We start from the raw sequence: 57671 nt of genomic DNA on the forward strand, positions 1-57671 counted from the left end.
TCAATATCAAAGCCGGCTTCTTTTTGAGCCAACTGCCAAGCCTGTGCTTTTTCCCTGTTATTGTACGCTGCCACCACCTTATAACCATCTTTTACAAACCGTTGACATACTGCTTCACCAATACCTCCTGTACCGCCTGTAACCAATGCAACTCGTTGACTCATTTGATTTCCTCTTTGAGATTGTATGTTGAATTTTAAATAAAATAACGTAACCCTACTCCATGAAGCCCTTTATTGAGCCTTGATGCCCTAGCCATTTAAATATAGCTTACTTGATACTGCCAAAATAATCGTTTATTTACAAGAGAAATAGCCCCTGAGGAAGCGCTAGTTCCCATGCATTTTCAAAGCCATGTAAAATGAACCTTGTTTTCATCAATTCACTAATAATTCTTTAATTTTTAAGCTAGAATTGATCAAATAGCTTTTGCTCATTCGACAGACATTTTATATATGCCCGAATCAACTGATCATCGAAAATTCAGCCGCTCAACCACCGAGTGCAATATGGTATTTACTCACCCCAGCACCGGAGCTAAGGGCACTGCCATCAGTCTCAACTTAAGTGCTGCCGGCATTCTGTTTAAAACCCATGAAAAGTTAACCCAAGGTTGCTCCCTTGAGATTTCGGTCCAATCTGTTAACCCAAACACCCCCCCATTAAATGCTATCGTTGAAATCAATCGTGTTACGCCGATTGAGGATAACCTCTATGAGATAGCGGCCACCATCGAAGGCATTAAAGGCGTTTAATAGTCAACTCCACAGGATTAAATGTGTACCGTATTACCAAAAATTTAAGTTTCTGTTATGGCCATCGATTGATGAACCACCCAGGCAAGTGTCGCCACTTACATGGTCACTCTGCGCGTGTAGAGATTACACTCGAGTCAGAACAGCTCAATGAGCAAGGCATGGTTTGTGATTTCGCCGACATCAAACAATTCGCCGGCCAATGGATTAATGAAACGCTGGATCACAATATGCTTTTGCATAAAAATGACCCTGTTCTGCCTCTTCTTCAAGAAGCAGGAGAAAGATTAATGGTAGTAGATGAGCATCCTACAGCAGAGTTTCTTGCAAAACTTATCTATGACTACGTTTCTAAAGGCGGATTTCCAGTCACCAAGGTATCTGTTTGGGAAACCGATAGTTCCAGTGCCAGCTACTCACCAGCTTAATGCTAAACCTTGTTCGGCCGATTAATAAGTCTTTTTGTTTACAAGTCCTTTGTGAAGAAAATTACACCCGATTATCACGCTTAATACCCAAAATAACCGAAGGTGATTTCAACAGTATCGCCGTTGATTCACAGGTGATTGCAACCGGCCCCTTTACTTATACTGTGTATTTTCAGCATGCCCACACAAGTAAGGAAGCAACTAAATCGCGGTTTAAATGCCGTGTTTATTTAGACACAAAATCAGTCGAAGTCATTCATATCGATGAACACGTAAGCTCTGGTCAACAACAAAATCTGTCACCAAAAGAGATATTAAATAACAAATGGGCTATAAATTATTTCTTTGAAAAATGGCTAACGTTTTTATTATCCTTTGCTGACGAACACTCCCGCCAACAAACCATTAACGCGTAAACAAACCGCTAGGGTTTCCTGCTAAGCTTAAATACAACCGGGCTCAACAGCAATAAAGCTATTAAGTTTGGAATAGCCATCAAGCCGTTTAACACATCGGCCAGCAACCAAAGAAAATCTAACTCCATTACTGCACCAAGTGGTACCGCCAACACCCATGCAATTCTATACCAAGGAATAACAGCCACACCTAAAATATATTCCGCACATCGTTCACCGTAATAGCTCCACCCTAACAGGGTTGTCAGAGCAAAAACGGCTAAACCAAAACTCACAACATACTCTCCATAGCCGGGAAGCCCCATTTTAAATGCATAGGCAGACAACGATGCGCCGGTTTCACCACTACTCCAACTACCCGTTAAAATAATCACTAGGGCGGTCATTGTGCAAATAATAATGGTATCAATAAAGGTACCCAGCATAGCAATTTTGCCTTGCCGTACCGGGTTATTAGTTTGTGCTGCCGCATGAGCAATAGGTGCTGTTCCAAGGCCAGCTTCATTGGAAAAAACACCCCTTGCAACACCAAACCTAATAGCTGCCATTAGCCCCGCACCTGCAAAGCCACCCACGGCTGCCGTGCCTGTAAAAGCATCATTAACGATCAACTGAAGTGCTTTTGGCACTGCGTCAAGGTGTTGAATAATAATAATACCCGCAGCCGTTAGATAAGCGATGCCCATCATCGGCACCAGTTTAGAGGCCACATGACCAATACGTTTAATGCCGCCAACCAAAACAATATAAACAACAACCCCCATCACCAAACCAGTTTGCCAAGCCGGCACCCCTAATGTACTACTTAATGCATCGGCTACTGAGTTTGCTTGAATAGTATTACCAATGCCAAACGCAGCCACGGCACCCAATAAAGAGAACAGAAAGCCTAACCAGTGCCATTGTTCAGCCAAACCATTCTTGATGTAATACATCGGACCACCAACATAGGCACCGCGCTCATCCACTTCCCGGTATTTAACCGCAAGTACAGCTTCAGCGTATTTAGTCGCCATTCCTACCAAAGCTGTTAACCACATCCAAAAAACTGCGCCTGGACCACCTAAAAAAATCGCTGTTGCCACCCCAGCAATATTTCCAGTTCCAATAGTGGCCGCTAATGAGGTCATCAAGGCATTAAACGGGCTGATCTCTCCTGCTTCAGACTGATTACTAACACGGCCTCGCCACAGTAATGAAAAAGCAGCCGGCAATTGGCGAATCGGCAAAAAGAGCAAGCCCAGCATTAAATAAAGCCCCGTTCCTAGCAATAAAGCTAAAATCACCGGTCCCCAGACAAAACTACTCATTGAGCTCAGTAACTGCGTTAATGTTTCCATACGTTTTATTTTAGAATTAGTTGTGTTATTTGAACTAACAGCCAATTAAGTATAAACACTCGACTAGCTTAAGTTTAACTGCATTTAAAGTAGCCAGTGCGTATTAAAGCTCGGTCAGCCTCATTTACTCAGCTCAACTTATCTTAATGGCCTTGTACCCTTTCAAACGCCCTTCACTTAGTCAACGCTCTACAGAATGAAGATACTCATATCTGCCCATGCGCTAGCACTCAATATGTAGCATAATGTGATCGTTAACACAGAAAACCGCTAGTATACGTCTTAAATTTGCAAAACAGAAAAACTAGCCTCTCGTTATTTGCGGCTGTTGACAGCTCTACGAGATACACCTCTGTGCTGGCACATTATAAAAAATAGAATTTTCTCAAATTATCATTATTAGTCGCTATGGACCTTTTAAACACATTCTTTAACTCTGAAAAACTGAGTGACGAAGCCATGTACTTCTTTGAAATGCATGGTTTTTTAACCAGCCTAGTTGTACAACCTGGCAGCTTGTCACAGCAACAAATTCTATCCGAAATATTGGCAGATAATGACGCCAACGCCTCTATTGAAAAAGCCATTTTTGATTTACAAAAAAATATTGAACAAGCCTTATTAAATGGTGAGTTTCCAACGATGATTGGCGAGTCTGAAGAACCTGATGAAGACTTTCTCACCCTATGGTCGTCTGGTTTTATGCAGGGTGTCTTTATGCATGAGGATCTGTGGTTTAACTCTCAGCCAGAAGACATTGCCGAACTCACGCTACCGATTCTAGCGTGCTCTGAGTTACTCGATGATGAAATAGATGAGATCACCCAAAATGACGATCTACTCGACGATATGGCTGAAAAAATCCCTGATTGTGTGATTGATTTATACCTTTTATTTAATAGCCCAGAAGGTACATAACGCGACTTTGCACACTGATACTTTTTTACAACATGCACTGGTAAGAGACCTCGCTTGGGTCATTGTCAATCCGCCTATTATTCAAGGACTCAAGCAGCACCAGTATTGGACCGAGTCAAGCGATTGGCAGCAAGCCTATCAGGCCTTTAAAGCCCCGCTTAAAAAATTGGATGCAAACCCCGCCGAACTGGTTGAGTTATTAGCCAAGCAAAAGGACTATCGATTAGGCCACCGTTTTGAAACATTGTTGACATACTGGTTTAATCATAGCCATCGCTACGAAATATTAGCCCAGAACCTTCAAATACAAGATACCAACAAAACCATTGGCGAGTTTGATTTCATTATCAAGGATCATGCAAGAGATAAAGTCCAACACTGGGAAGTCGCGTGTAAATTTTACCTGGGTATAAACGATACCGCTTTTACTCAATCATGGGTGGGGCCTATGTTAAAAGACCGTTTAGACCTCAAGTACGACTCCATGCAATCACGACAAAGCAAATTATCTGAACATCCCGCAGCAAAGCAACAACTTCAGCAACTAGGCCTTACCATAGACGAACATATTGGCCTAATGAAGGGCCGCTTGTTTCACCCCATACAATCTACTGAGCCCGCACACCCTTCACTTGTTGCAAGCGACCATCAACACGCACAATGGGCACGTTTAGAGCACTTTGTAAAGCACTTCCAATCATCTAGATATCAATGGCAAGTCTTAAAGAAAGACCGATGGATGGCCTCTCAATTGTACTGCCCTGATAATAGCTACCTCGACACGGACAGCATCGCTCAGTATTTTTTAGATCGCTCACAAGCATCACCATTATGCTTGGCTGGTTTTTTACCCGAGACATCAAAAGGGCATGAAATTAAACGTATTTTTTTAGTCGCAAAAGACTGGGCGAAAGAATCCAATTTCAACGATAATACAAATTCTTATTAACTTTAAATCAACAGAGACTTTCTTTGAATAACCTCTCAGACCAACCGATAGAAACAATTAATATTAACGGCTGTGAAGTCACGTTGCTCGGCACCGCTCATGTATCTAAAGCCAGTGCTGACGCAGTACACAGCCTACTTTCATCAGACCATTATGAGGCTGTTGCGATAGAGCTCTGCCCTAGTCGCTACAATGCGTTGATTGACCCTGACAACCTGGCTCAGATGGATTTATTTAATGTGATCAAAAGTGGTAAAGCTGCAATGGTCGCTGCCAGCTTGGCATTAGGTGCTTTTCAGCAAAAAATGGCTGATGAAATGGGTATTGAACCTGGTGCTGAAATGAAAATGGCCGCTGAACTGGCACAACAATCACACAAACCTGTTTTACTAATTGATCGTGACGTTGGCATCACCTTAAAACGCGTCTATCGAAATGTCCCTTGGTGGAAACGCATGGAGCTATTTTCTGGTCTCTTTGCAAGCCTTATGTTTTCAGAAAAAGTCAGCGAGGAAGACATAGAAAAATTGAAAGAAGGGGATGTTTTAGAGGCAACCTTTTCACAATTTGCCGAATCATCAAACGAAATTTATATGCCACTGGTTAATGAACGTGACCAGTACATGGCCCATCGTTTATTCAATGATGCCCATTCTGGTCAATATAAAACTATTCTCGCCGTTATTGGTGCTGGGCATTTAAAGGGCATCAAAGGCTACCTTGAGTCTCAGCTCCAAAACACCAAAAGCATTGAAGAGCTTGAAAGTATTCCTGCTGCTAGCCGCTGGCCTAAGTTGATTCCTTGGCTGATTGTTGCTTTAATTTTTATTGGTTTTAGTATCGGCTTTAATCGAGCACCCGAGCTTGGTTGGCAACTAGTTATCGAATGGGTTGTTATTAATGGTGGCTTGTCCGCCCTTGGAGTCATATTAGCGGGTGCACACCCTATCACTATTATCACCGCTTTTTTGGCGGCGCCACTCACATCACTTAATCCGACCGTTGGGGCTGGCATGGTAACGGCTGCCACCGAAGCCTGGCTAAGAAAACCTCGTGTTGGAGATTTCTCTACGCTAAAGTCAGATACAGTGACTATTCGTGGTTGGTGGAAAAACCGTGTTTCTCGTACCCTGCTAGTGTTTTTATTCAGCACCATTGGCTCTGCAGCGGGCACCTATATTGCGGGGTTCAGAATTTTCGAGCAACTCAGTTAAGTTAAATTATGCTTCGACTAAACCGTGAACATTTTTACGCACTTGCTGACTCATTACCAAACCGGCATCGTCAACAATTGAATCAAGCACCTCACCGTACATTAACTTTCCGTTATCGTTCAGCCAAATAATACCTTGGTTATAAAGCATTTCAATAAAGCCTTTAAATAACACTTTATCGAAAAACTCTGGGGAATTTAGGCCATTAAGTTCAGAAAGCCTTTGTGCTGTTTCGCCACAGTTTTTTTCAAGCTCAAAACGCGTAAAGTGGCCTACCCCATTCTTCTTCAACAATAACACCGTTAAATAGAAACGCTCCAAACTCAATAGCACCCCACGTGATAAAAAGCCGATTGTTTGGTGATGACTTTTATTCACCGAAAATGTGTCCGCCGATTGGTTGATTAAGCCTTGGTCAACCAAACAAGCAATCACCTTATTTGCTGTGTACGTAATTTGTCTATTAGTCCAATGCATAGAAAGCTCATCTTTCAAGAAGGGATACACCAACCTAAACCAATGAACAACTTGTTTCTTTTTTAACGACTGATGGCTTAAGAAGCAACAAGCAACAAAGGAAGGTAGGACAAATAAGTGCACGATATTGTTTCTAAAATATGTCATCAAAACAGCATCGCTACCTTCTACATACAAGCGTTCACCTGACTCGCCAACACCTCTTTTAACAATGCCAAACTCTTCACCATAGGCAATAATTTCTTTGGCGTTTAATTCAATACGTGTGACGTCTTTTGAATAGGGCGCTGCGTCAAGTAAAGCCAAGTATAAGTCCAATTGTGTCATTAAGTCTGCTTCACTCATCGACTGCTCTGGCGTGTTTAACAAGGCCATCGCCAATAAGCCTACGCAATTAACATGCGTTGCTTCATTAATACCAGACATAATCTGTGTACCTAATTTACTGACAACTGCATTAACCAGTTCTTTATTATCAGCACAATCCTCTCGACGCCACTGCGGCCGTTCCGCTTCAATTAATTTATCTAAATAAATAGGCGAACCAAAATTCACATGTACTTGGCCAAAGTGATCTTTTAAGGCTTTAAATGAACGTAATACCCCCATAACTGATTCAGACTTTTTCGGCTTGCCGCTTAATTCATTAACATATGTTTCACCTTCAACCAGTTTTTCATACGCAAAATTAACCGGAATAAAGACAACCGACCGTTTATGATCTCTAAGGTAACTTCGAACACTCATCGCTAACAAGCCTGGTTTTGCTTTGAGTTTACGCCCCGTTCGGCTGCGTCCCCCTTCGACAAAATACTCAACCGCCGTACCACGATTAGCTAAATACCCCATATACGCCTCAAATACCGAGCCATATAAAACATTTCCTTTGAACGTTCTACGCAAGAAAAAAGCACCACAACGCCTAATCCATGGCCCAGCAATTGGTATATTCAAGTTAATACCTGCCGCGACATGTGGTACGGCCAAACCACGGGTATACAAGGTATAAGATAAGACCAAATAATCCATATGACTTTGATGGCTTGGTACGTAAATGATCTGATGTTTACGTGACAATCGCTCAACACGGGCAAAATGGTGCAAAACAATACCATCGTACAGTTTATTCCACAGCCAACCTAGTACCTTTTCAAGCACCATAGCCGCCCGAATATTAATCACCGCAGCAATTTCAATGGCATACGCTTTCGCTTGTTTTTCTGCCTCATTTTTCGATAACTTCTTGCGCTTTATTTCCCGCTGTATAGCTTGCTGAACAATTTGGGTTTTCAGTAAATCTTCCGCTATTTTCTTGGGTGATAGTTGGTCAGGGCCAATCGTGATTAGACGCGTTCTAGCAAAGTGCACCCGCAACACACGTGTTAGTTTTCTAGTGGTATAGGGTACACTTGGTTTCCCCGCATTAAGCTGCTTTAACGAAACCGGGTCGCCAAACCGTAATAGCGTAGTACGCCCATTGAATAATATTGAAAGCGCTCGTGAAAGAAGATTAGATTTAACCCCCTCATCGGTAAATAAACTGCTCCAAAAACCATCTGATTTTCGAGGACCACGGCCCCAAAAAATGGAAACCGGAACGATTAAAATATCGTCATTGGAGGATTGTGCTGCATCGATTAATCTAGCCAAGCGTGCTGGTGCAGGATCTGCTTTACGTTCTTTTAGGCTTTCTAATGAAAATAGCGCCTCAGACTCGACCGCTGACTCTACTTCTATGCCATTGGAAGGCAGCGGCAGGCCCAGATTCTTACAAGTTTGTTCCAGCACAATTTGTTTTGAACAAGCATCACTGAAGGTGACATAACAAACCTTTTGATTTTTAAGTGATGCCAGCCATTTTTCACCTTTCGGCAATACTGTTGCTTTAACCCAAAAAGATAACAACCAACGCAGCAAAAAAGGACCCATCACGATTGTTTACTTGCTGACATGGCTGGAAAAATAACCGGTTGAAACTCATTTGTTACTTTAGCTTCTGTGGTTTGCGACAAGGTTTCAAAGTCAAACAACTGCCTATCCAACAGTTGTGAAGGCTTTATATTTTTCATACTATTGAAAATAGTTTCCACTCTACCAGGAAAATCTTTATCCCATTGAGTCAACATATTCTTCATTTGTACGCGCTGTAAATTTTCTTGTGAACCACATAAGTTACACGGAATAATCGGGTAGCCCTTAAGCTCGGCAAACTCAGCGATATCCTTCTCTCTTGAGTAAGCTAAGGGGCGAATAACAATATGCTTAGCATTATCACTTTTAAGTTTTGCGGGCATTGCCTTTAATTGACCACCATAAAACATATTCAGAAAAAACGTTTCAATAATGTCATCACGGTGATGTCCCAAGGCAATTTTATTAAAACCATTATCTTCCGCGTACGCATACAAGGCCCCTCTACGCATTCTTGAACATAAGCCACAAGTCGTTTTACCTTCGGGAATAACACGGGTTACAACGCTATACGTATCTTGTTCAATCACATGGTATGGCACGCCTATCGATTGTAAATACTCAGGCAAAACATGCTCGGGGAAACCGGGTTGTTTTTGATCAAGATTAACTGCCAATATTTCAAAATTAATGGGTGCACTATTACGCAAATTAAGCAGAATATCCAGCATCGTATAAGAGTCTTTACCGCCGGACAAACAGACCATAATCCGGTCACCGTCTTCCACCATATTATAATCGGCAATCGCTTGCCCCATTTCGCGTCTCAAACGTTTTTGAAGTTTGTTATAGCGTGTTTTAGTTTTATCTAGTGTGCTCATTTGCGCATTTTAACAGAGAATATCCACACGCTTTAAGTAGATGCATGTCTGCTTGCAAAGTGCTATAACAATAAAAAACAACAACAGGTCTTATATATGTCTACTATTAATCTTCAAGATCGTGCGATGGGTGCCATTATGGGCGCATATATCGGCGATGCCTTAGGTCTAGGTCCGCATTGGTTTTATGATCTTAATGAGCAATATCGACTCTATGGCGACTGGATAAACGACTACACAGATCCTCAACCAGACCGTTATCACGCCGGCATGAAAGCTGGCCAGCAATCACAGTCGGGGCTGATCTTAAATATGCAGATTGACTCTATACTCACTGATGGAGAGTACAACGAAGAAGATTTTTGTCGACGCCTAGATACTGAATTGTTTCCGGAACTTGATGGAACCGCCAATGTCGGCCCCGGTGGTTTTACTAGCCAATCCATCCGTGAAGCTTGGGTATTGCGCACGCAACATAATAAGCCTTGGGGTGAAGTAGCTGGCTTCACCGATAACACTGAAGCCGCTGAAAGGGTCTTGGCCTTAGCGGTACGTTATGCAACAAAACCACAAGAATTAGCTCGTAACGTATCAAGCAATACACTGCTCACCCAGTGTGACGAAACCATTAATGCCATGACCGTTGCTTATTCTGCTGTCCTTGGTATGTTAGTCCAAGGGCACCCACTAGATGAAGATTTATCTAGTAAATTAATGCAATTAGTTGCCGATCACCAGCTTCCCTTTCACGCAATGAGCATACCGGGGAGCAAACCGTCGGGGGCTGGCACGTTTGCATCGCCAGATGCTTTACTAACCCCATCGAGTATTGCTCGCGCTGCGCACGAAAACCTAATTCAACCTGCATGGAAAGTCTCTATTGTCTATGGTATGCCATGTGCTGTTTACCATCAATTCCCAGCCTGTTATTACTTAGCTGCGCGTTATTCAGATGATTTTGAAAGTGCCGTCTTACACGCCATAAACGGTGGTGGGCAAAATATGGCGCGAGCCATGTTAACCGGTGCCCTTGTTGGGGCACAGGTAGGCATTCAAAACATTCCAAAACGCTTTATTGATGGGCTGGAAGACTCAGACAAATTGCTTAATAGAGCAGAAAAATTAGCGGCCCTAATACACTAAACCGATGGCACTTACTAATGCACCCAGCTGGAAACCTTTTTTAGATGACGAGCTAAACCAACCGTATATGCTAGTCCTTAAGGAGTTTCTGCGCATAGAAAAAAACGATGGCAAAACTATCTACCCTCATTCTGCCAACTGGTTTCACGCATTGGAGGCCTGCCCTTTAAACGACGTAAAAGTTGTTATCTTGGGCCAAGACCCCTATCATCAGCCGCACCAAGCACACGGTCTGTGCTTTTCGGTTCAGCCAGATGTCAAAATACCACCATCACTGTTAAATATTTATAAGGAATTACACGCCGACTTAGGTATTCCTTATGCCTTACATGGCTGTTTAGAGAGCTGGGCAAAACAAGGTGTTTTATTACTAAATAGTGTCCTCACCGTTGAGTACGACAAGCCTAACGCTCACCAAGGAAAAGGCTGGGAAACATTTACAGACAAAATCATTCATACGGTTGCTGAACAAAACGAACACGTTGTGTTTCTACTTTGGGGCAATTACGCACAAAAAAAAGGGGCTTTCATCGATGAGCAGCAGCACCTTGTTTTAAAAGCCCCACACCCGTCACCATTATCAGCCCACCGTGGTTTTTTAGGTTGTCGGCACTTTAGTCAAACCAACCATTACCTGCAACAACATAATATCCCCCCTATTCATTGGGAATTGCCAAAACTAGCGGCACCTGTTAGTTAATACCAACCCACAAACCATCAACAAAAAAACATTATCTGCTAGCATTTATAAAAGCGTATTTATTTTTTAAAATGCTAATGCTTCTCTAACTTTCAATAAAAACAATAAGGCATTAAAAATGTTAAACAAAGATCAGCTACTTGAACCACTGATGAGTCAATTGGTAACCCCCGCGTTTGTACTCGACGCTAATGGCAAAGTGCTGATATGGAATAAAGCCTGTGAACGCTTAACCAATGTTAAAGCCGACCAAGTGCTCGGCACTAACCGCCATTGGCAAGCTTTTTATGATCATAAAAGAGACTGTTTAGCTGACTTGCTGGTCAACGGTAACGTCGATAAACTCAAAGCCCTATACTCTTATCACTCAGACAACAACCACTTCGGCGTCCATGCTCAAAATTGGTGTCAAATACCTAATGTTCCTGGCCACTTCTATTTAGCCGTTGATGCTGGCGCCATCTATAATGAAAAAGGCAAACTGATTGCTGTTGTTGAGACCATCAGAGACATCACCGAACAAAAGCTTGCGCAAGAAAACCTTAATCGACTCATGCAAGATCATGTCACCCCTACTTTTGCCTTAGATGCAGATGGAGAGGTTTTAATTTGGAATAGAGCCTGCGAACAACTCACTAATTGTAAGGCTGAAAACATGATCGGCACAAAGAATCATTGGCAGGCTTTTTATGATGAAAAACGAGATTGCTTAGCCGACTTATTATTAAAGAATAATACAGATAAAATCGCGGAGCTTTATTCTCTACAAATCGACGATGCGGTTAACGAACACCGGCTTAGAGTTGAAAATTGGTGTCAGATACCCAAAGTCCCTGGGCATTTTTATCTAGCAATTGATGCAGCGCCAATATACAACGAGGCTGGCGATTTAGTCGCTGTCGTTGAATCACTTCGAAATATGACAGAAGCAAAATTAGCACAAGAAAAGCTCGAACGCCTTGCTCAATATGATGGACTAACAGGGCTCGCCAATAGACGATCATTTGATCAAAGGCTTCAAGGTGATTGGAATTTAGCAGAACGAAATCAAACACCTATATCACTATTGTTTATAGACATTGACTGCTTCAAGCAATTTAATGATATCTATGGTCACCAAACAGGAGACGATTGTTTAAAAGCCGTCGCTTCGGTTATTTCTGGCCAATGTTTTCGCCCTTCTGACCTATCTGCTCGTTATGGCGGTGAAGAATTCACCATCATTTTGCCCAACACTGACAAAAATGGTGCTCAAGTCATAGCCGAACGTGTTCGCAAAGCCGTTTTTGATTTACATTGGGAGCATTCTGGTAACACTGCCGCTGATTATGTCACCATTAGCATAGGCATAGGCACTTGCATTCCCAGCACAGGGCAAACAGTCGACACCCTTATTAAAATGGCGGACGAATCTTTATACAAAGCAAAGGAACAAGGCAGAAATCGAATTTATTAAGGCGTGTATTTTAAAATGTAACGCCTGTTCCACCTAAGCCACAGTAACCACCCGGGTTCTTCGCTAAATATTGTTGATGATAATGCTCAGCATAATAAAAGCTAGGCTCTGGCAAAATTTCCGTTGTAATATCACCTAACCCAGCAGCTTTAAGTTTCTGCTCAAATAACTCTTTAGATTGCTTGGCCAATGTCGCTTCTGCGTTTGTCGCATAATAAATACCTGAGCGGTATTGCGTACCTCTATCGTTTCCTTGACGCATCCCCTGCGTCGGATCATGCGACTGCCAAAATACCTTTAGCAAACTGTCATAGGAAATAACTGTTGGGTCATACACAACTAACACAACTTCATTATGGCCGGTTTGCCCAGAACATACTTCTTCATATGTTGGGTTAGCGGTGTAGCCCCCTGCATAACCGACTGCTGTTGAATATACCCCCTCCAATTGCCAGAATTTACGTTCTGCGCCCCAAAAGCAGCCTAAACCAAACAAGGCTGTTTTATGGCCATCAGGGAAAGGCGGGACCAAAACATGACCAGAATAAACAAAATGCTCCCTTGGCACAGGCATCGATTCGGTACGACCCGGCAAGGCTTGATCTTTTGTAGGCAATATAAGTTTTTTATCAAACATGTTTTATATCTTACCTCATACAATAAAGAAAATAACGCCTTGGCCGCCGTTATTGGGCATTCCGTCATATAATGTTGGCTCTATTTTTAGATAAAACAGCACAGGCGAGCAGCTCTACTATGTCAAACGAAAATAAAGACCAACTCTTTCGATTTCTTTTTAAAGAACTAGGCGTACGGGGTGAAATTGTCTCGTTAGATGCCAGTTTTCAAGCTGCATTAGCCTTACACAACTACCCTACCAGTGTCGCTGAACAATTAGGGCAAGCGCTTGCCGCCTCGCTGCTCTTATCTGCTACATTGAAATTTGATGGTTCATTAATTCTGCAGATTCAAGGGAACGGACCGATTAGCATGCTGGTGGCTCAAGCAAGTGACCGTCAAAACGTGCGCGGCTTAGCCCATTGGGATGGCGATGTGAAGCCCGGAAACCTGACAGACTTATTTGCTGATGCTCGACTAGTTCTTACGCTTAAACCAACTATGGGCAAACCTTATCAGGGAATTGTTAATTTGGAAGGCAACGCCCTATCCGATGCACTAGAGTCTTACTTTAAGCAATCTGAGCAGCTTAAAACACGCCTATGGTTTGCCGTAAATGGCGACAAAGCCGTTGGCTTTTTGCTACAAGAGTTACCCGCACATAACGGCGAACAAGCTGATTGGGAGCGCGTAGAAATGTTAGCAGACACCATCACAAGCAATGAGTTGCTTGAGTTAACAGCTGAGGACATTATTCACCGCCTTTTCCACGAAGAAAGCGTCACACTTTACGAGCCACAAGCGATACAGTTTAAATGCAGTTGCTCTAGAGAAAAGATTGAAGCGGGCTTATTAACAGTCGGGCATGCAGAATTAGTCTCATTACTTGAAGAAAAAGGTGCTGTCGACACACACTGTGATTTTTGCAATCAGCATTATCATTTTGACGCCATTGATATCGAACAGCTATTTTCCACCGGCAAAACCAGTGGCCCAACGGTGCTCCATTAACATTGGCACTCACCTGAGCTAAACTAATACAGCAAACAAAGACCCCCTAAAAGAGCTCAATCGCCCTATAAATTACCAGTCTCGCGCTAAGAAATATAAGGTTTCAGCCACTGCTCAAATTGTGATAAATTCATGACGCCTGCTTGCCTAGCAAGCTCTTTTCCATTTTTCATCACTAATAAGGTCGGAATACTTCGAATATTAAAACGAGCGGCTAACCGTTGCTCATGCTCTGTATCCAACTTAGCAAATCTCGCTTTGGGTTCTAGCTTTTTTATTGCCTGATCAAATGTCGGCGCAAAAGACCGACATGGACCACACCACCCTGCCCAGCAATCTATTACAACTGGAAGATCATTTTGTTCAAAATGGCGTTGCGCATTGGAAGCTTTTAGGGTGACATATTTGCCAGCAAATAACTTTTTCTTACACTGACCACAACGCCCACCAGCAGTTAATTTATCACTCGGCAGCTTATTAACCACATCACAGGATGTGCAAACTACTTTTATTGAATCAGTCATAGGCTAAGCGTTAATAAAGTTTTTAATAGAATAAAATATGGGGCCAAACTCAGCATCATTCAAGGCTTGATTAACTGCAGCTTTTGCAGCCTCGTTAATTTTTTAATGCTTGCCTCTCGAATACTAGCCCTGCTTCTATTATCCACCTTCTCGCTATAGACAAATTTAACAGGTCGGCGACCTTTAAAATATTTCGCACCTTGCCCCGTCGCATGCTGCTGAAAACGACGGTCTAAATCCGTTGTTATTCCTGTATACAAGCTACTATCGCTGGCTTCAATAATGTAGACAAACCAGCTCATACAGCCTTAAGAAGCTCGCCACACTGGCGACAAAAATAGTTAGTTTTGCGCTGAACAACTTTATTATGCCGACGAACACCTAATTGATGCGTTTGGCAATCGCAGCGATAAGGGACTGTTGAATATCGTCGCTTAGGGATATCACTCAAATCATATTGCGCTGTTCGGCTCGCTTTAGCGCCAAACTGTTGCATCATAGCTCGCCACTCTGGCCCATGTGGTAACACTTTTTTCTTACTAAACTGTTTATCAATAATATAGTGCGCAACCTCATGTGGCACAGTTTGCTGAAGATTTTGTTTGAAATATTTTGAAAATATAAGCGCGTTATAACGGATTAATATTTGCTCACGAGATCTTTTATACATGCCAATCGTGTGACCGGTCAGATCAAATTTAACTGGAATAACTTGATAATCCGTACTCAATAAGCTGTTCGCCAATTGTATATATCGAGCGGTTTCATCAATAACCAGCTGCTCCTGTTCTGCAGTCAGCTGAGCGATCATTCCACCACGTTAAGGCTATCAACTAACGAACGAACTTCTTGCCTTGCCGCGACATGAGATAAACTATTAACCTTTTCGAGATCCAATACCGTCAGACCATTTGGAAACAGTTCCTTATAAATAACGCGTTCATATAAGCCGGGCACATAACGAAACATAATTCGCTTTTGTAATGATTCCAAGGCACTGTGTACACGTTTGTTATTTCTTGAATCTAGCGATGCCAGTCTCGTTCGAACCACCACCCAATCCATCGGCGGTTTACCACTCGCTGAGCGAAACTTTCGGCTATCCCAAACCATTTCCGTATAAAAACTAAGTTTTTTAACTTGAAAGGAATCCGCCGATACCTCACCCAATAAATCCAAGTCTATAAAGCTATCATTCAAAGGCGTAACTAAGGTGTCTGCCAAGGCATGCGCCAAACGTGACAAGTAGGTGTCATTTCCTGGGCAATCAATAACAATAAAATCGACATCACGTTTGAATTCATCAAGCCCCTCTTGCAAACTCTGTTGATCTTCGACTTCCCTGTCTTTAACTAAACTAGCCGTCGATTGACCAACTACTTTAAACGCTGGCATAGCAACTTTGGTTCCACCATTTGCCATAAACGTTTGCCTGTTTTGCAAATATCTCGCTACACTTTTTTGCCGTGCATCTAAATCGATAACCGCTACTTTTTTAGTCTTATCGAGTAAACCAACAATGATGTGCATGGCAAGGGTGGACTTACCTGTCCCCCCTTTTTCATTACCGACTACAATGATGTGCGCGTCTTTTTTATCCATAAAATTTTTGCCTAATCAAAGCATCCTGTAAGACAATAACTAGAGTGTTTCTAATTCAAACTCTACTAGCGGATTGACATCTTCATCGTAATTAACTGCTGCTAATTCAAAACCAAATAGATTAAGAAATTCTTTTTTGTAACTCGCATAATCTGTTAATTCAAATAAATTTTCTGTTGTTACCGTTGGCCAAATATCAACACATTGTTGTTGAATGTCGTCACGTAGCTCCCAATCATCTAAACGTAAGCGATTAGCATCATCTAAATTCTTTTCTGCTCCGACATTAAACAATTGCGTTCTAAAAAGGCGGTTTATTTGTTCGATACAACCTTCATGAATACCTGCTTCCTTCATCACCTTAAACACCATTGAAATATACAACGGCATCACTGGAATAGCAGAACTGGCTTGCGTTACCACCGATTTTAATACGGCGACATGCGCACTACCATTAAGCTGTTTAAGTTTCGCATCAATTGCTTTTGCTGCACGGTCCAAATCCATTTTGGCTTTACCTAATGCTCCGTCCCAATAAATGGGCCACGTAATGGCAGTTCCAATATAACTATAAGCAACCGACTGACAGCCTTTTGCGAGCACGCCAGCTTGACTCAGCGCATCCATCCACAGCTCCCAGTCTTCCCCACCCATGACAGTCACAGTGTCTTTGATTTCTTGCTCAGTTGCAGGCTCAACTTCTGCCTCAATGATAGTATCTTTATTTGTATCAATCGCGGTTGACCGATATGTTTCACCAATGGGTTTTAAGCATGACCGCGTCAGCTGGTCGGCACCCGGAACTTTACGGACAGGAGAAGCCAGTGAATAAACAACTAAGTCTATCTCACCTAAATCTTCTTTAATCAGCTCAATGGTTTTTTGCTTCGCTTCATTTGAAAAAGCATCGCCATTAATATGCTTCGCATACAAACCTGCTTTTTTTGCTTCAGCATCAAATGCAGCCGTGTTATACCAGCCTGCAGAGCCGGGCTTTTTCTCACTACCGGGTTTTTCAAAAAAAACACCGATAGTTGCAGCACCCGAGCCAAAAGCTGCCGTAATTCTAGAGGCCAGACCATAACCACTTGAAGACCCGATAACCAGCACTTTTTTAGGCCCATCTTTGACCGGACCTTGTTGTTGTGTCAGCTTAATTTGCGCGTTGACATTCTCAGCGCAACCAACAGGGTGTGCTGTTGTACAGATAAAGCCACGAGTTTTTGGTTTAATGATCATACCCTTGTCCATTTAATTAAAATAAAGCCGCTATTTTAAAGGGATAACGTAATATTTTATAGCTCTCAATGAATCATCTTCATATTGCTATCAGCTACTTTATATTCCTTCTACGACTAAAGAACGGCTTAGCAGAAACAGAACCTAGCTTATTCACGCTGACGCACGTTTCAACAATCTCTGTATCAATGTCCAACGAATAATAATGATGGAGATAAAAACTAATACACAACCGATCAACTCTTTTTCTGATAGGCTTTCTCCAAACCAAGCGGCTGCCATAAGCGCTGTCCAAATTGGTTCCACAATCATAATAACCACGCCATGACTGTTGCTTGACAGGCTTTGCGCATGGGTCTGCATAAAAAAACGTAGCGCCGTGCCAATAAATGCGCTTGCCAATACCCAAGCCAGCAATGTGCTTGAAAACCCTTCTGCCGCCTCTAGCCAACCCTCCGTGATAAAGGACAACATACCCACTAACACACCAACAGTTACCAAGGCTATCGCCGTTAATGGCAATGCTGGGACTCTTTTACTAACCCGGGTGACCTCACCTAATACAACTATTTCACGATGATTAGCTGCTCGAGAATTCAATACAAAAAACAGGGCCACAAAAAGCGCCGATACAATAAAGAGTAATTGCCCTTTTTGTATCTCAAATTCTCCAGATAGGGACAAGAAAGCTAGGCCCACTAAGGCAAAGGGGATTGCATACCATGTAGTAGAAGGCACCTTCTCAGCAAAAAATATTTTTGAAATAATAGGTGAAAAAATAACCGCCGAACTTGTGATAAAGCTCGCTACGCTCAAACTAACACCGGAATGAAGCCCCATTACCCAAAAACACATTCCTAAAGCAAAGATAAACCCGACGATAATAGCTTGTCGGTACTGATTCCAACTTAAGACACTCAATTGGTTAAAACCCACTATCAGCAATAACAAACCAGCTAATAAAAAGCGCGAACATATAAATAAAAGAGGAGGCATTAACAAAACTGCCTCTTTTGAAAAAATCCAACTGATAGCCGCTAATATTGTTACCAGCACCAACAAAATGTCGGCTTTTATAGCATTGGACAAAGCAAATAACCTTTTTCTTTCACCCTTAACAACCGATTAACATCTAGGTGAGCTACAGCACCAACAAGACAGGCATCATTAGCTTTTTTTATTGGCCTGATTTTTAATTTCTTCAACAATGTCAGCAGACATTTCCACCTCGCTAGCCAGCGGAATATCATCCTCATCTGTTGGGTTACTTTCAGGTGCATCCATCTCAGTTACTTTCTCGCTGTCTTCTTCAAGAGGCTCTTCTTTTCTCGTCGTTGTTTTTGATATAACCGGCCCTTCTTCCTGTGCTACTTCAAGCTCTTCATTTGGGATAGCAAGCAAAGCTGTTTCCTCTAGATCGACCTGAAGTGCTTTTGCTTCATCAGAACATAACTCACCTGCTCCGTTCGCTATATGTCGATAAACATCTCGATATTGGTCTGTTAAGCCTTTAAACAGGACAGCTGTATTAACAAAATGATTATCGACTTGTTTGCGATATGCTTCGTGTTCAGCTTCTAGCGCTTTAATTTTTGAACTGCCATCTTTTCCTTTTTTAAATAGCAAGGATAAGAAAAAACCAAAAACTGTACCTATTACAACGCCCAACAATAACTCAATACTCATTTAACTTAACTCCTGGCAAATATTCCACTTCACTTAAAAGACCTTCATTACAATTTTTATTCTATCTCACAACGCCTATAGGTGGGCTAATAACTTAAGCGCTTATTTAACGACTAAGCAATTGGCTCAACATCAATTGGCCTATCCATTAGAATATTCATTTAACCGTTAAATACTTTGATATAAGGCTCACTTTGACTAACCTAAACGAAGATTTTCATTTCCATAATACTTACCGATGGCAAACTTTGCTGAGCATGGCAAAAAAGCATCGAGCCTCTTTAATAAAAGCAAATATTATGGCCATGATCGCTGTTTTAGCGAGTGTTCCTGTGCCCCTTCTAATGCCATTATTAGTCGATGAGGTTTTACTTAAACAGCCCGGTGTTGCCGTACAAACAATCCAACAAATAACACCTACTGTTTGGCACGGGCCTATCTTATATATTCTCGCCTTATTAGTATTAACACTTTTATTAAGGGCTATCTCACTTTTTTTTAACGTTTTACAAAGCCGTCTATTTACTCTGACCGCTAAAGAAATCACTTTTCAAATTCGTCGGCATTTATTACAACGTTTACCTTTTATCTCAATGACCGAGTTTGAAACCGTTGGTAGTGGAACCATTAGCAGTCATTTTATTACTGACATTGAAACCGTTGACCAGTTTATTGGCAGTACAACAAGTAAGCTGTTAGTGGCCATTCTTACTGTTCTTGGAACCTCGATTGTTCTGCTTTGGATGCACTGGCAGCTTGCCCTCTTTATTCTTTTTCTCAACCCTGCAGTCATCTATTTCACCACCATTTTTGCCAAACGGGTCAAACATTTAAAAGCTAACGAAAACTTGGCTTTTGAAGACTTCCAACAATCCCTTATTGAAACCTTAAATGCGATAAGAGAAATTCGCGCTCATAACCGAAGCAAACATTACACAACCCTATTGATTGGAAAAGCCAACACTATCAGAACTCGCGCCAGTAGTTATTCTTGGAAGAGTGACACTGCAAACCGTCTTGGTTTTATGGTTTTTTTATTCGGTTTTGATATCTTTCGAGCTCTTGCAATGTTCATGGTCGTCTATGCCGACCTAAGTATCGGCCAGATGCTCGCCGTTTTTGGCTACCTGTGGTTTATGATGGGTCCAGTCCAAGAAATACTGCACGTTCAATTAAGTTTCTTCTCCGCAAACGCCGCCCTCGAGCGGATAAACTCCCTCATTACTTTAAAAGATGAGCCTCGTTATCCACATACAGTTAACCCCTTTAAAAATAAACACTCTGTGTCTATTCAAATGAAAAACATTCATTTTTCGTATGGTCGTCACAAAAACATTCTTAATGGCATCACACTGGATATTAAGTCAGGCGATCAAATTGCTTTGGTTGGCGCTAGTGGTGGCGGCAAATCTACATTAGTGCAGGCTCTACTTGGTTTATACCCTATCAGTGACGGGATGATTTATTTTGATAATATTCCGGTCACTCAGATAGGTTTTGATACCATTCGTAACAATGTATCAACCGTACTTCAGCACCCCGTATTATTTAATGCTTCTATACGTGACAACTTAACAATGGGGCGTTCTTTAAATGATAATGAGCTGTGGCACGCACTGTCTATTGCACAACTCCAACAAACCATACAACAATTACCTCAGCAACTGGACACATTGATCGGTCAACAAGGCGTACGTTTATCCGGTGGACAGCGTCAGCGGCTAGCCATTGCTCGAATGATCCTTAGCCAACCTAAGGTCGTTATTCTGGATGAAGCAACCTCAGCGCTGGATAGCGAAACTGAGTTTCAATTACATAAATCAATGCGGTCTTTCTTAAAGGACCGCACCACAATCATTATTGCCCATCGCTTAAGTGCCATAAAACAGGCCCAACATGTGTATGTTTTTGAAGACGGCATTATTAGCGAACAAGGCCATCACAACAAACTTATTGAACAACAGGGCTTATACGCTAAGCTTTACGGTGAAAAGCAGCATTAAACTAACTCTCACTAAGTATTTGCTCGTCCTATTTTTCTTTAAACATGAAAAACAATACAGTGTGATATAACAAAAAAGCCAGATAAGCACTCAATGGTGTTTATCTGGCTTTGATTATTAACAAGCTTTCAAGTCCCCTTGCTACTAACAGGGCTTGCTTATTCTTTTATCCAACCTTGTAATGCCGCAATAATACCTTCCGCTTGGGCAGCGCTCGATATATTGAATTTTGATTTCTGCTGGTACTCACCATTACGCTTTTGATAACGACGAATGGTATATTTATCAGGGCCATACTCTTCTTTTGTACGATTCCAGTCTTGATGCTTGTATATAACGGTCGCCCATGCACCCTTTGAAAGAACGACTTTATCAAGTTCTTTTACTGTTTCAATACCGCCATCTGTATAACTAACGGTTAGCTCTTCTACTGTTTCTGCCATGCTATTTCCTGCGCTTTGTTAATCGTTAACGCTAAACCAATTATGATTTAACGCTTGGGATAAGGTTTATCGAAGACATTCTACCAACACCTTTAATCTTTTTTCATGATACCTTCAAGTTGTTTGCAGTCCGGCCACGTTTGTTAGCGACTAAAGCCAATGAATAAAAATTTAGTCTGATACCAAACTGTCGGCAACTGCTTCACCGTAATCAATTAATTCTTCTAGTAGCACTTGCTGTTCTTCACTCCAATCACCCTCAACCACTAACTCATCAAGCCGTTCAAAATATGCTTTTAAGGTTAAACGTCCATCATTATGTTCTTTAATAAAACAATCGTGGCGATATGCTTGCCATTGCGTTTTTTCCACCTCGTTAAGAGTTTCCGGGTAATTTCTTGCTCTATAACGAAACAACATTTCTTCTAAACGCTCATCCTCAAATGGCAACGATAACTCTGCCAATTTATCTATTGGACAAGCACGTATTTGCGTCATATTTTGCACATCTATAGGGCTAAAAAAACCGCCACTATATAGCATTAGATCTGGGTCTGTAGCGCTTTCGAATGTATTAATAGAGAAAACTTCTGCCAGTTTTTTTTCAATACCCGCACCGAGTATTTTTTGCCTATTTTCTTCGCACCGCAGTAAATCAATATTTAATTTATTTTTGACCTCTGTAGTCAGGGTACTTAAAGGTGCCAACATTGGTGATTTATTAATATGAACGGTCTTAAGAGGCAGGCGCTTCTGTCCTTCATTTAATTCAGCCGTAGGTGTGTATAATCGCTGGTGGATTTCTTCAGCTGTTAAGTCAATAAGCTCTGTTGGGTCAGCAGATAGATCAAAAACCAGCACTCCATTTTTATTCACTGGGTGAGCAGCAATGGGGACAACGACTGCTAAACAATCTTGTGCGGCAGGGTATTTACTCGACACATGTATTACAGCGGTATTGTGTATCAGGTCAAGGTTTTCCGCGGCTTTTTTCTTATTTCGCAGTGATAAGCCCCAACTATAAATTCTAGGTTGTTGTTGCTTAATAAGCTTTGCTAATTCAATAGTGGCATATACATCTGATAAGGCATCATGTGCGGCCTCATGCAAGATACCATTCGCTTTAGTCAGCTCTTCTAATTTAAAACTAGCCGCGCCATCTTCACGTTGTGGCCAATTAATTCCATCTGGTCTAAGAGCATGTGTCAATCGAACTAGGTCTATTAAATCCCAACGTGAGTTGCCAGACTTCCATTCACGGGCATAAGGATCGAAAAAATTTCTATATAAAAGGTGCCTTGTAAATTCATCATCAAATCGAATACTGTTGTATCCAACGACACATGTTTGAGGCGTACTAAACTCGCGGTGCACTCGCTTAATAAATTCGCTTTCTAATAAACCTTCCCTGATTGCATGTTGTGGTGTAATTCCAGTAATTAGACAGGCTTCTGGGTGAGGCAAGATATCATCATGCAATTTACAATAAAAAACATCGGGCTTTGCAACTGGATTAAAGTTTAAATCCGTACGTATACCCGCAAACTGGACCACACGATCTCTAGCAGGATCAATGCCCGTTGTTTCGTAATCGTACCAGTAGTATGTTTCAGACAAAGCTTACCAAAGTTCATCCAGTGCTCTAAGTACATCACTCCGGCTAATTTGACCAACCAATTCGCCGTCTTCATCGAGTACTGGGTAACGTTTAAATGATGATTTTAAAAATTTCTCAGCAACGTCTACAATACTGGCCGTATCTGGCACTGTCTCTAATTCTTCAGTCATATACTCTGACACGACACCACCCACCCAGTCTTCATAGTAGGTTGACTGTAATGCCACTTGAAGACAGTCCTTTTCGGACAACATTCCTACCAGTGTGCCGCGCTCATCCACCACCGGTGCGCCAGATATTTTATGCGTATTTAAATACTTAATCGCCTGGGAAATTTCCAGTCCTGGCGTGAAGGTCGTTAAATTAGTGGCCATGTAGTCTTTTATTAATACTGACTTAAACATCTACTCCCCTTATATCCTATAAACTTATTGTAAGAATGACTAAGCGTTTAACTTTTCCATCTTTTTCTTTTTATCACAGGTTTTTTTACTACAAAGAGCGCAATCACCTTCTAGCCCATCAATGTTATTAAGACCACCACAACTGCCTTTGATTTTGCGATTGCTAAAGATCACACCAACGGACATGAATATCACTACTAGCATGAAAACTAAAAACGTTACTAAAAATATATTCATGATGATAACCCCTGGGTCATTAAGGTAAATTCTGGTGTTGCTATTTCTCTAATGCCATCACCATCCTTCACCAGAAATAAAACAGCTAATCTATTGTACACAGCCAAATCGTACCCCTTTTTATGACCTAATACCATAAAAGCTGTTGCCCAAGCATCTGCTTTCATACTATTTTCTGCCAGCACAGTAACTGAGGCCAATTTATGCTGAACGGGTTGGCCATTTGTGGGATTAATAGTGTGAGAAAAACGAACACCATCTTTCTCGAAAAAATTCCTATAATCACCTGAGGTAGCAATAGCCGTATCGCTTACCTTAAGTACGCGATGGATTGAACGATTTTTTGAGTCTGGCTTTTCAATTGCTATACGCCATAAGGTATTTTGTGCGTTTTTACCGCGTAATCGCATTTCTCCGCCAATCTCGACCATAAAGTTGCTATAGCCTCTTAACTCAATAAGTTCTGCAATTTCATCGACAGCATAGCCTTTAGCAATAGACGAAAAGTCGATATACACCTTATCGTTTAACTTTTTAATCTCAAGCGTGTCTAGGTTATAAGCAATATTTTGATAGCCCACACTAGCTAGGACTTCCTTGATCTGAACTTCAGTTGGTATCTCATCGACATTAAATGTCGGGCCAAAACCCCATAGGTTCACTAAAGGTCCGACAGTAATATCATATGCACCCTCAGTAATATCACTTATCTGTTGAGCGTGTGCTAAAACATTTATAAACTCTTTAGATTTTTTGTGCCACTGCTGGCCCTTAGAGTCGTTAAAAACAGACACTTCCGAGGAACCAATATACGTCGAGAATGACTGATTAATTTCAACTAAGCGTGAGTCTATTGCTTTTTTTAATGACTCTTGCGTTTCATTTAATTGATCTGCTGCAATAGTTATGTGATAGGTCGTACCCATCGTTTCGCCACTTAATGTAAACGCTGATTTATGCTGCGAATCGCAACCATTAAGTAAGCTGAGAAATATTAAAAAACCCGCTAAAAATATTACATTTTTAGCGGGGTGCTTAAGTAAACTCAATTATCCACCAAAGTCATCGAGCATGATATTTTCATCTTCAACACCAAGGTCTTGAAGCATTTTAATCACCGCTGCGTTCATCATTGGTGGCCCACACATGTAAAACTCACAATCTTCAGGTGCTGGATGATTTTTTAAGTATTCTTCAAATAAAACTTCATGAATAAAACCTGTCAAACCATCCCAATTATCTTCAGGCTGTGGATCTGATAAAGCAACGTGCCACTCAAAATTATCGTTTTCTTTCGCCAGCATATCGAAATCTTCCACATAGAACATTTCTTTTAGGCTTCGAGAACCATACCAGAATGATATTTTTCGATCTGTTTTAATCCGACGTAGTTGATCAAAAATATGCGACCTCATCGGCGCCATACCTGCACCACCACCTATGAAGACCATTTCGGACTTTGTCTCTTTGGCGAAAAACTCACCATAAGGGCCAGATATCGTAACTTCATCGCCCGGCTTAAGGTTAAAGATATAAGAAGACATTTTCCCAGGTGGGGTGCCTTCTGGCGCATTAGGTGCTGGTGAAGCGATACGAACATTTAACATTATTATCCCTTCTTCTTCAGGATAATTAGCCATTGAATATGCTCTTAATACCTCTTCATCAACTTCAGATTTATAACGCCAAATATTGAAGTGATCCCAATCGGCTCTATATTCTTCTTCAACGTCAAAGTCTTTATAATCTACAACATGCGGTGGACATTCAATTTGAATATAACCACCCGCACGGAAGCCAACATCTTCACCTTCAGGCAATTCAAGAACCAGTTCTTTAATGAATGTCGCTACGTTATGGTTTGATTTAACTTTACATTTCCACTTCTTAACACCAAACACTTCTTCTGGCACTGTAATTTTCATGTCATGTTTAACCGTTAACTGACACGATAAGCGTTCGCCATCACGTTGCTGACCTTTATTAATGTGAGCACCTTCGGTTGGTAACATTGAGCCACCACCTTCTTGAACACGCACCTTACATTGGCCACAAGTGCCCCCGCCTCCACACGCTGAAGGAACGAATAATTGAGCATCTGCTAATGCGCCTAGCAATTTGCCACCCACAGGTGCCTCTACTTCTTTTTCACCGTTAATTAATATTTTGACATTACCATGCGCTACTAATTTTGACTTTGCCGCCAAAATAATCATCACCAGGATTAAGACAATACCGGTAAAAAACGTTATACCTAAACCAATTTCTAACATACTGAGTTCCTAATTACAGTTGAATACCAGAGAATGCCATAAAGCCCATCGCCATTAAGCCTGCTGTGATAAAGGTAATCCCTAATCCACGTAAGCCATCAGGTACATCTGAATATTTTAGCTTTTCTCTTATTCCTGCAATGGCTGTAATCGCTAGTGCCCAGCCTAAGCCACTGCCAAAGCCAAAGACTAAACTTTCGCCTAAATTATAATCTCGCTCTACCATAAACAATGAACCACCTAGAATCGCACAGTTCACGGTAATTAACGGCAAAAACACACCCAGTGCGTTATAGAGTGCTGGTGCAAACTTATCCATCGCCATTTCAAGAATTTGAACGACCGCCGCAATAACGCCAATATAAACAATTAATCCTAAAAAGTTTAAATCAACTTCTGGTAGCCCTAACCACTCAAGCGCACCTTCTTTAAGTAAACCTTGGTATAAAATGTTATTCAGTGGCATTGTTAACGTTTGCACCAAAATCACGGCAACACCTAAACCCATGGCGGTAGAAACCTTCTTAGAAACAGCTAAGAACGTACACATCCCAAGGAAGAAAGATAACGCCAAGTTTTCTACGAAAACCGCTTTAACAAATAAACTTATATAAGCTTCCATTACGCAACCTCCGTTCCGTTAACTTCTTTGATTTTAAATTCTGCCTTTTCAACTTGTGCAGGACGTAATGAACGAACACCCCAGATCATTAAACCTATGATAAAAAATGCACTCGGTGGTAATAACATTAAACCATTAGGTACGTACCAACCCCCATCATTTACAGTTGATAGGATTTCTATACCAAATAATTTTCCTGAGCCCAGGAGCTCACGAAATGTACCTACAAACATTAGAACAAGCGAATAACCCAGACCATTTCCTATACCATCTAAAAAACTAAGTCCTGGTGGGTTTTTCATTGCAAATGCTTCTGCACGTCCCATCACAATACAGTTAGTAATAATCAACCCAACAAATACAGACAGCTGCTTACTTAAATCATAAACATAGGCTTTCAACACTTGGTCAACAACAATAACCAGCGATGCAATAATCGTCATTTGAACAATAATACGGATTGCACTAGGAACATGATTACGAATCATACTAATTGATAGATTCGAAAACGCTGTCACTGATGTCAGGGCTAATGACATAACGAGTGCCGTCCCAAGGTTTGTTGTTACAGCTAGCGCTGAACAAACCCCTAAAACCTGTAAGCCGATAGGGTTATTATCAACTAATGGGTCTAATATAATTTTTTGAGTTTCTTTATTCATCGTTACGCTCCATTCTCTTGAACTTTATTCAGGTATTGTTGATACCCTTCAGCGCCCATCCAATATTTCAGCATATTACTCACACCACGACTTGTTAATGTTGCTCCTGCTAAACCATCAACTTGATATTCCGCTTTAGGTGCACTCGGAACAACCGTTCCCTTAATGACTTTAATTGCAACATCACCCTCTGGTCCGTAGATTTTCTTTCCATCCCATATTTTTTTCCATTTTGGGTTATCTACTTCCCCACCTAAACCTGGGGTTTCTGCGTGTTCGTAGTAGCTTAAACCAACAATGGTCTGGCCATCATTTTCTACCGCAAGGAAACCGTACAAGGTTGACCATAAACCATAACCATTGATTGGAAGAATTAGCTGCTTCACAGCATCACCTTCTTTCACTTGATAAACCGGCATATATTTCGGACGCATCCTGATATTAGCAAGGTCATCTGACTTAGGTATTGTTACATTCAAGTTTGGGTCTTTAGCTGCTCGTCTTACATCGTATGTTGCCGGATCCATATCGGTGACATACTCACCCGTTGATAAATCAACAAGCTTAATATCAATTTTTGAAAAAGCCGCTTCGATATCATCGCCTTGCTCATACAAACCCGCTACTTGAAGAATATTTTTCTTCTTATCTAGCTCTTTATTAAGTTCTTGTAGTGGTTTAAGCGCAACAGCTGAAATTGACACAAAAACTGCACATACTAGGCACACTAAAGTCGCCATGATGAACGTTTTAAGCGTACTATCGTTTGATAACGCGAGGAAGTTCATTTTGCCTACTGGCTTCGCTTCATTTTCATTAGGCATTTCTTTTCTCCCTTCTTTTGATGTTTGACTGAACAACAAAATAATCAATCAATGGTGCAAACATATTGGCAAACAATATGGCCAACATCATTCCCTCTGGGAAAGCAGGGTTTACCACACGAATTAAAACCACCATCAGACCAATTAATAGACCATACACCCATCGACCCGTGTTTGTCATCGCCGCACTCACAGGGTCCGTTGCCATATAGATGGCACCAAATGCAAAACCACCTAATACAGCATGCCAGTACCAAGGTGTTGCAAACATAGGGTTTGTGTCACTACCAATTAAATTAAGCATAGTACTGGTGACTATCATGCCAGCTAAGACGCCTAACATAATGCGATACGAAGCAATTCGGGTATATAACAAAAAGCTCGCCCCAATTAAACACGCAAGTGTTGAGGTTTCACCCATTGAGCCTTGCACCGTTCCTAAGAACGCATCCATCCAAGTAATTCCTGATGTCGTTACTGCTGTAATACCACCCGCAGCAGCCATGCCTAAAGCCGTCGCACCGCTAAACCCATCAACAGCCGTCCAAATAGCATCACCTGACATTTGAGCTGGATAAGCAAAAAACAAAAACGCACGTGCTGTTAACGCGGGGTTCAAGAAGTTTTTACCTGTACCACCAAACACTTCCTTACCAACAACAACACCAAATGAAATACCAATAGCTACCTGCCAAAGAGGAATTGTGGCCGGCAAAATCAGCGAAAACAGCATTGATGTAACGAAAAACCCTTCGTTAACCTCATGCCCTCGCACAATTGCAAATAAGACTTCCCAAATACCGCCTACTAATACGGTAACAACATAAATGGGTATATAGTACATGGCACCATGTACCATATTTGCCACAAGACTGTCTGGGTTATAGCCGACCGCATTTGTTACAAAACCACGCCATGAATCTAGCGATGTCATGTTTAACTCAGCCATCGCCATGTTCGCCATATGGCCGGTATTCCACATTGCCATCAACACACAAGGTAACGCCGCGATGAATACATACGTCATGATACGCTTTAAATCAATAGCATCTCTTACATGCGTTGTGCCTGCGGTAACATCTTTAGGCGTATATAAAAAGGTATCCACCATTTCATAAATCGCATAATACTTCTCTAGTGATCCGCCTTTAGCGAACTTCGGGTGTATTGAATCTAAATAATTCCTTAAACGAGACATTAACCCTCCTTCTCAATGTGTGCCAAATTAGCGCGTAGCGCCTTACCAAAATCATGCTTACCTGAATCTACAAATGAGCATAACGCTAAATCTTCTTCGTCTAGTTCTAATGCACCGAGTGATTCAGCTGCATCAACATCCATAACAACTAAGGCTCGAAGTAATTGTGTTGGCAAAATATCCAACGGCATCACGCCTTCATATACCCCAATAGGAACCATGGCACGTGGACTACCGTGTGCTGATGTATCCATTGCCATTTTTTTCTTACGGTTAAAACTAGATAGCAGAGCATTTGTAAAAGAGAATTTCTCGCCTGCTGGGTTTAGCCACCCTAGCAGCTGACGCTCTCTTCCTTCTTGAAGTACTGACAACTGAACATGGTAACGACCTAAATAAGATGCCCAGTTATTCGCTTTTCTACCTGACAAAACAGAGCCCGAAATAATTCGCACATTACCCGTCTCAATTTCTTTTCTAACCAACTCTTCTGTATTTGCACCCAGTCTAGTTTTAATAAGACGCGGCTTAAGAACTTTGGGGCCGGCTAACGAAATGACCCGTTCAACGTTTAAAAGACCCGATGTAAATAATTTACCAATGGCAATCACATCTTGATAGCCAATGGTCCACGCAATTTTTTTCGAATGAACAGGGTCAATAAAATGTATATGTGTACCAGAAAGACCTGCTGGATGCGGTCCAGAAAACTCAGCGACTTCGACCACGTCGGGAACTGCTATGTCTGCGTCGACAGCCTTACTCACATACACCTTTCCTTCTGTCAGGCGAGAGATCACTGTTAAACCATCTTTAAATGCATCTGCATCTTCGGCAATAACAACACTTGGATCTGCCGCTAATGGATTAGTATCCATAACGGATACATGAATCGCTACAGGTCGAGTAGCTGGCGCAGGTACTTTACTGAATGGACGCGTTCTAAAAGCTGTCCATAAACCTGATTCTGTTAGGTTCTTAACAACATCTACCGCATCAAGGCTCGCTAATTTTTCAGACGAGTATTTGGTAAACTCAACCTGATCGTCACCGTCTAATTCAATAACAACCGTGCGTAACACACGTTTCGCACCTCGGTTAATGCTTTTGACAACCCCGCAACCAGGCGAAGTAAAACTAACACCTTCGGTTTTTTTATCGGTAAATAAAATCTGCCCCAGCTTGACACGATCACCTTCTTTAACCAGCATGGTAGGCTTCATATCTATGTAGTCTTCGCCAAAAACGGCAACACTGGAAACCTGATTACCCTCTGAAATAACTTGACTTGGCGCGCCTTTAATTGGCAGGTCCAAGCCTTCTTTGATCTTAAAGTAGTTCATTGATTAGGCTTCTTAATTGATTTAAGTTTGTTTGTTTAAGCAGACTGCACGTTTAATGTCGAGTAGCGACTATAACCCGCTGACCTGCCGTCAATACTTCTAGAAAAATTACTTATAAAACTTTTCGAATTCTATCCTATCGCACCGCATCATTCAATCTCGTTAACTAATTCCTTATACCAATTCCCTTAGAAAGTAGCCTTAAACTGACCCCCAACATAAAAACAATAAATGTCGCAATAACGATAAAGCCGTATAACAGCGGTATATCAGACTCCCCTAATATACTAAACCGAAATACATCGATCATGTAAAGCACTGGATTGAGTAATGATACGTTTTGCCAAAACTCTGGCAATAAGTCAATCGAATAAAACACCCCTCCCAAATATATCAAAGGCGTCAAAACAAACGTTGGCACAATTGAAATATCATCAAAGCTTTTTGCATAGGCTGCATTAATAAAGCCCGCCGCTGAAAACAACACCCCTGTTAACAAGAATACAACCACCATCATCACCGGGTGTGCAATATTTAAGTCTGTAAAAAACAAGGACACAATCGTCACCAAAACCCCCACGATCAGCCCTCTCAGCACCCCACCAGAAATATACCCTGTCAAAATAATCCAACCGGGAATAGGTGCAACCAACATTTCTTCAATATTATGCTGGAATTTTGAACTGTAGAAAGAGGAAACTACATTTGAATAGGCATTACTAATAACCGCCATTAAAATAAGCCCAGGGACAATAAAGTCCATATAATCATAGCCATTCATCGTCCCAATTCTTGAGCCAATTAAAGTACCAAAAATAAGAAAATAAAGCGTTGTAGTAATCACCGATGGCAATAAAGTTTGCACCCAAATACGTAGAAAACGCCTAACTTCCTTATACGTTATTGTTTCTAGCGCAACACAGTATTCTTTATTAAACATTATCCTTACCCTTCTTTACTAATAACTTAAGAAACAGCTGTTCTAGCCTGTTTGATTCATTACGAATACCCGATACTTTTATACCCAATTGAGTTAACTCATCAAATAAGGCGTGTATTCCCGACTCCTTGCGCACGCTAACCTGCCATGTCGTTTCATCCAAACGCTCTATTCTACAACCCGTTATTACTGGCAGCTCTTTTTCCGGTCGCTCAAGACTCAGCACAAAAACTTCTTCATCTGCTTTTTCCAGCAAACCCTTCATATCCATATTCTCAATCACATTACCTTTATTGATAATGGCAATATGCTTACACAGACTTTCTGCTTCCTCTAGATAATGAGTGGTTAGAATTATCGTCGTTCCAGCAGCATTTATTTCCTTAAAAAAGCGCCACATTGACCGACGTATTTCAATATCAACACCAGCTGTAGGTTCGTCGAGTATTAGTAATTTCGGCTCATGCACCAATGCTCGCGCAATCATCAACCGCCGTTTCATACCGCCTGACAGCTCCCTTGCTGCCTCATTACGCTTATCCCAAAGCTCTAGCTGTTTTAGACAAATCTCAGCTCTTTCCAGCGCTTTTTTTCGAGGAATACCGTAATAGCCGGCCTGAGACACAACGATATCAAAGACATTTTCAAACTGATTAAAATTAAACTCTTGTGGCACCAAACCAAGACAGCGCTTCACCCCTTCCGGGTCAGTATCCAAATCATGCCCGTAGACTTTAACAGTACCTGATGTCTTATTAACCAACGAGGCCACAATGCCTATTGTGGTGGACTTGCCTGCGCCATTTGCACCTAATAGTGCAAAAAAATCTCCCTGCTTGACCTCTAAATTTATACCTTTAACCGCAAGAAAGTCGTTATCGTAACGCTTGTATAGCTGATTTATTTCAAGTGCATTCATATTTAAAACTTGTATTTGTAAAAATAAAACATCTAACTCGTAAGCCAAGTTAGCAATTAACCGCCTAGTTTAACGTATAATGACACTATCATTTCGACATCAACCAAACTATTACTTAAATTATGTCTGACAAGCCTATAAAGAACGCGCTGTATTATCACCAACATCCGAAGCCTGGAAAGATTGAAGTTACACCGACTAAAGCACTGAGTAACCAAACCGACCTTGCTTTGGCTTACAGCCCCGGCGTGGCAGAACCCTGTTTAGAAATAGCCAAAGACCCCTCTTCTGCCGCACTTTATACGGCACGAAGCAACCTAGTGGCGGTAATTACCAATGGTACTGCCGTCCTTGGCTTAGGGGATATAGGCCCACTGGCCTCAAAACCAGTTATGGAAGGCAAAGGCGTCCTGTTTAAGAAGTTTGGCGGCGTAGATGTCTTTGACATTGAAATCAATGAAAAAGACCCCGATAAATTTGTTGATATTGTGGCCAGCCTAGCACCCACCTTTGGCGGCATTAACCTTGAAGATATTAAAGCACCCGAATGTTTCTTCATCGAAAAAAAGCTTCGTGAAAAAATTGACATCCCTGTTTTCCACGATGACCAACATGGCACCGCCATTATCACAGCCGCTGCTATCCTTAACGGCTTAAAAGTAGCCAATAAAGACATTTCAACGGTTCGACTTGTTGCATCTGGAGCAGGTGCGGCCGGTATTGCATGCCTAGATATGCTTGTTGAAATGGGCCTCAAACGAGAAAACATTCTCGTCAGCGACAGTAAAGGGATTATCCATGACGGCAGAACTGAAGGAATGGATGATCGCAAACAACGCTACGCGACTAAAACTGACATCAGAACCTTAGCCGAAGCCACTGTCGGAGCAGATATTTTCCTAGGCGTATCACGTGCCGGCATGATGACTAAAGACATGGTCAAACAAATGGCCAAATCACCTATCATCTTCGCACTTGCTAACCCCATACCCGAAATACTACCCGAAGAGATTAAAGAAGTAAGGGATGACGCTATTATTGCAACTGGTCGCTCTGACTATCCAAATCAAGTGAATAATGTGCTGTGTTTCCCTTATATCTTTAGGGGCGCACTTGATGTTGGCGCAACTACCATTAACGAAGAAATGAAACTCGCGTGTATCCGCGCGCTATCCAAGTTGGCACAAAAAGCAGTAAATGACGACAGTGATAGTTATGTTGGAAAGACCCCTGTTTTTGGACCCGAATACTTAATTCCTCGTCCTTTCGATCCTAATCTTATTATTGAAATACCATTAGCTGTTGCCAAAGCCGCTATGGAAAGTGGTGTTGCTACCAAACCAATTAAAGACTTTAATCATTACAGAGCCTCGCTTGAACGCTACGTTTATCGTTCAGGTATGGTCATGAAGCCCATTTTCGAGCAAGCCAAACTCACACCAAAGCGTGTCGTTTATGCCGAAGGGGAAAATGGAAGAGTACTTCGCGCCGTACAAGAGATCGTTAACTCGCAGTTAGCCTCGCCCATTCTTGTAGGTCGTAAAAAGGTCATTATTGAACAAATTGATCGATTAGGCCTTGAAACATCAATACTAGATCAAGTTGAAATTATTGAACCAGACAACAACCCTTACTTTCGCGAATGTGTTGCCGAATACCATAAAGCAAAAGGGCGAAAAGGTGTTTCATTAACCTTAGCGCAAAATTATGTGCGGACAAAAACAACCGTCTTAGCCTCCTTACTTGTCAAGCTTGGCAAAGCTGACGCTATGATTTGTGGCATGGTTGGTAATTATCACCGACACCTTGGTCATATTACCGATATTTTAGATAAAGCAGACGGGGTAAAAAATGTAGCGGCACTGAGCGCCATTTCATTACAAAAAGGCGTTTTCTTCTTTTGCGACACAATGGTAAACAACAACCCAACTACTGATGAGCTAGTTGCCATGACATTGCAGTCTGCTAACCATGTTAAACGATTTGGCATCACCCCTAAAGCCGCCTTACTATCACATTCTAATTTTGGCAGCGCTAATGATGATGATGCAAAAAAAATGTCCAGCGCTGTTAGCATTCTTCATGAAAAACATCCTCAACTTGAAGTTGAAGGTGAAATTCAAGCCGATGCTGCGTTGCTTGAAAATTTAAGAAAAGGCGTGATAAACGACTCCAAACTTAACGGTGAAGCTAATTTATTTATCTTCCCTAATTTAGACGCCGCCAACATTTCATTTAACATGGTTCGCATCTTAAGTGACGGGGTAACCATTGGCCCTATTTTATTGGGCTTAGAAAAACCCGTACACGTTCTAAAGCCTTTTGCCTCTGTCAGGCGAATCCTGAACATGACCGCTTTATGCTCTGCAGAACAAGGTGAGGTTAGCTAATTTAAGCGATAAAACACCCATAATGTGATTTCTTTCACATTACGGGTGTTGGTTTGTTAACTATAATTATTACGTAAATTACTCTAAAATACTGATATGAACGTTAGCTCTATCAACCAAAACGCCCTCTTAGGCATTAACAACGGTCTTAATCAGGCAAGCAATGCAAGCCAGAAACTGGCCAGTAATGAGCAGTTAAGCGGCGAGCAATCTAGTCAAGAGACAGCCAAAGAGCTCCTCGCGTTACAACAAGCACAACAGCAAGTTCAAGTATCAACCCGAGTCGCACAAACAGCTGGCGATGTTATTGGCAGCATAATAGATATTAGAGCCTAACCCCCCTTCAAAACACAACTAAAGCTCAGCATTAATTAAGGTGAATTCCCATCTGCTATAGTTTTGCGTCTATTTATTGTAGAATGGTCGTTTAACTTTACTTAATAGGACTGTATTTTGGAAACAGAAAAGCAAAAGCTTAGCTACACAATGGGCCAACAAATTGGTGGCGGTATCCGTCAAGATAAACTAGATGTTGAAACCGAATCCCTCGTTTTAGGCCTTACACACAGCTTAAATGGCGACCCTAGCCTTTTAAACCCTGCAGAAATGCAAGCAGTTATTGAAGCATTCCAAAAAGAAATGCAGGAAAAAGCTAACGAAGCAAAAAACAACAACGCTGATAAAAGCATTCAGTTCTTAAAAGACAACCTTGCAACTGAAGGGGTACAAGTTCTAGAAAGCGGCCTGCAATACATTGTTATCAATCAAGGCACAGGCGAAAAACCTCAAGCAACAGATACTGTTGAAGTGCATTATGAAGGCACACTTATCAATGGCACTGTGTTTGACAGCTCTATTAAGCGTGGCGAGCCAGCTACATTCCCAGTAAATGGCGTTATCCCGGGTTGGCAAGAAGCACTACAACTGATGGAAGTTGGCACAAAATGGAAAGTGTTTATTCCTTCTGAATTGGCTTACGGTGAACAAGGTGCAGGTGGTGCGATTGGACCAAATGAAACACTGATTTTTGAAATGGAATTGTTAGCGATTAAATAACACTAAGTTTCAAAGCAAAAAAAACCGGTCATTGACCGGTTTTTTTTGCTTCTATAACCTTAATGTTAGTCTTCGTAACGCTTTAGCACTAGGGTCGCATTTGTTCCACCAAAACCAAAGCTGTTTGACATTACTGTATTCAACTCAACACCTGTCTGAGTTTCCATAACAATATTAGCCGCTTCAGCTGCCTCATCTAATTGGTCAATATTTGCTGAGGCTGTTATAAAGTTATCCTTCATCATCAATAAACAATAAATGGCCTCTTGCACACCCGCTGCCCCTAAAGAATGACCCGATAATGACTTCGTAGAACTGATCGGTGGTACCTTATCACCAAAAGCGGCTTTTACTGCTTTAAGCTCAGCCATGTCACCTACCGGTGTACTGGTGCCATGCGCATTAATATAATCGACAGGTGTATCGACATTCTCTAAGGCCATTTGCATACAACGCGTTGCACCCTCACCCGACGGAGCCACCATATCGTAACCATCTGAAGTAGCGCCGTAACCAACTAATTCAGCATATATTTTCGCACCTCTAGCCAATGCAACATCCAGGGCTTCTACCACTACTACACCACCACCACCAGCTATTACAAAACCATCACGGTCTGCATCATAGGCTCGTGAAGCAGTGTCGGGAGTATCATTTCTTTTTGTTGATAAGGCGCCCATCGCATCAAACATCATTGTTAATGACCAATGCTCCTCTTCGCCGCCACCAGCAAAAACACGATCTTGTTTACCTAATTGAATAAGCTCCATAGCATTACCAATACAATGTGAACTGGTCGCGCAAGCAGAAGTTATCGAATAGTTAACGCCTTTAATCTTGTAGGGTGTAGACAGTCCTGCTGATACTGTGCTGCTCATCGTTCTTGGTACCATATAAGGCCCAACTCGACGAATACCTTTCGTATTCAATAAGTTAATAGCTTCATCAACATTCTTTGTAGACGCTCCACCAGAGCCCATGATAAGCCCAGTTTTAGGGTTTGATACTTCCTCTTCTGTCAAACCTGCATCATCAATCGCTTGCTGCATTGACACATAGGCATAAGCAGCAGCGTCTCCCATAAAGCGTCGAGCCTTACGGTCTATTAATTCGTCTAGATTTATATCTGGCACACCAGCGACATGGCTTCGAAAACCTTTTTCTTTGTACGCTTCCCTATAGCTAATACCTGATTTCCCAGTTTTAAGCGAATCTGCAACAGTATCTACATCACTACCTAGTGATGAAACAATACCCATGCCTGTAATAACAACCCGTCTCATATTTAACCTTTTTTAGAAATTTTCAGTTGAAGTAAATAACCCTACACGCAAATCCTTTGCTTCATAAATTACTTTTCCGTCCACTTCCATCACCGCATCAGCAATACCCATCACTAATTTACGCATAATAACTCGTTTTAAATCAATTTTATAAGTCACTTTCTTGGCCGTTGGTAGTACTTGCCCCGTAAATTTTAACTCACCCACTCCTAACGCTCGTCCTCGTCCTAAGCCACCTTTCCAGCCTAAATAAAAGCCAACTAATTGCCACATTGCATCTAAGCCAAGGCAACCAGGCATGACGGGGTCACCCGGAAAGTGGCATTCAAAAAACCACAGGTCGGGAGTAATATCTAACTCCGCAATAATTTGCCCTTTACCATTTGAACCGCCATCTTCTGTAATGGATATAACTCTATCGACCATTAACATATTTGGCATAGGAAGCTGTGCATTCCCAGGGCCAAATAGCTCCCCTCTTCCACAGCTCAATAATTCTTCTTTATTAAATGAATTCTGTTTCTTAATCTCTGTCAAAATACTGCTTCCTTAAAGTGTTATGGCCCATGATGGATTTACAATGCTATATGATACTTGTTATCAAGCAATTGAGCGAGCATCTTAAACACCAAGTAAGTAACCAGCCGCCATTAAAATAACGCAATCAAATAAATATAACTTTGACGCATACGCTATATTCCATTTGAAAATTTGCTGCCCTGACGCACCGTAGCGCCCATGTAGCGCAAGATTAATTCCAGATATTGGGCTTGCCGACACCCCAATCGCCCAAGCCATTAAAAACGTAATCGCCAGTAACGTTTGATTTGGCTCAATACTTATAATCCAATGCCCAATAACAGCGATACTGATAACCGGATGAACGCCCAAAATAGCTAATACAAACATCCATAGCAAAATAACGGATGCCACAAAGCCATCGAAGTGCTGAAACGGAATAGCTATCGACAAGCCATCAAGGGCTGCCGCCAATCCTGAGCCAAACACACCTGCAATAAGAAATAGAAGCAGCTCATTTTTCATTTGCGGAAGCCTGTTCACCCCATAATGAATGAAACCCATACCCCCTTTGCTTAACCCCTGCCTTAACAGCAAAACCACCAAGCTTAATAGCAAGGAGCACATTGCTATTAATATAAGCACACTAACCGCAGGAAAAGCATAATGAGCCAATGCTACTAATATGACCAAGCCAACTGGCAGCCACAATGCTTCAAACCGTACTGGGTAACCAATAAACTCTTCGATACCCTCCTGCTTATTTGCCTTAGCTTCGAAAAATGTAATCAAAAATGCAAGCACGGCCAATCCAAAACCAACGACCATCACAATGGGCAGCGAAGCTTCGGGCGTAAAAACTAACGCTGCTGCAAAAGCAGCAAAAAATGGCGACCAATGGGCGCCCGATGTAAACGCTCTCGTCAACAACTTCTGTTGATTCATTGATAGCTGCGCCTCTTTTACCATTCTATCTGCCACCAATAATACAGCTGATAGATTGATGACCGAGCCAAAGAAGTGAACACCTAGGTAAGTTCTAACAAAGGCTTTGACGCCTGTCGGTAAAGCCTTTGCTTTCTTATCAACGGGCAAGGCCACTAATTGTAAAAACTGCACCCCAATCAGCATTACAATCATTAACTGATTTGCTGAAAATGCTTTATCAATATGAGCTATTTCACCAGTTTGCCATGCCACCAACCAGCTCATGATGGCAAAAGTCGCAATGGTCAGGATGATCTTTTTTTGCTTAACCGCCAAATCAAAAAATAAAATAATGCCGGCAAGCCATGTAAACACGCCCTGAAGTCCTTCAATATTATTTGGAACCCAAGCATTAAAAACTGTTAACACAAAACTAAGTATTAATAACGGCCCTGCAGCCTTTATAAGATAAGACATTAAAGTCTAAGAAGTTTCTACAGCAAGGCGTAATAACGTGGCGATAGTTCGGTTATATGGCGCATCTTTTCCCATCCTTTCACAGCCTTTAATGACAACGCCACAAATCTCTTCAATTTCTAACGGGCGACCCTTTTCGCGGTCAACCAGCATGGAAGGCTTTATAGAATCAAACGTTGAAATCAATTCAAGCATATCTTCGAGATCTTCTTGAGATAACTCAACCCCATTAGCTTTTGCTGCCAGCACTGATTCTTCCATTGCACCACGTATGAGTGGTAATAGACGCACATCAGGTGTTACCTGCCCGGTCTCTTTTTCTAACAAGGTACATACTGGGTTAAGACCATTATTAATAATTAACTTACGCCATAGTTCTTTATTAATATCTTTAGAGACCTCTGTTGGAATTTCTGCAGAGTTAAAGCAACGAGCTATCTCGTTTATTCTTTGCTCGGTTTTAGCACTGATTTTTTGATGATTGGGCCACAAACCTAAAATGACCTGCGCAGGGCCAATTGACTCAACCACACCTGGTTTAACAATATGCGCACCTATCCGGCGAGCAATACCACCCAAAACCAAACCAGCTGGCAATACTGAACTAAGCTGCTGCTCATTATCGACACCATTTTGCAAAGATAAAACATAGGGCAATTCATTTTTTGGATACTTCTTTAACCAAGCATCAAGTTGACGCGCAAAGCCCGCTGTTTGCATACTTTTCAAGCACACAACAATAACATCAAGCTGTTCTGGTCGTGTTGTTTCAAACCATTTATCAAGACTAACGGCACTAACCTGTAGGTTAAACACTAACTCGGCGTGTTTAACTTCTAGACCCTGCCCTTGCATAGCCTGTAAGTGAGCGCCTCGAGCGACCAACGTAACAGTCTCACCAGCCTGAATTAGCCTGGCGGCATAGTAACAACCTATACCGCCAGCACCTATAATTGCAAAGTTCACTTAATTTTCTTACCTAAGTTTATTGATCCGCTTCTGTAAAGAAATCTAATACCAACTTGTTAAACCGTGCATTTTGTTCTATTTGAGTCCAATGTCCACATTTTCCAAACATATGCAGTTGCGAGTTTGGCAATAATTCAAAAAAGGTCTTTGATGTAATAGGCGGAACCACAACATCTTCACGACCATGAACCATCAATGTTTCGTGTTGAATCTTCTTAATATCTTCAGGGTCACTAGCAAGCGCGTCAACCCAACGTTGACGAGGTGCAGGGAACATTTTACTAAATGACTCTTGGAACCCTGGCTGGATAGTTGCCTTATAACGAAGTTCAGCTAACTCATCAGTCACTAAGCTTCGATCATAAGCAAATAAATCCATCATTTTACGCATATTTGCCACTGATGGCTCATAACCCCAAACCTCATCCAAGCCTGCTGTTAATTCAAATTCAACGCCGGCCGCGCCCATTAAAACAAGACGATTAACTCGTTCAGGGTGCTTAATTGCAAGCGCTATCGCTAAGCCGCCGCCAAATGAATTACCAACTAAATGTGCTTTCTCAATACCCAATGCATCCATTAGATCAACAGCATGTTGAACCCAATTATCCATTGTATATTCATAGTTTTCTAAACGTTCGGTAAAACCAAAACCCGCCATATCAGGGGCAATCACACGATAGTGCTCAGCCAATACAGGAATAACTAAACGCCAATTAGCCCAAGCCGTTACACCAGGTCCAGATCCATGAATCATAAATACTGGATACCCTTCACCTTCATCGTGGTAATTAGTTTTAAAGGCACCCGTTTGAATGCTGTTGGCAATTTCTGGATTGGAACTCATGATTGTCTCCTAGATGTTATTTAATAAACCGAATTGTTGAGCCAACATTTTATAGGAGGCTATGCGAGGTTTAAAGGAATGAGTCACATTAACAATCATTAATTCTTCAACATCGTATAACTCTGCAATTTGCTCTAAACGTGACTGACATTGCTCAGGTGTGCCGGTAACCATTGTTGCTAATGTTTCATCGTAGTACGCTTGATCAGAGAGGGATAACTGTTTCTTTTTATCCATCACCTCTTCAGGCGAGAAAAAGCTGTCAATCTTGCCATGACGAAAGGCCTGAACTTTCCAATATGTATGGCTACTTGCGATGAGCTCCGCCTCTTCTTTAGAGTCTGCACAAATAGACGCGACTGCAATAATTGCTTCTGCTTTGTCTAGACTACCACCTTGTTTAAATGCCTTGCGGTAGCGTTGTATGATCTCTGGGGGTCTATCATGTGTTCCAATAAATAGCGCCAACACAAAACCTGCGCCTAACACACCCGCCATCTCAGCACTGCCATCACTCGAACCTAACATCCAAACTGGTGGTGCGCCCACATCGGTTGGTACCACAACGGCTTGACTATAAGGATGATCCTCAGGCAGATTGTTACTTAAATACCCTATCAAATCTTGCGTTTGACTAGGGTAGTATTCGGAGGGAACCGTTTGCCTTGGCGCTGAAATAGCAGCCGATGAAATTGGGTGTCCACCTGGCGCACGCCCTACTCCTAAATCAATACGGCCCGGATGAAATGCCTCCAACATTTTAAATGTTTCAGCCACCTTAAACGCACTGTAGTGCGGCAACATGACTCCACCGCTGCCCACTCTAATGCGTTTTGTAGCATGAGCGACATTATTCACCATCATTTCAGGACAAGGGCTTGCATAGCCCGGGGTTGCATGATGCTCTGCGACCCAATACCGGTGATAACCTACCTCATCGCATGCTTTTGCCAATTCAATGGTAGAAAATAATCCGCTAGATTCTGGCTGATTATCATGGACAGGAGATTGATCAAGAACGCTTAGTTTTATGTTTTTCATTATTTAAGGGGAAATTTAAAAAGGCATTTATATTAAATGGATTTGTATTCTCTCGTCGATGACAGTTATCAAAAAATACAAAAAAGCCCTAAACAACTTTCATTGCTAGGGCTTTTAAGTGTTTTCAATAAAACCGATAACTTAAAACGTGTCGTCGCTTAACGACCTAACGATTTTGCAGTTTTACCACCAATTCCAAACTGTGTATTAGGTACTTCTTGAATTAATACGCGAACGTTTTGACGTGGCGCATCGACTGCTTCACAAAGCGCATCGGTTACCTTTTCAATAACCGCAGCTTTTTGCTCATCAGTTCGACCTTCCATCATATGAATATGTGCTATTGGCATTTACTTTCTCCCGTTAATCAACAAATCGCATTGTCACAGTGCCTAGATCTTGATAACGCACTGAAACATTATCACCTGCTTTAACTGCAATAGCAGGGGTAATAGCCCCAGCCATAATAAACGTACCAGCAGGAATAACCTCTCCACGTTCCGCCAACAGATTAGCCAGCATTGCAACACTTGCTGCAGGGTGACCTAGAATAGCTGCACCAGCACCTAACTCTACTACTTCACCATTGATCTCCATGACCACACCGATTGTTTTAAGATCCAAATCTTCAACCGGTAGCATACGACCCCCTGTTACAAAGCGTGATGAAGAAGAGTTATCAGCAATCACACTCTTAAGGTCAAATTTAAAGTCTTTATAACGTGAGTCAATAATTTCCACGGCTGGAACAATAAAATCTGTTGCTGACAAAACATCACCAATGTGACAGCCTGGTCCACTTAATTCTTTTTTTGTTACAAACGCAACTTCTGCTTCTACTTTCGGGTGAATTAACTCAGAGATCTTAACTTCACCACCATCAGGAATACTAAAATAATCAGCCAAAAAACCATAACAAGGTGTTTCTACTCCCATCTGGCGCATTTTTGCCATCGATGTTAAGCCCATTTTTAGACCAACAATCTTGTTACCTCGTGCTTCTTTTCGACGACGAATCTCCCACTGTACATCGAGTGCTTCATCCCAGGTGATTTCTGGATAATCATTTGTTATTTTTGTTACTTCTGTGCAGTTAAGCTCAGCATTTTCTAGGTGCTCTGCTAACTGTTCAATTGTTGCTTTATCTAAAGCCATAATAGTTCCTCTTACGCTGATTTCTTTTTAATCTCTAAGGCAACATCTTCGATCATGTCTTCTTGACCGCCTACTGCACCCATTTCACCTAATGCCATTAAGATTTCTCGTGCTGGCACGCCATGGTTTTTCTCTGCTCTTTTTGCATGAAGCAAAAATGATGAATAGACGCCTGCATAGCCTAACGTTAAAGAGTCTCTGTCAATACGTGTTGGTGTTGGCATTAACGGAAGTGCAATATCTTCAGCGACGTCCATAAGCTTATCGACATCAACACCAGTTTCAATGCCCATTCGATTACAAACCGCGACCATCACTTCTAGTGGTGTATTACCTGCACCTGCTCCAAAGCCTGCAACAGAACCATCAATACGAGTAGCCCCTGCTTCAATTGCCGCTAGTGAATTTGAAATACCCATTGCCATGTTGTGATGACCATGAAAACCGATTTCGATATCATCGCTAAATTCCGCTCTTAATGCGGCAATTCGATCGGTTACATCATCTGGCAACAGGTAACCCGCTGAGTCTGTTGCATAAATACAGTTTGCACCGTAATCAACCATTTTTTTAGCTTGCTCTAACAATGCCTCAGGTGATGTCATATGCGCCATCATCAAAAAACCAACCGTATCTAAGCCATATTCACGTCCTTTTTGGATGTGCTGCTCAGAAACATCAGCTTCTGTACAGTGTGTGGCCACACGGATTGTTGAAATACCACAGTCAGCTGCCATCGCAAGATCATCGACCGTACCTAAACCAGGCAGTAACAATGCTGATATTTTGGCATTCTTCATTTTTGGTACAACTGCTTCAAGATATTCACGGTTCGAATGTTTTCCAAACCCATAGTTTACTGAAGAGCCGCCTAAGCCATCTCCATGTGTTACTTCGATTAATGGCATTCCAGCTTCATCCAACGCAACAGCCATCCTAACCATATCGTCTAATGAGAACTGATGGCTGACTGAGTGCATACCATCACGTAACGCATTATCGTGTAACTTAATTTTTTTACCTTTTAAATTCATCACCAACCCCCTAAGCTAATTTGGTTAATGTCAGTGTGCCGTTTTCAATCTCTTCGGCAAACATTTCTGCTGTTCTTGTCCCAGCAGCCGTCATAATATCCAAATTACCGGCATACTTTGGAAGGTAATCTCCTAGCCCTTCAACCTCTAGAAATATACTAACTCTATGTCCATCAAAAATTGGTCCATTTTTTAACTTATAGCCTGGCACATATTTTTGCACTTCTTTAATCATTGCGTGAACTGATTCTGTAATTGCTTTTTGATCTGGTTCTTCTTCAGTTAAGCAATGAACAGTATCCCTCATAATTAAAGGTGGCTCTGCAGGGTTTAAAATAATAATCGCTTTGCCTTTCTTAGCACCACCAATTTCTTCAACGGCTCGGGCTGTCGTTCTTGTGAATTCATCAATATTTTTCCGTGTGCCCGGGCCTGCTGATTTTGATGCAACTGTTGCAACAATTTCACCGTACTCTACTGCCTGAACTTGGCTCACAGCAGCCACCATCGGTATCGTTGCTTGGCCACCACAGGTCACCATATTAACGTTCATTTCTTGCTCACCCACATGCTCTTTCAAGTTAACAGGTGGAACACAAAATGGGCCAATAGCTGCCGGCGTTAAATCAATCACTAACACGCCTTTTTCTTGCAATTTACGGTTATTTTCCCCGTGTACATATGCAGACGTTGCATCAAATGCAATTTGTATATTATCTTCTTCAATATGTGGAATTAAGCCATCTACACCTTCATGCGTGGTTTTTAGGCCTGCTTCTCGAGCTTTTAATAAGCCCTCTGAGTCAGGATCAATACCTACCATCCACAGCGGGTTTAAATTTGGACTACGTTGTAGCTTAGCCATTAGGTCGGTGCCGATATTACCGGAACCAATCATTGCGCAATTTATTGCCATTTACTAATCTCCTAAAATTTTACGCTTAAACAAAGCGAACAGATGCTGAACCAATGCCGCCTACACTAACTCGCATAGAATCGCCTGCTTTAGCATCAACCATCATGCATAATGCGCCTGATAAAATAACTTCACCGGCTTTTAATGTTACGCCTAAGGCACCCATCGTATTAGCTAACCAAGTCATTGCATTAACAGGTGAACCAAGTGCTGCTGCTCCCGCACCTGTGTGCATTAATTCGCCATTTTTTTCGAGTGTTAGACCACATACGCTTAAATCTACTTTGCGTGGATCAACAGCCGTTCCACCTAATACAAGATAACCACATGATGCATTATCAGCTACTGTATCTTGAATTTTAATTTTCCAATCCGTGATTCGTGAGTCAACAATTTCGAAACAAGGCATTACTGCTTCTGTCGCCGCCAAAATATCCGCATTGGTTAAGCCTGGCCCACACAAGTCTTTTTTTAGAACGAATGCTATCTCGCCTTCTGCTTTCGGTTGAATCATTTTTTCAGAGATAGGAATATCCTGTCCTTCTGACATCACCATGTCACTTAATAGGTAACCAAAATCAGGCTGGTTTACACCAAGCATATCCATCACAACTTTGCTGGTACAACCTACTTTTTTACCGACAACTTTTTCACCCGCGTCAAGACGACGTTGAATCATTTGATGTTGAATTTTATAGGCATCTTCAATCGTCACCTCTGGTGAACGCTCGGTAATCGGCGCAATTGTTTGTTGCGTAATAAGCGCCTCATACAGCTCATCGCCGTATTGAATTATTTTATCTTGATCCATTTTTATTCCTTATAGTTTCACACAAATATTGGTCAGCTCTGAATAGAACTCCAATGAATAATGGCCACCTTCACGGCCTGTTCCAGATTGCTTTGCACCACCGAAAGGTGTACGTAAATCTCTTAGGAACCAGCTATTAACCCAGCAAATACCCGTTTCCATTTGAGCGGCAACTCGGTGTGCGCGAGTAACATTTTCTGTCCAAACAGATGAAGCTAGACCATAAGGAGTATCGTTTGCTAACTCGATGGCTTCTGCTTCTGTATCAAATGGTGTGATGTGTGTGCACGGGCCGAAGATTTCTTCTTGCACAACCTTAGCTGTTTCTGGCAACCCTGTCCAGATAGTTGGTTCTATCCAATAACCACCAGCTAAGTCTTCAGGCATGTCAGGAATACCACCACCTGTTACGACTGTTGCGCCTTCATCCACTGCCGCTTGATAGTAGCTCAATACTTTTTCACGGTGTGATTTACTAATTAATGGCCCCATATTGGTTTCGGGGTCTTCAGGTCGACCTAATTTAAGCGCTTCAGCGCCTTCTTTTAAACGTTGTACAAACTCGTCAAAAATTGGTCGTTCAACATATACTCGCTCTGTTCCGAGGCAAACCTGCCCACAGTTAGCAAATGCCGAGCGTAATGTTCCTTCAATCGCTTTATCCATGTCACAGTCAGCAAAAACAATGCCCGCATTTTTTCCACCGAGTTCTAGCGATGAATCGCGAACACCTACCGAAGCCGCAGCTGCAATACGCTCACCCGTTGCTGTTGAGCCTGTGAAAGTAATCGCATCTAGGCCTGGGTTCGTAATCAAGGCTTCACCCACTTCACGACCTTTGCCCAGAATAACGTTATAAACGCCTTTTGGCACCCCTGCCTCGTTCATTACCTCACCCAATAAAGTGGATGTTAATTGTGTTTCTTCAGAAGGCTTTACAATGACTGTATTACCACATGCTAACGCGGGAGCAATTTTCCATGTCATCAATAACAAAGGTAAGTTCCAAGGACCAATAACACCAATCACACCTTTAGGCTTATGAACTGTATAGTTTAGCGCGCCTGTACCGTCTGGTGTCGGCATGTGAAAAGCTTCATCCCCAACATTTTTAATCGTATCTGCAAAAATTTTAAAATTAGCAGCGCCTCGGGGAATATCAATATGACTCGCTAAGGAATAAGGCTTACCCGTATCTAAACACTCAGCCTCTAAAAATTCATCAAAACGCGCATTAATACCGTCGGCAATTTTATATAAAATATCCACACGATCTTGGATAGAGTAACCAGCCCAAGGCCCTTTTAGTGCTATGCGGGCAGCATCTACTGCTTCGCCAACTTGCTCTATGCTAGTTTTGTGATATTGGCAGACCAGTTCTCCTGTTGCTGGTGAATATATTTCACCAAAACCACCAGAACCAACAAACTCACCATTAATAAACCCTTTTATTTCTCTCATATTTTTTTAGAACCTTTACTAAATAATAATGTAATTAAACCAAGACATAATCAATCGCATCTACGCCAGCTTGCGCGCAAAGAATATCTTCTTCTTCTGAACCACCTGAGACACCAATCGCACCTATAACGTCTTCACCTTCAAAAATTGGCAAACCGCCACCAAAAGTCACTACATTCGGTCGCCCAGCTATGCCCGCTTGCAACTGGGTCTTACCTTGAAGCACTTCACCCCACTGCATTGTAGGAAACCCAAAGCCTGCAGCTGTGTACGCTTTATCCTTAGCAATTGTCATGGAGGGTAGAAACGACTTATTCATACGCAAAAATGCCATTTCTGACGCCCCGCGATCCACAACCGACACACAAATGTTAATGCCAATTTCTTTTGCTTTTTCGACTGCAGCTTGCACCGCAGTAAAAGCTGCTTCGGTGGAAATATTTTTAGTTACAATACTGCTAGACATAACACTAAGACGTAACGCCCATAAAACTCTCAACCAATTGACGAGAGTGATAGAAAATAGCCTGACCAATATTATCTGCTGTCCATGTTAAGACAGGGCTATCGGGATACACGTAGCTATCTTCAGCGAATACTTCGTTACGGTTACGTGATGGATCAAAGAAATAGATCGTTTGTCCTCGAGTTAAACCATGTCGTGTTGGGCCAGTTTCCAATGGAATATCTTCCATCGAAATAATATCACCTGCTTTTAATACGCCTTCCCAAGAACTTAATAAAAATGAAGCATGGTGTAATTGACCTGATTTTTCAGAACGGATAAAGGCAACATCATGCGCCTTAGTGCTACACGTTAAAAATGCTGCCAGTTGAGTTTCACCATCAACTATTTGCTCAGTTAATTGGAAATCTAATGCTTCGGTAAAAAATTTAAAGTTTTCTTCAAAATTATTACCATACAATAAACAATGATCAAAACGAATGGGCTCCATTCCTTTCAAACCTCTTGGCCAAGGAGCAGGGTTAGTGGTTGGAAGACCGTTACCCACTTGTTCTTTTTCAGCATATAAATCAAAGGTATGACCAGCAGGCGCGACAAAGCGAACCCGTTCACCACAGCCCTTTAATTCGCCAGCAGGAATTCTTTTTGTTTCAATACCAAAGTTTTTAACATTAGACTCATAACGCCACAAATCTTGCTCTGTTGCGACTTTAAACGCCATGTGGTCCATACCTGAGCGATCTGAAGGCTCCAACACTAGCGAAAACTTATCTTGCTCATCCCAACATTTAAGATAGACACGACCCTGATCATCTCGGTCAGTTTCTATCAGACCAATATTTTCACAATAATGGTTTAGTGATTCTTCCATATCCAACACTCTTAGTTGGGTATGTCCTGGACGTAAAATACCTGTCATTGCCATGGTTAGCTCTCCTATCTCTATTAATTTTTTGAAATTACGTTGCACTATAACTATTTAATGCGATCAACACACTTTACCGCGATACAATTTTTTGTAAAAGCCCAATCATACATAATACCATATTGTTGGAAAGCTTCTAATACCATATTGCCTCACAACATCCTTTACCCCCTGTCATTCAAAGTTGATCATTATTAATTATGCTTTATTTAAATGATGACTTTTTAGCCCCTCAGTTTAAGGCCATTTCGTTGATTCAATTGGCTAAAAAAGCCACGTAAGTACCTTACGTGGCTTTTTTAGATGTATAACAAATCAACAATTCACATATCGTTTTTGCTTATGTATATACTGTTGTGAAGGTTTCATTCAAAACACCCGTATGGTAGAAAATACCACTGCCGATCTGGTCTTCGGTCCAAGTCGTCACTGGTCTATCGCGTTGCGCCAAGTAGCCTAAGCCTCCGAAGGTTTCGTTTCTATTTCCTGATGGATCAAAGAAATAAATTGTGTAGCCTCTTGTTACCCCATGCCGTTGTGGCGTCACATCAATTTTCACTTTATTCTTACCCATAACATCGGCGGCCTTTAACACATCATCCCAACTATCCATATAGAAGGCGAGATGATGTAAACCATTAATAGGCCCACCAACAAAGGCAATATCATGCGGTGTATTACTAACCGATAGCCATGTTGCTAATTGCTCATTGCCTTCAGGCCCTACCAAGATTTGCTCTACCAGATAAAAATCTAAAACATCGATCATGAATCTCGTATTTTCTTCAACCTTATTAACCCCGTTACCAAGGTCGAACTCACTCATTAGCAAGGCGTGATCTAGCCAATGTACGCCGGCTCCTTGCAAACCATCCGGCCAGGGTTCTGGGTTAACCGCACCTACCTCAGTACCAACATACTCTTTATCGGCATATAGATACATTTCATGCCCACTAGGTATATTAAATTTTAATACGCGGCCAACAAATGGCAGCCCCCCTTCCGCAATATCCTCTACCACAACACCGTACTGAGTAATGCGCCTTTTAAACTCATCCAAATCCGCATTGCTTTCTACTTTATAGCCCAGGTTTATCACTCCTGCTATATCAGCCTCGGTCAAAATCACGGAATATTTATCCCACTCATCCCAACATTTCAAATAAACATTGCCTGCCGTATCTGTATGTACTACTTTCATACCAATTACATTTACGTAATGTTTTACAGACGCCTCCATATCCAAAACTCGGATATTGATATGACTTATTCTCATGACACCCATAACACCTCCTCTTTCTGATTTAAATCGCAAATAATTACCGACCTGATGGTGGCAAGATATACCTCATATTGCATTGATTTAAATCAGAAAAGCCCTTATCTATAAGGGCTTTTCTATACAAGGTTATTTATTGGAGTTTTAGGTCATTAAGATGTGGACCAGGGTGTTTTAGTACTTTCCTTTACAATGTTTTTTTGTAACTTACCAATAACGCTCAAACTCAGGTCGCTGCGGGGGAACACTCTACACGCCAAGACACTGCCAGATGCTTCCTCATCGGAAGATACATGCGCCCTGCTCATTTTTTTAGTGTCATACAATCCAGAATTTATTTGTATTTTACAGACACCACAACCCCCTCCCTGACAACCCGACGGAATACCTTTTTTACCCATTCTCGACATTGCAGATAAAAGATGCCGATTTGGCTGGCACTTAAAACTTTCCCCTGTGTTTTCTATTGTGATAACAAAATTTTGAGCTTCATCACGCACTACATCAGTCATAAGCATTAATACAAGTCGTTAAACTTCTGGAGTATATAAGTCTGAAAAGAATGCTGATGGCTTCAAATTCTTATTTGCAATCAGTTCGTCTGCCACTGCTTTCACCATTGCAGGTGAACCAGCACTATAGACTTGCCACTCAGACAGATCATTAGGCGTTAGTCGATCAACCACCTCTGTAATTAAGCCCGTATGCCCCTCCCAATCTTCTTGGTGCGATAAAGCCGGGTGATAATGGAAGCCGCTATATTTCTCTGCTAAAGCCTGCATAAAATCAGACTCTAGTAACTCACTCTCTTCACGACAACCTAAAAAATAATGCACTTCACGATTAGCTAATTGATCGGTCTCATCCAAATAATGAATCATCGAACGAATATAACTTGCACCAGATGCCCCCGCCACAAAGATCAAATTCCGCTTACTGTCTTCTCGTAAATAAGCGTCACCCATTGGCATGTGTAATTGAACAACATCTCCGGCTTTTAGTGAATATAAATAAGCTGCACCTGTTCCCAATTTATCTTCTTTCACTAACAGCTCCACCTCACCTTTTTTATTCGGTGAAGAGGCAATTGAATAATATGACGCCTTATCCAAATTTGGTAATAAGACCGCCAAATATTGACCGGCTTTAAATTCGAGCGACTTAGGCTCAAGCAGTTCAATTCTAAGTAAAATAATACCCTTGCTGACAAAGCCAGAATAAACGACTTGCCCCTTATGCGTTACTTCCATCCAAAACTCTCTTTTTAATAATTAAAGCACATAACATGGTAACAACAACCAAGCCCGATACTTTTTATATCATGAGCGCACTGCTCACTTTTTTAATTTTTCTATTGAACTCACTAAACATATAGCCATAACTAGTCTCCCTTAGTTAAACAGTGCACTTCATACTCGTCATCGCAACCTTAGTCAGTTTATCTTGCGAAACGAATTCCTTGCACAATAGAAAATCCAATCTCTTTTATATTATACAAAATTAGTAAAATACAACTTTATTTATTGAAGCAAATCCTAACCCTATAAAAGAACATTCAAGACCCTATATTAAAAAAACTTATAAACATTACCTTTACAAAGTCGATTGTAGGGCAAATAAAAAAGCCCTAGCGACAAGTCTGCTAGGGCTTTTTGCTTTATATACTACTTTTACTTTATATACTAAACACTATAAACATCTAATACAGTATCAACAACATCATTGTGTAACGTGATTTTTCTATAGCAGATTTTCAACTCACCATCCACTTTACGTAAACGGTGCTCTTGAACACCAAAAGCATTACGACTCACTTTAGAATGATAACTGTGTGTCACCCAAGACGAATGAACAACAATCTCACCTTCATCATTTTCAGACACTCTAAAGTTGCTGTTCATATGACACGTTCTAGGTAATGGACTGGCAGAATAAGCCAATTCTGTTCTGATTCTATACACTCTATCCTCAAGACCTGAGCGATTACCATAATAAATCAATGAAATTTCACGCTTAGGGTTACTCGTTTGAGTATATTCATCAATCCATGATGGCATCCAATAGGTAGCATCTTTTGTATATAAATTAATCCAATCATCCCACTGCTTATGGTCTAGAGCGGCAGCCTCATTAATAATTACATCTATGGCTTGTTCTTTTAATACTGAATCCATCTTAACTTTCCTCCGCTTGGCCTTCAGCCATCATCTCGGCCCACCGCTTATGCTGCGCAACCATAATACCTTCATCTTCAAGGTTAGTACCTGACTCAACAGGGTTAATTCCAACAGTTTTAGCAACTTTTTCTGGCCCTTCAACCGTATTCATTGCCCCACGACACATATCACTCCAACGTTGTTTTTCACCCATAAAGCCTATCTGGCTGTTATTGAATGCTGTTAAATCATCCGGTGTTGCCATGCCTGTTGCATTAAAGAAATCCTCATACTGCCGAATACGGCGCTCACGGGCTTCATCTGACTCCCCAACCGGTGCAACACAATAGGTTGTTACTTCTGTTTTATCAACAGAAATAGGGCGGAAATGGCGAATCTGCGTACTCATTTGATCCATTAAGAATACGTTTGGATAGATGCAGGTATTACGTAAAAAACCCGCCATAAATTCTGCTCGCGCCTCTCCAAATTTTTCTCGTAGCGCTGGCATCTGCCCACCAACATAAAGTGGACGATCTTGGGCACTAGGGAATTTTCCCCATAACATCACATGACCATTCCCAAAGTGGTAGTAACCACCCGGTAGCTCCCCAGTAGATCCTGTCGACATCGCGCCCACATCTGCTGCTTTCACTGCGTCATTCTCTGCTTGGATTTTTTTACGATTGGCTAACGTCATTACATAATTGCCATGAATAGCTTCTAAATGATAACCATCCACACCATTTTCCGCTTGTAATTTCCAATTTCCATTATAGGTATAGGTTGTTATACCCGGTAACACCTCTAGGCCTCCCTCAGCCTGATCTACAAGTAGATCTATCGAGTGCGTCGCCTCGCCTAAGAACTCTTTTAAACTACATGCATTGTCATCCAGCACACCAAAAACAAAACCTCTGTAGCTTTCAATATCACCTATTGTTTGAAGGCCTAAATTATCTTTATCGAAGCTCTCACTATAGCCGACACTGTTTTTATGCTCACCACAATCCAGTAATTTCCCTTTCATGTCGTACGTCCACATATGAAATGGGCAAACCATTTTACGCTTATTACCGCATGCAGTGTTTACCAGTTGCGCACCCCTGTGTGAACAGGCATTAATAAAGCCATGTATTTCACCGTCTTTATCACGCGTAATAATAACGGGTTGACGCCCCATATATGTTGTAAAGAAATCATTGGGGTTTTTAATTTGGCTTTCATGGCAAAGATAAACCCAGTTTTTTTCAAAAATGGTTTTCATTTCCATGTCAAAAATTTCTTCGTCAGTGAAGACCCTTCTATCAGCACGGTAAATACCCTGCTCTTTATCCTCGATCAAATAGCTCCCAAAATCGATTTTATTTTGTTTACCCATTCTTTATTCTCCTTTTATCAGCCTGTTAACTCGGCTGCATCATTAATCTTATTCTCAACTAACTCTGTCGTTTGAGTAATTGAACTATATCAATATAAACTTTTCCAGCCATGACTTACATCATTTACTTGATAAAAATTCAAAAACTTCCATAAAAAGCTAATTTAATAAAGCTGCTTATTTATGATCATTAACACGCTATTAGCTAGCAACCAGTTACCAAACCACTACTATCATCGACCATAATTGCCAATAACGTAACTGTTGTTAAACCAACCAATACCGGTGTTTTCCGAGAAATGAAAAACACTCTTAACGAGTCATATTATTATCAACACTCATCATCTCTCCAAACCTCGTTTGTTTTATACCCCTAAATTATTCAAAAAGCACTTAACAAACCAATAAATATCATTTCGACATTCTCAAACTGACTCTTAATAACAGTTACTAAAACGCCTTATAAACCCCAATAACATTTTCGCCCCTTTATAACAGACAATAAAAAAGCACTCCTAAGAGTGCTTTTTTATTGAACAATCAATCTATGCAATCAAGCAGGCTCAACAGTATGCTTTGAATGATCGAAATTAAGATGTGATTCAAGGTTAGCAGGAGCTACGCCAAATGCTGTTTGAAAACTAACATTATGCGCATTAATTTCATCATATTTTAAATACCAAGCCTTATGCATCTTATAAAAAGGTATTTCTGGATATAAGTGATGAATTAAATGGTAGTTCTGATAAACCAACAGCGGTGTCAATAACCACTCCCAACCCATTCGCATCGTCGTTGCCATATATTTATCTTCTTCCTGACCCACTTTATTAGGCGCATGCGGCAAAATAACAAAAACTACTGCAATCATAAATTAAGCAATCCGGCTAGGAATGAACCACAACATAAGCAACTCAAGTCCCAAACCAAAGTATAAAGCAATGACGAAACCTGTTATTAGTAGCGTATAAAAAACAATAAGTGCTTTAGCATGTCTTTTTACAACTCTCATTCCATACTTAAAGAAATAATAGATGTAGTACCCGTCAAAACAAGACCATTTAAAAGGCACTTGCCACCATTTGGCCTCATGCTCGTAAACATCGGGGTCCATTGGCCCATTGGCGTGGATGTGGTGCTTATTATGTACCCATCTAAGTGCAACCATTGGCGCATAAGGGAATAAGAAAAACAAACCAACTGAACCGATAGCTTCATTAAGGAATTTATTGCTCGATAAAGAATGGTGCGACGCATCATGAATAATGCTAAACATCCAATAACTTAAAAGCCCATTGATGATAGCCCCTGACCATAAGGGCAAAATTCCGTTTAAGGCATAATACCAAACAGCAATAATGCCAGACAGAGACAGTATAAAAATAAGGGTCGTCGGAATGGCTAAACTGGGTGCAACCCTAAGAGATTCGAAATATTCTTCACTCGTTGCTGGGTTTTTTGTACACATAATCTCTCCTGAATTAAATTAACTGACTATTTATGTTTTTATAATCACCAATTAGAACAAGACTTAATCTAATAGATAAGTGTCATTATTTGACATAACCATGTCATTTTATGACAATACCTTTCAACCATCGCTCAAAGGAACTTATGTCCCAATCAATTATACTCCCTGTTAGCTACATACAAATAGCTATCCGAGAATTGTCTAACAAAGGCATTACAGCTGAGCAGATTTTAGAAGGCACCGAACTAAGCGTTCACTCATTACAAGAAGATGATTATATCTCATTAGATCAATTCATTAGCGTTATCCTTAACACACGGAAACTAAGTAACAACCCAGCCATTGGCTTATTACTGGGCTCAATACTGCACCCCTCAACTCACGGGTCTGTTGGTTGGGCAGCTATCAATAGCCCGACATTATCAGACGCCATCAATATTTTTCAGCGATATAGCCAAGTACGAACGCCCTTCATCTTATATACAACCCTTACCCAAGGTAATCAATATATCATCCGCTTAACGCTGACTGACAACCTTAAAGCCGCCCACACAATTTTCATCGAGGCCATGCTAATGTTACTGCAACATATCATTGAGTTCATACTCGGAAGGCCGATGACAGAGGCTAGTCTATACATGAATAGCTTCACACCCAGTTATGTAGACAGTTACCGGAAATACTTTCATTGCCCTATTCACTTTAATTCTGGTCACCTCGAAATTCGTCTTCCACTATCTTGGAAAGACACCCCCAACCCCAATGCTGACAAACACATGTACCAAATTGCGTTAGAGCAATGCCAAGAGGCACACCATCAATTGCAGCGTAATGTAAATATCAGCACTGAAATATACGATTATTTATCCGCAAACTTAAGTCACTCACCTACACTTAAACACACTGCTATGCACTTCGGCATAACACCTCGAACACTCATCAGGCGACTTAAAAATCAACACACGTCTTTCCAAAAAATAAAAGACGATGTATATGCATTTCAGGCCAGCAGTTATTTACGCAGAAGCACAATAACCATAGACACGTTATCTGTTATTTTTGGCTACAGCGATCCAGCTAATTTTAGGCGTAGCTTTAAAAGATGGTTTGGCATCAGCCCCCAAGAATATCGCGAACAACAAACCGAGATTTTGAAAAAACATTAAACGCGCATTAAATAAATTGAGCGATCAACTTAGCATAGACTCCAGCGAATCATTTCATTTGGGTTTATTTAAACCAATCGTCTAATTCATCACCATCAAGCTCATTAATAGCGTACTCATTAAAATCTTTATAGGTGTTCCAATCATGGATTTTTTGACTGGCAGAATCCTTTAAATCTTGATCTGACAATTGCTGTTGATACTTGTTAAGCATCAATTCACTGTAATCATTACACTGTTTAAGAAAATCAATAACAATTTTTTTTTGAATATCTAACGGAAGAGGTTTTTGGCTCATTTTATTCTCACTTAATATTGACGCTGCTTTTGTTAGGCGATAGAGTCATTTAATCTAACAACAATAAGATTCCATGAGAAAAATAATTATCGCTATAACTGGGGCTACCGGGTCTATTTACGGTACCCGTTTACTTGAAATTCTGCAAACTGTCGATGATGTTGAAACACATTTGATTCTTTCCAATGCGGGTGCACTAACTGCTCAATATGAATTAAATATGGATAAACAAGAGCTTATGTCGCTGGCCGACGTAACGCATCACCCAAAAGATATTGGCGCATCAATTTCAAGCGGCTCATTTATCACCGACGGTATGGTTATTGCGCCATGCTCTATGAAAACACTCGGCTCCATTGCCAATGGTATAGCTGATAATCTAGTCTCTAGAGCTGCAGACGTGATACTAAAAGAACGCCGAAAACTTATTTTAATGGTTCGTGAAACACCCTTAAACCTTGTTCACTTAAGAAATATGACGACCCTCTCCGAGATGGGCGCCATCATTGCACCGCCCGTACCGGCCTTTTATATTCAGCCAAAGTCTATCGACGACATAGTTAATCATTCAGTTGGAAGAATACTAGACACATTAGACATTTCTAATGTAGATTATGTAGCCCGGTGGCAAGGTCTTTCAAAATAATAATCATCCACCTTTAAATAATTACACTCGAAGAGGAGCTTATGTTAAGCAGACGCACTTTTATTAAATCCGCACTGGCCACTAATGTCGCCTTATTAGCCACGCCATCTCAAGCGCTTCAACAGGTTTTAACCGGCTCTGAAGAAATCCCATTACTGGTCTTTGCAGATGAGCACTCAGCTCACTCAAAACATTTTATCTCCAATGTTGCCGAGCGCAAGTCTAATATCGATTTAGATATTG

At 41.3% G+C, this 57671-nt stretch carries 62 protein-coding genes and 1 pseudogene (2 of these 63 only partly in view); 17 read left to right on the forward strand and 46 right to left on the reverse strand.

Translation table 11 applies throughout. The annotated features are described in order from the left end of the window. Window positions 1-164, reverse strand: partial view of an acetoacetyl-CoA reductase gene (phbB, locus tag CPC19_RS10270; RefSeq protein WP_016389795.1) — the start only. Its footprint begins 574 nt before the window's first position; the window shows 164 of its 738 coding nt (coding positions 1-164); the start codon lies at window positions 162-164; the stop codon falls past the left edge of the window. A 291-nt stretch (window positions 165-455) separates the two neighbouring features. On the opposite strand from phbB, the gene CPC19_RS10275 reads away from it, so the two are divergent. From CPC19_RS10275 to CPC19_RS10285, 3 genes are read left to right on the forward strand one after another with little or no spacing between them, the layout of a single operon-like run. After that, window positions 456-755: a PilZ domain-containing protein gene (locus tag CPC19_RS10275; protein WP_016389797.1), complete on the forward strand. Its 300-nt coding sequence runs from the start codon at window positions 456-458 to the stop codon at window positions 753-755. A gap of 23 nt (window positions 756-778) precedes the next feature. Then, the gene (queD, locus tag CPC19_RS10280; protein ID WP_026362571.1) at window positions 779-1183 is read left to right on the forward strand and encodes a 6-carboxytetrahydropterin synthase QueD; all 405 of its coding nucleotides are present in this window, start codon (window positions 779-781) and stop codon (window positions 1181-1183) included. Then, on the forward strand, window positions 1183-1599 hold the full coding sequence (locus CPC19_RS10285) for a DUF1249 domain-containing protein (protein WP_015005365.1): 417 nt from the start codon (window positions 1183-1185) through the stop codon (window positions 1597-1599). The genes queD and CPC19_RS10285 overlap by 1 nt, the downstream gene beginning before the upstream one ends. An 8-nt stretch (window positions 1600-1607) precedes the next feature. Here CPC19_RS10285 and CPC19_RS10290 read toward each other — a convergent pair whose 3' ends face one another. Next, window positions 1608-2939: a sodium:alanine symporter family protein gene (locus tag CPC19_RS10290; protein WP_016389799.1), complete on the reverse strand. Its 1332-nt coding sequence runs from the start codon at window positions 2937-2939 to the stop codon at window positions 1608-1610. Between the two features lie 408 nt (window positions 2940-3347). On the opposite strand from CPC19_RS10290, the gene CPC19_RS10295 reads away from it, so the two are divergent. Genes CPC19_RS10295 through CPC19_RS10305 form a run of 3 tightly spaced genes read left to right on the forward strand, consistent with a single transcriptional unit; the run spans window position 3348 to window position 6020 of the window. Next, window positions 3348-3857 (forward strand): YecA family protein, encoded by a 510-nt coding sequence (locus tag CPC19_RS10295; protein WP_016389800.1) that lies wholly within the window; start codon window positions 3348-3350, stop codon window positions 3855-3857. Between the two features lie 7 nt (window positions 3858-3864). After that, window positions 3865-4806 (forward strand): DUF1853 family protein, encoded by a 942-nt coding sequence (locus CPC19_RS10300; RefSeq protein WP_016389801.1) that lies wholly within the window; start codon window positions 3865-3867, stop codon window positions 4804-4806. A 23-nt stretch (window positions 4807-4829) separates the two neighbouring features. Then, entirely contained in the window at window positions 4830-6020 is a 1191-nt protein-coding gene (locus CPC19_RS10305; protein WP_016389802.1) for a TraB/GumN family protein, read from the forward strand. A gap of 6 nt (window positions 6021-6026) precedes the next feature. Here the strand turns inward: CPC19_RS10305 and plsB are convergent, their stop codons facing one another. Both plsB and ttcA read right to left on the reverse strand, forming a co-directional pair. Continuing rightward, the gene (gene plsB, locus CPC19_RS10310) at window positions 6027-8426 is read right to left on the reverse strand and encodes a glycerol-3-phosphate 1-O-acyltransferase PlsB (RefSeq protein WP_016389803.1); all 2400 of its coding nucleotides are present in this window, start codon (window positions 8424-8426) and stop codon (window positions 6027-6029) included. Beyond that, on the reverse strand, window positions 8426-9289 hold the full coding sequence (ttcA, locus tag CPC19_RS10315; protein WP_016389804.1) for a tRNA 2-thiocytidine(32) synthetase TtcA: 864 nt from the start codon (window positions 9287-9289) through the stop codon (window positions 8426-8428). Before ttcA ends, plsB begins: the two co-directional genes overlap by 1 nt. Before the next feature lie 96 nt (window positions 9290-9385). Between ttcA and CPC19_RS10320 the strand changes: the two genes are divergently transcribed. The 3 genes from CPC19_RS10320 to CPC19_RS10330 all read left to right on the forward strand — a co-directional run bounded on the left by CPC19_RS10320 (window position 9386) and on the right by CPC19_RS10330 (window position 12588). Beyond that, window positions 9386-10432, forward strand: a complete 1047-nt coding sequence (locus tag CPC19_RS10320) for an ADP-ribosylglycohydrolase family protein (RefSeq protein WP_016389805.1) — start codon at window positions 9386-9388, stop codon at window positions 10430-10432. A 4-nt stretch (window positions 10433-10436) separates the two neighbouring features. Next, window positions 10437-11132, forward strand: coding sequence for a uracil-DNA glycosylase (gene ung / locus CPC19_RS10325; RefSeq protein ID WP_015005357.1), 696 nt, complete (start codon window positions 10437-10439; stop codon window positions 11130-11132). Between the two features lie 118 nt (window positions 11133-11250). Then, window positions 11251-12588: a diguanylate cyclase domain-containing protein gene (locus CPC19_RS10330; protein ID WP_016389807.1), complete on the forward strand. Its 1338-nt coding sequence runs from the start codon at window positions 11251-11253 to the stop codon at window positions 12586-12588. 10 nt (window positions 12589-12598) lie between these two features. On the opposite strand, the gene msrA is transcribed toward CPC19_RS10330, so the two are convergent. Beyond that, a complete protein-coding gene (gene msrA, locus CPC19_RS10335; RefSeq protein WP_015005355.1) occupies window positions 12599-13225 on the reverse strand; it encodes a peptide-methionine (S)-S-oxide reductase MsrA in 627 nt (208 codons plus the stop codon). A gap of 119 nt (window positions 13226-13344) precedes the next feature. On the opposite strand from msrA, the gene hslO reads away from it, so the two are divergent. After that, window positions 13345-14217, forward strand: a complete 873-nt coding sequence (gene hslO, locus CPC19_RS10340; RefSeq protein ID WP_026362569.1) for an Hsp33 family molecular chaperone HslO — start codon at window positions 13345-13347, stop codon at window positions 14215-14217. Window positions 14218-14303: 86 nt separating this feature from the next. On the opposite strand, the gene trxC is transcribed toward hslO, so the two are convergent. The 7 genes from trxC to CPC19_RS10375 form a co-directional block, all read right to left on the reverse strand. Further along, window positions 14304-14741, reverse strand: coding sequence for a thioredoxin TrxC (trxC, locus tag CPC19_RS10345; protein ID WP_015005353.1), 438 nt, complete (start codon window positions 14739-14741; stop codon window positions 14304-14306). A 59-nt stretch (window positions 14742-14800) separates the two neighbouring features. Beyond that, on the reverse strand, window positions 14801-15043 hold the full coding sequence (locus CPC19_RS10350) for a GIY-YIG nuclease family protein (protein WP_015005352.1): 243 nt from the start codon (window positions 15041-15043) through the stop codon (window positions 14801-14803). Continuing rightward, the gene (locus CPC19_RS10355; protein WP_015005351.1) at window positions 15040-15552 is read right to left on the reverse strand and encodes a SprT-like domain-containing protein; all 513 of its coding nucleotides are present in this window, start codon (window positions 15550-15552) and stop codon (window positions 15040-15042) included. The genes CPC19_RS10350 and CPC19_RS10355 overlap by 4 nt, the downstream gene beginning before the upstream one ends. After that, on the reverse strand, window positions 15549-16343 hold the full coding sequence (locus CPC19_RS10360; RefSeq protein WP_016389810.1) for a division plane positioning ATPase MipZ: 795 nt from the start codon (window positions 16341-16343) through the stop codon (window positions 15549-15551). The genes CPC19_RS10355 and CPC19_RS10360 overlap by 4 nt, the downstream gene beginning before the upstream one ends. 39 nt (window positions 16344-16382) lie before the next feature. Continuing rightward, complete coding sequence (fabV, locus tag CPC19_RS10365) at window positions 16383-17582, reverse strand: enoyl-ACP reductase FabV (protein WP_016389811.1); 1200 nt, start codon at window positions 17580-17582, stop codon at window positions 16383-16385. A 153-nt stretch (window positions 17583-17735) separates the two neighbouring features. Next, entirely contained in the window at window positions 17736-18671 is a 936-nt protein-coding gene (locus CPC19_RS10370) for a DMT family transporter (RefSeq protein WP_016389813.1), read from the reverse strand. A gap of 78 nt (window positions 18672-18749) precedes the next feature. Further along, window positions 18750-19268, reverse strand: a complete 519-nt coding sequence (locus CPC19_RS10375) for a YhcB family protein (protein WP_016389814.1) — start codon at window positions 19266-19268, stop codon at window positions 18750-18752. Window positions 19269-19525: 257 nt separating this feature from the next. Here CPC19_RS10375 and CPC19_RS10380 point away from each other — a divergent pair, with 257 nt between their 5' ends. Further along, window positions 19526-21271 (forward strand): ABC transporter ATP-binding protein, encoded by a 1746-nt coding sequence (locus CPC19_RS10380; RefSeq protein WP_016389815.1) that lies wholly within the window; start codon window positions 19526-19528, stop codon window positions 21269-21271. Window positions 21272-21429: 158 nt separating this feature from the next. Here CPC19_RS10380 and CPC19_RS10385 read toward each other — a convergent pair whose 3' ends face one another. From CPC19_RS10385 to CPC19_RS10445, 13 genes are all read right to left on the reverse strand, one after another. Then, window positions 21430-21714, reverse strand: coding sequence for a hypothetical protein (locus CPC19_RS10385; RefSeq protein ID WP_015005345.1), 285 nt, complete (start codon window positions 21712-21714; stop codon window positions 21430-21432). Between the two features lie 171 nt (window positions 21715-21885). Next, window positions 21886-23331, reverse strand: a complete 1446-nt coding sequence (sbcB, locus tag CPC19_RS10390) for an exodeoxyribonuclease I (protein WP_016389817.1) — start codon at window positions 23329-23331, stop codon at window positions 21886-21888. Window positions 23332-23334: 3 nt separating this feature from the next. Further along, window positions 23335-23736: a CBS domain-containing protein gene (locus CPC19_RS10395; RefSeq protein WP_015005343.1), complete on the reverse strand. Its 402-nt coding sequence runs from the start codon at window positions 23734-23736 to the stop codon at window positions 23335-23337. 39 nt (window positions 23737-23775) lie between these two features. Next, the gene (nqrM, locus tag CPC19_RS10400) at window positions 23776-23973 is read right to left on the reverse strand and encodes a (Na+)-NQR maturation NqrM (RefSeq protein WP_016389819.1); all 198 of its coding nucleotides are present in this window, start codon (window positions 23971-23973) and stop codon (window positions 23776-23778) included. Continuing rightward, window positions 23970-25022, reverse strand: coding sequence for an FAD:protein FMN transferase (locus tag CPC19_RS10405; protein ID WP_016389820.1), 1053 nt, complete (start codon window positions 25020-25022; stop codon window positions 23970-23972). The genes nqrM and CPC19_RS10405 overlap by 4 nt, the downstream gene beginning before the upstream one ends. Next, entirely contained in the window at window positions 25023-26246 is a 1224-nt protein-coding gene (gene nqrF / locus CPC19_RS10410) for an NADH:ubiquinone reductase (Na(+)-transporting) subunit F (protein ID WP_015005340.1), read from the reverse strand. Window positions 26247-26259: 13 nt separating this feature from the next. Further along, complete coding sequence (nqrE, locus tag CPC19_RS10415) at window positions 26260-26868, reverse strand: NADH:ubiquinone reductase (Na(+)-transporting) subunit E (RefSeq protein ID WP_015005339.1); 609 nt, start codon at window positions 26866-26868, stop codon at window positions 26260-26262. Next, on the reverse strand, window positions 26868-27530 hold the full coding sequence (locus CPC19_RS10420; protein ID WP_015005338.1) for an NADH:ubiquinone reductase (Na(+)-transporting) subunit D: 663 nt from the start codon (window positions 27528-27530) through the stop codon (window positions 26868-26870). Before CPC19_RS10420 ends, nqrE begins: the two co-directional genes overlap by 1 nt. A gap of 2 nt (window positions 27531-27532) precedes the next feature. Further along, the gene (locus tag CPC19_RS10425; protein ID WP_015005337.1) at window positions 27533-28354 is read right to left on the reverse strand and encodes a Na(+)-translocating NADH-quinone reductase subunit C; all 822 of its coding nucleotides are present in this window, start codon (window positions 28352-28354) and stop codon (window positions 27533-27535) included. Continuing rightward, window positions 28347-29552, reverse strand: a complete 1206-nt coding sequence (locus CPC19_RS10430; protein WP_015005336.1) for an NADH:ubiquinone reductase (Na(+)-transporting) subunit B — start codon at window positions 29550-29552, stop codon at window positions 28347-28349. The genes CPC19_RS10425 and CPC19_RS10430 overlap by 8 nt, the downstream gene beginning before the upstream one ends. Continuing rightward, window positions 29552-30895: a Na(+)-translocating NADH-quinone reductase subunit A gene (locus tag CPC19_RS10435; protein WP_015005335.1), complete on the reverse strand. Its 1344-nt coding sequence runs from the start codon at window positions 30893-30895 to the stop codon at window positions 29552-29554. The genes CPC19_RS10430 and CPC19_RS10435 overlap by 1 nt, the downstream gene beginning before the upstream one ends. A 166-nt stretch (window positions 30896-31061) precedes the next feature. After that, entirely contained in the window at window positions 31062-31835 is a 774-nt protein-coding gene (locus tag CPC19_RS10440) for an ABC transporter permease (protein ID WP_015005334.1), read from the reverse strand. After that, window positions 31828-32754: an ABC transporter ATP-binding protein gene (locus tag CPC19_RS10445; protein ID WP_016389823.1), complete on the reverse strand. Its 927-nt coding sequence runs from the start codon at window positions 32752-32754 to the stop codon at window positions 31828-31830. Before CPC19_RS10445 ends, CPC19_RS10440 begins: the two co-directional genes overlap by 8 nt. 122 nt (window positions 32755-32876) lie before the next feature. Here CPC19_RS10445 and CPC19_RS10450 point away from each other — a divergent pair, with 122 nt between their 5' ends. The 3 genes from CPC19_RS10450 (at window position 32877) to CPC19_RS10460 (ending at window position 36200) form a co-directional block, all read left to right on the forward strand. Beyond that, complete coding sequence (locus CPC19_RS10450; protein WP_015005332.1) at window positions 32877-35144, forward strand: NADP-dependent malic enzyme; 2268 nt, start codon at window positions 32877-32879, stop codon at window positions 35142-35144. Between the two features lie 96 nt (window positions 35145-35240). Continuing rightward, window positions 35241-35480 carry a hypothetical protein gene (locus CPC19_RS10455; RefSeq protein ID WP_015005331.1) on the forward strand — a complete coding sequence of 80 codons (240 nt, stop codon included), beginning with the start codon at window positions 35241-35243 and terminating at the stop codon, window positions 35478-35480. A 117-nt stretch (window positions 35481-35597) separates the two neighbouring features. Beyond that, window positions 35598-36200 (forward strand): FKBP-type peptidyl-prolyl cis-trans isomerase, encoded by a 603-nt coding sequence (locus tag CPC19_RS10460; protein ID WP_015005330.1) that lies wholly within the window; start codon window positions 35598-35600, stop codon window positions 36198-36200. 65 nt (window positions 36201-36265) lie between these two features. Here CPC19_RS10460 and fabB read toward each other — a convergent pair whose 3' ends face one another. From fabB to CPC19_RS10560, 20 genes and pseudogenes are all read right to left on the reverse strand, one after another. After that, window positions 36266-37483, reverse strand: coding sequence for a beta-ketoacyl-ACP synthase I (gene fabB / locus CPC19_RS10465; protein WP_015005329.1), 1218 nt, complete (start codon window positions 37481-37483; stop codon window positions 36266-36268). A 12-nt stretch (window positions 37484-37495) separates the two neighbouring features. Then, window positions 37496-38011, reverse strand: a complete 516-nt coding sequence (gene fabA / locus CPC19_RS10470) for a 3-hydroxyacyl-[acyl-carrier-protein] dehydratase FabA (protein ID WP_026362564.1) — start codon at window positions 38009-38011, stop codon at window positions 37496-37498. A 93-nt stretch (window positions 38012-38104) separates the two neighbouring features. After that, window positions 38105-39406 carry a hypothetical protein gene (locus CPC19_RS10475; RefSeq protein WP_015005327.1) on the reverse strand — a complete coding sequence of 434 codons (1302 nt, stop codon included), beginning with the start codon at window positions 39404-39406 and terminating at the stop codon, window positions 38105-38107. Window positions 39407-39412: 6 nt separating this feature from the next. Next, window positions 39413-40372, reverse strand: a complete 960-nt coding sequence (locus CPC19_RS10480) for a ketopantoate reductase family protein (RefSeq protein ID WP_015005326.1) — start codon at window positions 40370-40372, stop codon at window positions 39413-39415. 19 nt (window positions 40373-40391) lie between these two features. Next, the gene (locus CPC19_RS10485; RefSeq protein WP_015005325.1) at window positions 40392-41222 is read right to left on the reverse strand and encodes an alpha/beta fold hydrolase; all 831 of its coding nucleotides are present in this window, start codon (window positions 41220-41222) and stop codon (window positions 40392-40394) included. 9 nt (window positions 41223-41231) lie between these two features. Continuing rightward, window positions 41232-42263, reverse strand: a complete 1032-nt coding sequence (locus tag CPC19_RS10490) for an LLM class flavin-dependent oxidoreductase (RefSeq protein ID WP_016389824.1) — start codon at window positions 42261-42263, stop codon at window positions 41232-41234. Between the two features lie 158 nt (window positions 42264-42421). Continuing rightward, a complete protein-coding gene (locus CPC19_RS10495; RefSeq protein ID WP_015005322.1) occupies window positions 42422-42613 on the reverse strand; it encodes a 2-hydroxymuconate tautomerase in 192 nt (63 codons plus the stop codon). 13 nt (window positions 42614-42626) lie between these two features. Further along, window positions 42627-43418 carry a 2-oxo-3-hexenedioate decarboxylase gene (gene dmpH / locus CPC19_RS10500; protein WP_015005321.1) on the reverse strand — a complete coding sequence of 264 codons (792 nt, stop codon included), beginning with the start codon at window positions 43416-43418 and terminating at the stop codon, window positions 42627-42629. Between the two features lie 11 nt (window positions 43419-43429). Next, the gene (gene dmpG, locus CPC19_RS10505; protein ID WP_016389825.1) at window positions 43430-44452 is read right to left on the reverse strand and encodes a 4-hydroxy-2-oxovalerate aldolase; all 1023 of its coding nucleotides are present in this window, start codon (window positions 44450-44452) and stop codon (window positions 43430-43432) included. Window positions 44453-44462: 10 nt separating this feature from the next. Continuing rightward, entirely contained in the window at window positions 44463-45368 is a 906-nt protein-coding gene (locus tag CPC19_RS10510) for an acetaldehyde dehydrogenase (acetylating) (RefSeq protein ID WP_016389826.1), read from the reverse strand. Between the two features lie 25 nt (window positions 45369-45393). Further along, the gene (gene dmpE, locus CPC19_RS10515; protein ID WP_015005318.1) at window positions 45394-46179 is read right to left on the reverse strand and encodes a 2-oxopent-4-enoate hydratase; all 786 of its coding nucleotides are present in this window, start codon (window positions 46177-46179) and stop codon (window positions 45394-45396) included. Between the two features lie 9 nt (window positions 46180-46188). After that, window positions 46189-47640 carry a 2-hydroxymuconic semialdehyde dehydrogenase gene (locus CPC19_RS10520; RefSeq protein WP_016389827.1) on the reverse strand — a complete coding sequence of 484 codons (1452 nt, stop codon included), beginning with the start codon at window positions 47638-47640 and terminating at the stop codon, window positions 46189-46191. A 34-nt stretch (window positions 47641-47674) separates the two neighbouring features. Then, window positions 47675-48106 carry a heme-binding protein gene (locus CPC19_RS10525; RefSeq protein WP_015005316.1) on the reverse strand — a complete coding sequence of 144 codons (432 nt, stop codon included), beginning with the start codon at window positions 48104-48106 and terminating at the stop codon, window positions 47675-47677. Between the two features lie 4 nt (window positions 48107-48110). Further along, on the reverse strand, window positions 48111-49031 hold the full coding sequence (locus CPC19_RS10530) for a catechol 2,3-dioxygenase (RefSeq protein ID WP_096910798.1): 921 nt from the start codon (window positions 49029-49031) through the stop codon (window positions 48111-48113). Between the two features lie 340 nt (window positions 49032-49371). Continuing rightward, entirely contained in the window at window positions 49372-50307 is a 936-nt protein-coding gene (locus tag CPC19_RS10535) for a catechol 2,3-dioxygenase (protein WP_236610511.1), read from the reverse strand. 155 nt (window positions 50308-50462) lie between these two features. Continuing rightward, window positions 50463-50828: a 2Fe-2S iron-sulfur cluster-binding protein gene (locus CPC19_RS10540; protein WP_016389831.1), complete on the reverse strand. Its 366-nt coding sequence runs from the start codon at window positions 50826-50828 to the stop codon at window positions 50463-50465. Between the two features lie 12 nt (window positions 50829-50840). Beyond that, window positions 50841-51560, reverse strand: a complete 720-nt coding sequence (locus CPC19_RS10545; protein ID WP_016389832.1) for an FAD-binding oxidoreductase — start codon at window positions 51558-51560, stop codon at window positions 50841-50843. A 432-nt stretch (window positions 51561-51992) separates the two neighbouring features. Further along, on the reverse strand, window positions 51993-52484 hold the full coding sequence (locus tag CPC19_RS10550; protein ID WP_015005312.1) for an aromatic-ring-hydroxylating dioxygenase subunit beta: 492 nt from the start codon (window positions 52482-52484) through the stop codon (window positions 51993-51995). 1 nt (window position 52485) lies between these two features. Continuing rightward, entirely contained in the window at window positions 52486-53847 is a 1362-nt protein-coding gene (locus tag CPC19_RS10555; RefSeq protein WP_015005311.1) for a Rieske 2Fe-2S domain-containing protein, read from the reverse strand. A gap of 553 nt (window positions 53848-54400) precedes the next feature. Continuing rightward, window positions 54401-55315, reverse strand: a pseudogene (locus CPC19_RS10560) (fatty acid desaturase). Window positions 55316-55461: 146 nt separating this feature from the next. On the opposite strand from CPC19_RS10560, the gene CPC19_RS10565 reads away from it, so the two are divergent. Further along, the gene (locus CPC19_RS10565) at window positions 55462-56484 is read left to right on the forward strand and encodes an AraC family transcriptional regulator (RefSeq protein ID WP_016389835.1); all 1023 of its coding nucleotides are present in this window, start codon (window positions 55462-55464) and stop codon (window positions 56482-56484) included. Window positions 56485-56548: 64 nt separating this feature from the next. Here CPC19_RS10565 and CPC19_RS10570 read toward each other — a convergent pair whose 3' ends face one another. Continuing rightward, window positions 56549-56782, reverse strand: coding sequence for a hypothetical protein (locus CPC19_RS10570; protein WP_015005308.1), 234 nt, complete (start codon window positions 56780-56782; stop codon window positions 56549-56551). Window positions 56783-56855: 73 nt separating this feature from the next. Here CPC19_RS10570 and CPC19_RS10575 point away from each other — a divergent pair, with 73 nt between their 5' ends. Together CPC19_RS10575 and CPC19_RS10580 are read left to right on the forward strand one after the other, a co-directional pair. Then, complete coding sequence (locus tag CPC19_RS10575; protein WP_015005307.1) at window positions 56856-57428, forward strand: UbiX family flavin prenyltransferase; 573 nt, start codon at window positions 56856-56858, stop codon at window positions 57426-57428. A 41-nt stretch (window positions 57429-57469) separates the two neighbouring features. Continuing rightward, window positions 57470-57671 carry the 5' end (the start) of a hypothetical protein gene (locus CPC19_RS10580; protein ID WP_016389836.1) on the forward strand. Its footprint extends 383 nt past the window's final position, so only the first 202 of its 585 coding nucleotides appear in the window; its start codon is at window positions 57470-57472; the stop codon falls past the right edge of the window.

Origin of the sequence: Cycloclasticus sp. PY97N (genome assembly GCF_002443175.1) — a bacterium.
Classification (GTDB): domain Bacteria; phylum Pseudomonadota; class Gammaproteobacteria; order Methylococcales; family Cycloclasticaceae; genus Cycloclasticus; species Cycloclasticus pugetii.

Excerpts from the sequence above, each read along its gene's own strand:
- fabB (WP_015005329.1), bottom strand. The coding sequence starts at position 37,483 with ATGAGACGGGTTGTTATTACAGGCATGGGTATTGTTTCATCACTAGGT.
- CPC19_RS10275 (WP_016389797.1), top strand. The coding sequence starts at position 456 with ATGCCCGAATCAACTGATCATCGAAAATTCAGCCGCTCAACCACCGAG.
- CPC19_RS10430 (WP_015005336.1), bottom strand. The coding sequence starts at position 29,552 with ATGTCTCGTTTAAGGAATTATTTAGATTCAATACACCCGAAGTTCGCT.
- fabV (WP_016389811.1), bottom strand. The coding sequence starts at position 17,582 with ATGATCATTAAACCAAAAACTCGTGGCTTTATCTGTACAACAGCACAC.
- CPC19_RS10425 (WP_015005337.1), bottom strand. The coding sequence starts at position 28,354 with ATGCCTAATGAAAATGAAGCGAAGCCAGTAGGCAAAATGAACTTCCTC.
- CPC19_RS10495 (WP_015005322.1), bottom strand. The coding sequence starts at position 42,613 with ATGCCAATAGCACATATTCATATGATGGAAGGTCGAACTGATGAGCAA.
- CPC19_RS10375 (WP_016389814.1), bottom strand. The coding sequence starts at position 19,268 with ATGAGTATTGAGTTATTGTTGGGCGTTGTAATAGGTACAGTTTTTGGT.
- nqrF (WP_015005340.1), bottom strand. The coding sequence starts at position 26,246 with ATGTTAGAAATTGGTTTAGGTATAACGTTTTTTACCGGTATTGTCTTA.
- CPC19_RS10290 (WP_016389799.1), bottom strand. The coding sequence starts at position 2,939 with ATGGAAACATTAACGCAGTTACTGAGCTCAATGAGTAGTTTTGTCTGG.
- CPC19_RS10485 (WP_015005325.1), bottom strand. The coding sequence starts at position 41,222 with ATGAGTTCCAATCCAGAAATTGCCAACAGCATTCAAACGGGTGCCTTT.
- CPC19_RS10530 (WP_096910798.1), bottom strand. The coding sequence starts at position 49,031 with ATGGCAATGACAGGTATTTTACGTCCAGGACATACCCAACTAAGAGTG.
- CPC19_RS10435 (WP_015005335.1), bottom strand. The coding sequence starts at position 30,895 with ATGAACTACTTTAAGATCAAAGAAGGCTTGGACCTGCCAATTAAAGGC.
- CPC19_RS10355 (WP_015005351.1), bottom strand. The coding sequence starts at position 15,552 with ATGATCGCTCAGCTGACTGCAGAACAGGAGCAGCTGGTTATTGATGAA.
- CPC19_RS10395 (WP_015005343.1), bottom strand. The coding sequence starts at position 23,736 with ATGTTTAAGTCAGTATTAATAAAAGACTACATGGCCACTAATTTAACG.
- CPC19_RS10550 (WP_015005312.1), bottom strand. The coding sequence starts at position 52,484 with ATGGATTCAGTATTAAAAGAACAAGCCATAGATGTAATTATTAATGAG.
- hslO (WP_026362569.1), top strand. The coding sequence starts at position 13,345 with ATGTCAAACGAAAATAAAGACCAACTCTTTCGATTTCTTTTTAAAGAA.
- CPC19_RS10385 (WP_015005345.1), bottom strand. The coding sequence starts at position 21,714 with ATGGCAGAAACAGTAGAAGAGCTAACCGTTAGTTATACAGATGGCGGT.
- msrA (WP_015005355.1), bottom strand. The coding sequence starts at position 13,225 with ATGTTTGATAAAAAACTTATATTGCCTACAAAAGATCAAGCCTTGCCG.
- dmpH (WP_015005321.1), bottom strand. The coding sequence starts at position 43,418 with ATGGCTTTAGATAAAGCAACAATTGAACAGTTAGCAGAGCACCTAGAA.
- CPC19_RS10350 (WP_015005352.1), bottom strand. The coding sequence starts at position 15,043 with ATGAGCTGGTTTGTCTACATTATTGAAGCCAGCGATAGTAGCTTGTAT.
- CPC19_RS10450 (WP_015005332.1), top strand. The coding sequence starts at position 32,877 with ATGTCTGACAAGCCTATAAAGAACGCGCTGTATTATCACCAACATCCG.
- CPC19_RS10445 (WP_016389823.1), bottom strand. The coding sequence starts at position 32,754 with ATGAATGCACTTGAAATAAATCAGCTATACAAGCGTTACGATAACGAC.
- CPC19_RS10380 (WP_016389815.1), top strand. The coding sequence starts at position 19,526 with ATGGCAAAAAAGCATCGAGCCTCTTTAATAAAAGCAAATATTATGGCC.
- CPC19_RS10565 (WP_016389835.1), top strand. The coding sequence starts at position 55,462 with ATGTCCCAATCAATTATACTCCCTGTTAGCTACATACAAATAGCTATC.
- CPC19_RS10330 (WP_016389807.1), top strand. The coding sequence starts at position 11,251 with ATGTTAAACAAAGATCAGCTACTTGAACCACTGATGAGTCAATTGGTA.
- CPC19_RS10520 (WP_016389827.1), bottom strand. The coding sequence starts at position 47,640 with ATGAGAGAAATAAAAGGGTTTATTAATGGTGAGTTTGTTGGTTCTGGT.
- nqrE (WP_015005339.1), bottom strand. The coding sequence starts at position 26,868 with ATGGAAGCTTATATAAGTTTATTTGTTAAAGCGGTTTTCGTAGAAAAC.
- ung (WP_015005357.1), top strand. The coding sequence starts at position 10,437 with ATGGCACTTACTAATGCACCCAGCTGGAAACCTTTTTTAGATGACGAG.
- dmpG (WP_016389825.1), bottom strand. The coding sequence starts at position 44,452 with ATGAATTTAAAAGGTAAAAAAATTAAGTTACACGATAATGCGTTACGT.
- plsB (WP_016389803.1), bottom strand. The coding sequence starts at position 8,426 with ATGGGTCCTTTTTTGCTGCGTTGGTTGTTATCTTTTTGGGTTAAAGCA.
- CPC19_RS10540 (WP_016389831.1), bottom strand. The coding sequence starts at position 50,828 with ATGCTTATGACTGATGTAGTGCGTGATGAAGCTCAAAATTTTGTTATC.
- CPC19_RS10510 (WP_016389826.1), bottom strand. The coding sequence starts at position 45,368 with ATGGCAATAAATTGCGCAATGATTGGTTCCGGTAATATCGGCACCGAC.
- CPC19_RS10295 (WP_016389800.1), top strand. The coding sequence starts at position 3,348 with ATGGACCTTTTAAACACATTCTTTAACTCTGAAAAACTGAGTGACGAA.
- CPC19_RS10490 (WP_016389824.1), bottom strand. The coding sequence starts at position 42,263 with ATGAAAAACATAAAACTAAGCGTTCTTGATCAATCTCCTGTCCATGAT.
- CPC19_RS10525 (WP_015005316.1), bottom strand. The coding sequence starts at position 48,106 with ATGTCTAGCAGTATTGTAACTAAAAATATTTCCACCGAAGCAGCTTTT.
- nqrM (WP_016389819.1), bottom strand. The coding sequence starts at position 23,973 with ATGAATATATTTTTAGTAACGTTTTTAGTTTTCATGCTAGTAGTGATA.
- CPC19_RS10475 (WP_015005327.1), bottom strand. The coding sequence starts at position 39,406 with ATGTCTTATCTTATAAAGGCTGCAGGGCCGTTATTAATACTTAGTTTT.
- CPC19_RS10285 (WP_015005365.1), top strand. The coding sequence starts at position 1,183 with ATGCTAAACCTTGTTCGGCCGATTAATAAGTCTTTTTGTTTACAAGTC.
- CPC19_RS10570 (WP_015005308.1), bottom strand. The coding sequence starts at position 56,782 with ATGAGCCAAAAACCTCTTCCGTTAGATATTCAAAAAAAAATTGTTATT.
- CPC19_RS10420 (WP_015005338.1), bottom strand. The coding sequence starts at position 27,530 with ATGAATAAAGAAACTCAAAAAATTATATTAGACCCATTAGTTGATAAT.
- CPC19_RS10455 (WP_015005331.1), top strand. The coding sequence starts at position 35,241 with ATGAACGTTAGCTCTATCAACCAAAACGCCCTCTTAGGCATTAACAAC.
- CPC19_RS10320 (WP_016389805.1), top strand. The coding sequence starts at position 9,386 with ATGTCTACTATTAATCTTCAAGATCGTGCGATGGGTGCCATTATGGGC.
- CPC19_RS10440 (WP_015005334.1), bottom strand. The coding sequence starts at position 31,835 with ATGTTTAATAAAGAATACTGTGTTGCGCTAGAAACAATAACGTATAAG.
- CPC19_RS10535 (WP_236610511.1), bottom strand. The coding sequence starts at position 50,307 with ATGAGAATAAGTCATATCAATATCCGAGTTTTGGATATGGAGGCGTCT.
- CPC19_RS10575 (WP_015005307.1), top strand. The coding sequence starts at position 56,856 with ATGAGAAAAATAATTATCGCTATAACTGGGGCTACCGGGTCTATTTAC.
- ttcA (WP_016389804.1), bottom strand. The coding sequence starts at position 9,289 with ATGAGCACACTAGATAAAACTAAAACACGCTATAACAAACTTCAAAAA.
- CPC19_RS10555 (WP_015005311.1), bottom strand. The coding sequence starts at position 53,847 with ATGGGTAAACAAAATAAAATCGATTTTGGGAGCTATTTGATCGAGGAT.
- CPC19_RS10360 (WP_016389810.1), bottom strand. The coding sequence starts at position 16,343 with ATGGATAAAAAAGACGCGCACATCATTGTAGTCGGTAATGAAAAAGGG.
- CPC19_RS10545 (WP_016389832.1), bottom strand. The coding sequence starts at position 51,560 with ATGGAAGTAACGCATAAGGGGCAAGTCGTTTATTCTGGCTTTGTCAGC.
- dmpE (WP_015005318.1), bottom strand. The coding sequence starts at position 46,179 with ATGGATCAAGATAAAATAATTCAATACGGCGATGAGCTGTATGAGGCG.
- trxC (WP_015005353.1), bottom strand. The coding sequence starts at position 14,741 with ATGACTGATTCAATAAAAGTAGTTTGCACATCCTGTGATGTGGTTAAT.